The 57671-nt window shown below is 38.5% G+C and carries 51 protein-coding genes and 1 riboswitch (2 of these 52 only partly in view); of the genes, 39 read left to right on the top strand and 12 right to left on the bottom strand.

Annotated elements, in window-relative coordinates:
• The 4 genes from A5816_RS06960 to A5816_RS06945 all read left to right on the top strand — a co-directional run.
• On the top strand, positions 1–1341 hold the 3' portion of the coding sequence (locus tag A5816_RS06960) for a glycoside hydrolase family 1 protein (protein WP_002372983.1). The gene continues 57 nt to the left of window position 1, outside the view; the window shows 1341 of its 1398 coding nt (coding positions 58–1398); its start codon lies beyond the left edge, outside the window; its stop codon occupies positions 1339–1341.
• Between the two features lie 80 nt (positions 1342–1421).
• Positions 1422–1862, top strand: a complete 441-nt coding sequence (locus tag A5816_RS06955) for a universal stress protein (protein ID WP_002289467.1) — start codon at positions 1422–1424, stop codon at positions 1860–1862.
• A 147-nt stretch (positions 1863–2009) separates the two neighbouring features.
• Positions 2010–2336, top strand: coding sequence for a PadR family transcriptional regulator (locus tag A5816_RS06950; RefSeq protein WP_002291828.1), 327 nt, complete (start codon positions 2010–2012; stop codon positions 2334–2336).
• Positions 2337–3086, top strand: coding sequence for a permease prefix domain 1-containing protein (locus A5816_RS06945; RefSeq protein WP_086311005.1), 750 nt, complete (start codon positions 2337–2339; stop codon positions 3084–3086).
• Between the two features lie 161 nt (positions 3087–3247).
• Here the strand turns inward: A5816_RS06945 and A5816_RS06940 are convergent, their stop codons facing one another.
• Entirely contained in the window at positions 3248–3703 is a 456-nt protein-coding gene (locus tag A5816_RS06940; RefSeq protein ID WP_002291831.1) for a Spx/MgsR family RNA polymerase-binding regulatory protein, read from the bottom strand.
• A gap of 422 nt (positions 3704–4125) precedes the next feature.
• Positions 4126–4401 (bottom strand): hypothetical protein, encoded by a 276-nt coding sequence (locus tag A5816_RS06935; protein WP_086311004.1) that lies wholly within the window; start codon positions 4399–4401, stop codon positions 4126–4128.
• A 294-nt stretch (positions 4402–4695) separates the two neighbouring features.
• Here A5816_RS06935 and thiD point away from each other — a divergent pair, with 294 nt between their 5' ends.
• Complete coding sequence (thiD, locus tag A5816_RS06930) at positions 4696–5511, top strand: bifunctional hydroxymethylpyrimidine kinase/phosphomethylpyrimidine kinase (RefSeq protein ID WP_086311003.1); 816 nt, start codon at positions 4696–4698, stop codon at positions 5509–5511.
• 185 nt (positions 5512–5696) lie between these two features.
• Here thiD and cls read toward each other — a convergent pair whose 3' ends face one another.
• Positions 5697–7148: a cardiolipin synthase gene (gene cls / locus A5816_RS06920; RefSeq protein WP_010732807.1), complete on the bottom strand. Its 1452-nt coding sequence runs from the start codon at positions 7146–7148 to the stop codon at positions 5697–5699.
• Positions 7149–7489: 341 nt separating this feature from the next.
• Here cls and A5816_RS06915 point away from each other — a divergent pair, with 341 nt between their 5' ends.
• Together A5816_RS06915 and A5816_RS06910 are read left to right on the top strand one after the other, a co-directional pair.
• Positions 7490–10156 (top strand): cation-translocating P-type ATPase, encoded by a 2667-nt coding sequence (locus A5816_RS06915; protein WP_086311002.1) that lies wholly within the window; start codon positions 7490–7492, stop codon positions 10154–10156.
• 175 nt (positions 10157–10331) lie between these two features.
• Positions 10332–11084, top strand: coding sequence for a class I SAM-dependent methyltransferase (locus tag A5816_RS06910; RefSeq protein WP_086311001.1), 753 nt, complete (start codon positions 10332–10334; stop codon positions 11082–11084).
• A gap of 22 nt (positions 11085–11106) precedes the next feature.
• Here A5816_RS06910 and A5816_RS06905 read toward each other — a convergent pair whose 3' ends face one another.
• On the bottom strand, positions 11107–12261 hold the full coding sequence (locus A5816_RS06905; protein ID WP_002335590.1) for a hydroxymethylglutaryl-CoA synthase: 1155 nt from the start codon (positions 12259–12261) through the stop codon (positions 11107–11109).
• Between the two features lie 184 nt (positions 12262–12445).
• Here A5816_RS06905 and A5816_RS06900 point away from each other — a divergent pair, with 184 nt between their 5' ends.
• Both A5816_RS06900 and A5816_RS16240 read left to right on the top strand, forming a co-directional pair.
• Complete coding sequence (locus tag A5816_RS06900; protein ID WP_086311000.1) at positions 12446–14887, top strand: hydroxymethylglutaryl-CoA reductase, degradative; 2442 nt, start codon at positions 12446–12448, stop codon at positions 14885–14887.
• 155 nt (positions 14888–15042) lie between these two features.
• The gene (locus A5816_RS16240) at positions 15043–16413 is read left to right on the top strand and encodes a phosphatidylinositol-specific phospholipase C domain-containing protein (protein ID WP_179189694.1); all 1371 of its coding nucleotides are present in this window, start codon (positions 15043–15045) and stop codon (positions 16411–16413) included.
• 175 nt (positions 16414–16588) lie between these two features.
• Here A5816_RS16240 and A5816_RS06890 read toward each other — a convergent pair whose 3' ends face one another.
• The 3 genes from A5816_RS06890 to A5816_RS06880 form a co-directional block, all read right to left on the bottom strand.
• Entirely contained in the window at positions 16589–17293 is a 705-nt protein-coding gene (locus tag A5816_RS06890) for a hypothetical protein (protein WP_002373011.1), read from the bottom strand.
• A 184-nt stretch (positions 17294–17477) separates the two neighbouring features.
• A complete protein-coding gene (locus A5816_RS06885; RefSeq protein WP_086310999.1) occupies positions 17478–17723 on the bottom strand; it encodes a hypothetical protein in 246 nt (81 codons plus the stop codon).
• Between the two features lie 16 nt (positions 17724–17739).
• The gene (locus A5816_RS06880; protein WP_002290130.1) at positions 17740–18591 is read right to left on the bottom strand and encodes an aldo/keto reductase; all 852 of its coding nucleotides are present in this window, start codon (positions 18589–18591) and stop codon (positions 17740–17742) included.
• A gap of 165 nt (positions 18592–18756) precedes the next feature.
• Between A5816_RS06880 and A5816_RS06875 the strand changes: the two genes are divergently transcribed.
• Positions 18757–19761, top strand: a complete 1005-nt coding sequence (locus A5816_RS06875) for a nucleoid-associated protein (protein ID WP_002290131.1) — start codon at positions 18757–18759, stop codon at positions 19759–19761.
• Positions 19762–20054: 293 nt separating this feature from the next.
• On the opposite strand, the gene A5816_RS06870 is transcribed toward A5816_RS06875, so the two are convergent.
• The gene (locus tag A5816_RS06870) at positions 20055–20411 is read right to left on the bottom strand and encodes a YxeA family protein (protein ID WP_002372231.1); all 357 of its coding nucleotides are present in this window, start codon (positions 20409–20411) and stop codon (positions 20055–20057) included.
• Positions 20412–20778: 367 nt separating this feature from the next.
• Here A5816_RS06870 and tuf point away from each other — a divergent pair, with 367 nt between their 5' ends.
• Entirely contained in the window at positions 20779–21966 is a 1188-nt protein-coding gene (gene tuf / locus A5816_RS06865) for an elongation factor Tu (RefSeq protein WP_002372233.1), read from the top strand.
• A gap of 189 nt (positions 21967–22155) precedes the next feature.
• Here the strand turns inward: tuf and mprF are convergent, their stop codons facing one another.
• The gene (mprF, locus tag A5816_RS06860) at positions 22156–24747 is read right to left on the bottom strand and encodes a bifunctional lysylphosphatidylglycerol flippase/synthetase MprF (protein ID WP_033795673.1); all 2592 of its coding nucleotides are present in this window, start codon (positions 24745–24747) and stop codon (positions 22156–22158) included.
• Between the two features lie 25 nt (positions 24748–24772).
• The gene (locus A5816_RS06855; protein WP_179189693.1) at positions 24773–25534 is read right to left on the bottom strand and encodes an alpha/beta fold hydrolase; all 762 of its coding nucleotides are present in this window, start codon (positions 25532–25534) and stop codon (positions 24773–24775) included.
• A gap of 165 nt (positions 25535–25699) precedes the next feature.
• On the opposite strand from A5816_RS06855, the gene A5816_RS06850 reads away from it, so the two are divergent.
• From A5816_RS06850 to A5816_RS06770, 17 genes are all read left to right on the top strand, one after another.
• Positions 25700–26332, top strand: a complete 633-nt coding sequence (locus tag A5816_RS06850) for a lysozyme family protein (protein WP_002320675.1) — start codon at positions 25700–25702, stop codon at positions 26330–26332.
• Positions 26333–26389: 57 nt separating this feature from the next.
• Complete coding sequence (locus tag A5816_RS06845) at positions 26390–27250, top strand: DUF368 domain-containing protein (RefSeq protein WP_002309619.1); 861 nt, start codon at positions 26390–26392, stop codon at positions 27248–27250.
• 188 nt (positions 27251–27438) lie between these two features.
• Positions 27439–29754, top strand: a complete 2316-nt coding sequence (locus A5816_RS06840; protein WP_025478225.1) for a cation-translocating P-type ATPase — start codon at positions 27439–27441, stop codon at positions 29752–29754.
• Between the two features lie 181 nt (positions 29755–29935).
• A complete protein-coding gene (dnaG, locus tag A5816_RS06835) occupies positions 29936–31777 on the top strand; it encodes a DNA primase (protein ID WP_086310997.1) in 1842 nt (613 codons plus the stop codon).
• A gap of 23 nt (positions 31778–31800) precedes the next feature.
• Positions 31801–32910: an RNA polymerase sigma factor RpoD gene (rpoD, locus tag A5816_RS06830; protein ID WP_002290142.1), complete on the top strand. Its 1110-nt coding sequence runs from the start codon at positions 31801–31803 to the stop codon at positions 32908–32910.
• Positions 32911–33129: 219 nt separating this feature from the next.
• Positions 33130–35235 (top strand): cell division site-positioning protein MapZ family protein, encoded by a 2106-nt coding sequence (locus tag A5816_RS06825; protein WP_086310996.1) that lies wholly within the window; start codon positions 33130–33132, stop codon positions 35233–35235.
• 194 nt (positions 35236–35429) lie between these two features.
• A complete protein-coding gene (locus tag A5816_RS06820) occupies positions 35430–36293 on the top strand; it encodes a virulence factor B family protein (RefSeq protein ID WP_002290150.1) in 864 nt (287 codons plus the stop codon).
• 104 nt (positions 36294–36397) lie between these two features.
• Positions 36398–36871, top strand: a complete 474-nt coding sequence (locus A5816_RS06815; protein WP_002290152.1) for a Fur family transcriptional regulator — start codon at positions 36398–36400, stop codon at positions 36869–36871.
• 95 nt (positions 36872–36966) lie between these two features.
• Positions 36967–37854, top strand: coding sequence for a site-specific tyrosine recombinase XerD (gene xerD, locus A5816_RS06810; RefSeq protein WP_010732791.1), 888 nt, complete (start codon positions 36967–36969; stop codon positions 37852–37854).
• Positions 37855–37872: 18 nt separating this feature from the next.
• A complete protein-coding gene (locus A5816_RS06805) occupies positions 37873–38244 on the top strand; it encodes a GNAT family N-acetyltransferase (RefSeq protein ID WP_002290158.1) in 372 nt (123 codons plus the stop codon).
• Positions 38241–39011, top strand: coding sequence for a segregation/condensation protein A (locus tag A5816_RS06800; RefSeq protein ID WP_277885141.1), 771 nt, complete (start codon positions 38241–38243; stop codon positions 39009–39011). The genes A5816_RS06805 and A5816_RS06800 overlap by 4 nt, the downstream gene beginning before the upstream one ends.
• Positions 38995–39570 carry an SMC-Scp complex subunit ScpB gene (scpB, locus tag A5816_RS06795; RefSeq protein ID WP_002309607.1) on the top strand — a complete coding sequence of 192 codons (576 nt, stop codon included), beginning with the start codon at positions 38995–38997 and terminating at the stop codon, positions 39568–39570. The genes A5816_RS06800 and scpB overlap by 17 nt, the downstream gene beginning before the upstream one ends.
• On the top strand, positions 39571–40287 hold the full coding sequence (locus tag A5816_RS06790) for a pseudouridine synthase (RefSeq protein ID WP_002313886.1): 717 nt from the start codon (positions 39571–39573) through the stop codon (positions 40285–40287).
• Positions 40288–40368: 81 nt separating this feature from the next.
• A riboswitch (FMN riboswitch) is annotated at positions 40369–40493 on the top strand.
• Between the two features lie 123 nt (positions 40494–40616).
• Positions 40617–41228: an ECF transporter S component gene (locus tag A5816_RS06785; RefSeq protein WP_002309605.1), complete on the top strand. Its 612-nt coding sequence runs from the start codon at positions 40617–40619 to the stop codon at positions 41226–41228.
• A 378-nt stretch (positions 41229–41606) separates the two neighbouring features.
• Complete coding sequence (locus tag A5816_RS06780; RefSeq protein WP_002290168.1) at positions 41607–43130, top strand: YfcC family protein; 1524 nt, start codon at positions 41607–41609, stop codon at positions 43128–43130.
• Positions 43131–43366: 236 nt separating this feature from the next.
• Positions 43367–44707: a M20 family metallopeptidase gene (locus A5816_RS06775; RefSeq protein WP_010732789.1), complete on the top strand. Its 1341-nt coding sequence runs from the start codon at positions 43367–43369 to the stop codon at positions 44705–44707.
• A gap of 154 nt (positions 44708–44861) precedes the next feature.
• Positions 44862–45599: an alpha/beta hydrolase gene (locus tag A5816_RS06770; RefSeq protein ID WP_002372251.1), complete on the top strand. Its 738-nt coding sequence runs from the start codon at positions 44862–44864 to the stop codon at positions 45597–45599.
• 161 nt (positions 45600–45760) lie between these two features.
• On the opposite strand, the gene A5816_RS06765 is transcribed toward A5816_RS06770, so the two are convergent.
• Positions 45761–45982, bottom strand: a complete 222-nt coding sequence (locus tag A5816_RS06765; RefSeq protein WP_002309599.1) for a ferredoxin — start codon at positions 45980–45982, stop codon at positions 45761–45763.
• Between the two features lie 30 nt (positions 45983–46012).
• Here A5816_RS06765 and A5816_RS06760 point away from each other — a divergent pair, with 30 nt between their 5' ends.
• The 10 genes from A5816_RS06760 to A5816_RS06715 all read left to right on the top strand — a co-directional run bounded on the left by A5816_RS06760 (position 46013) and on the right by A5816_RS06715 (position 56365).
• Positions 46013–47044 carry a helix-turn-helix domain-containing protein gene (locus A5816_RS06760; protein WP_086310995.1) on the top strand — a complete coding sequence of 344 codons (1032 nt, stop codon included), beginning with the start codon at positions 46013–46015 and terminating at the stop codon, positions 47042–47044.
• Entirely contained in the window at positions 47031–48434 is a 1404-nt protein-coding gene (locus A5816_RS06755) for an ATP-dependent DNA helicase RecQ (protein WP_086310994.1), read from the top strand. The genes A5816_RS06760 and A5816_RS06755 overlap by 14 nt, the downstream gene beginning before the upstream one ends.
• Before the next feature lie 65 nt (positions 48435–48499).
• Positions 48500–49135 carry an SAG1386/EF1546 family surface-associated protein gene (locus tag A5816_RS06750; protein ID WP_002315217.1) on the top strand — a complete coding sequence of 212 codons (636 nt, stop codon included), beginning with the start codon at positions 48500–48502 and terminating at the stop codon, positions 49133–49135.
• A 48-nt stretch (positions 49136–49183) separates the two neighbouring features.
• Complete coding sequence (cmk, locus tag A5816_RS06745) at positions 49184–49864, top strand: (d)CMP kinase (RefSeq protein WP_002372254.1); 681 nt, start codon at positions 49184–49186, stop codon at positions 49862–49864.
• A gap of 134 nt (positions 49865–49998) precedes the next feature.
• Entirely contained in the window at positions 49999–51228 is a 1230-nt protein-coding gene (gene rpsA / locus A5816_RS06740; protein ID WP_002290176.1) for a 30S ribosomal protein S1, read from the top strand.
• A 181-nt stretch (positions 51229–51409) separates the two neighbouring features.
• Positions 51410–52720, top strand: coding sequence for a ribosome biogenesis GTPase Der (gene der / locus A5816_RS06735; RefSeq protein ID WP_002290177.1), 1311 nt, complete (start codon positions 51410–51412; stop codon positions 52718–52720).
• Positions 52721–52962: 242 nt separating this feature from the next.
• On the top strand, positions 52963–53238 hold the full coding sequence (locus tag A5816_RS06730; RefSeq protein WP_002290178.1) for an HU family DNA-binding protein: 276 nt from the start codon (positions 52963–52965) through the stop codon (positions 53236–53238).
• Between the two features lie 232 nt (positions 53239–53470).
• A complete protein-coding gene (locus A5816_RS06725) occupies positions 53471–54517 on the top strand; it encodes a hypothetical protein (protein ID WP_002309590.1) in 1047 nt (348 codons plus the stop codon).
• A gap of 1 nt (position 54518) precedes the next feature.
• Positions 54519–55778 (top strand): tetratricopeptide repeat protein, encoded by a 1260-nt coding sequence (locus A5816_RS06720; protein ID WP_038398824.1) that lies wholly within the window; start codon positions 54519–54521, stop codon positions 55776–55778.
• A gap of 5 nt (positions 55779–55783) precedes the next feature.
• Positions 55784–56365: a ReoY family proteolytic degradation factor gene (locus A5816_RS06715; RefSeq protein WP_002335598.1), complete on the top strand. Its 582-nt coding sequence runs from the start codon at positions 55784–55786 to the stop codon at positions 56363–56365.
• Between the two features lie 77 nt (positions 56366–56442).
• Here the strand turns inward: A5816_RS06715 and A5816_RS06710 are convergent, their stop codons facing one another.
• Positions 56443–57318 carry a YitT family protein gene (locus tag A5816_RS06710; RefSeq protein WP_002290183.1) on the bottom strand — a complete coding sequence of 292 codons (876 nt, stop codon included), beginning with the start codon at positions 57316–57318 and terminating at the stop codon, positions 56443–56445.
• Positions 57319–57465: 147 nt separating this feature from the next.
• On the opposite strand from A5816_RS06710, the gene A5816_RS06705 reads away from it, so the two are divergent.
• A protein-coding gene (locus tag A5816_RS06705; protein WP_086310993.1) for a nucleotide pyrophosphohydrolase crosses the window boundary here: on the top strand, positions 57466–57671 show its 5' portion. Its footprint extends 127 nt past the window's final position; only the first 206 of its 333 coding nucleotides appear in the window; its start codon is at positions 57466–57468; the stop codon falls past the right edge of the window.

Here is a 57671-nt window from a genome sequence, read left to right as displayed (position 1 = left end):
CAAACGGAAGGAAGAGTAAGTAATGACGGGAAAGGAGAAAATATTTGGGATCATTGGTATGCATTAGAGCCTGAAAAATTCTTTGATCAAGTAGGACCTGAAAAAACTTCGCAAGTTTACACAAAATACAAAGAAGATGTTCAGTTAATGAAAGAAACTGGCCATAACACATTTCGTACATCTATCCAATGGAGTCGTTTGATTCCGGAAGGGACAGGTGAAATCAATCAAAAAGCTGTTTCTTTTTATCGAGATTATTTTACTGAATTGCTGAACAATGGTATCGAGCCTTTTGTGAATCTTTATCATTTTGATATGCCACTGTCCTTGCAAGAAAAAGGCGGATGGTTATCAAGAGAAACGGTTGACGCTTATGTTTCTTATGCAGCCGCATGTTTTGAATTGTTTGGAGATCTAGTCAAAAAATGGTTTACTCATAACGAGCCAATCGTACCTGTAGAAGGAGGCTACTTGTATCAATTCCACTATCCAAACCATATCAATATGAAAGAAGCGGTCCAAGTAGGCTATCATGAGAATTTAGCAAGTGCAAAGGCAATCAAAGCCTACCACGAAGGCGGTCATGATGGTGAAATCGGAATCATCTTGAATCTGACACCAAGTTATCCGAGAGATGAAACGAACCCAGAAGATGTAAAAGCAGCGCAAATCGCGGATGCATTCTTCAACAGATCGTTCCTTGATCCTGCAGTGAAAGGCGAGTTTCCACAAGAGTTGATCGAGATTGTCAAAACATTGGGTATAATGCCTGACATTCATGGAGGAGACTTAGAACTCATCAGAGAAAACACGATTGACCTGTTAGGAATCAATTATTATCAGCCTCGTCGGATCAAAGCAAAAGAAACACCAATCGATCACGAACATAGCCCCATGCCAGATGATTATTTTGATAATTACGACATGCCCAATAAAAAAATGAATGCATATCGTGGATGGGAAATTTACGAAAAAGGCATCTATGATATTTTAACGAATACAAGAGAGAATTATGGTAATATCAAATGCTATATTTCTGAAAATGGGATGGGGGTCGAAGGAGAAGAACGATTTGTTAACAGCGAAGGCATTATTGAAGATGATTATCGGATCGAATTTGTGACGGATCATTTGAAATATGTCCATCAAGCAATCCAAGAAGGAACGAATTGTGTGGGTTACCACATGTGGACATGTATGGACAACTGGTCATGGACAAATGCCTACAAAAATCGCTATGGCTTTATCGCTGTTGATTTGGCACAAGACGGCAAACGCACGATCAAAAAATCAGGTCGCTGGTTTAAAACGGTCTCCGAAAAAAACGGATTTGATGCCTGATATTTTTAGATAAAACGTTCACAAAATGTTTGTCCTAACACTGTAATCGTGCTACACTAACAGTGAAGGAGGCGTTTACAATGGTAGACACTTATCGTAATATTTTAGTAGCAATTGATGGTTCTGAAAAGGCAGAAAAAGCATTTCTTGAGGCAATCACGATTGCCAAACGAAATCAAGCAACGTTGCACATCCTGTATGTTAATGAAGTAACAGGCAATTATTTTGGTGATTTTGCATTTGTTACAACAAGCCTGCAGGAAGAATTGGATGAGGTTGCGGAAAACCAGATGAAAGAACATCGAAACTTGGCAATCGAAAAAGGCCTGACAGATATCGAGACATATGTTCTTTACGGTTATCCAAAGACATTGATCGCTAATTTCCATGAATCGAAAGAACCAATCGATCTGATTGTCATGGGGGCGACAGGTCTGAATGCGGTAGAACGTGCACTAGTAGGCTCCACTACTTCCTATGTAGTCAATCACGCATCATGTAACGTCATGGTTGTAAAATAAATAAATTATGGGAACAGAAAGCAAAAAAGCATAACGCTTCTTTTGCTTTCTGTTCCTTTTTATTTTTTGCAAAAAATTACTTTACCTGATGAAGTAATCATGCTATGCTGATTACAACGACAGATGGAGTAATATGGAGGAGAGAACATGATTTCAAGTGATGGAATACGCGGATACAATGATGCGATTATTTTATCGATCCTTAACAAAAACGATTCTTATGGATACGAAATTTCTAAAACGATTCGTGAGAGGACAAATGATTCCTATGTAATCAAAGAGACGACACTTTACTCCGTTTTTGCCCGTTTAGAAAAGAATCAATTGATTGTTTCGTACCCTGGTGAAGTGACCCATGGAAAAAAACGGACATATTATAAAATCACTGAAATAGGACGTAATCTTTTAGAAGAAAAAAAGCAAGAGTGGCTGACGACGAAAGACGTGGTCGATCAATTTTTGGAGGGAAAGTAAATGGATACAATCCGTAATTATTTAGAAAGTCTTTTTATCGGAGTACCCCGAAGTACCGAGATAGAAAAGCTGAAAGCTGATCTGTTGGCAAATATGGAAGATCATTATCATGAATTAATGGGAGAAGGGAAAAATGAACAAGAGGCCATTGGTACAGTCATCTCGACATTTGGTTCAATCGACGAATTATTAGAAGAATTAGATGTCAAAAAAGAAAATCCAAGTTCCGAGACAGAATCAAATTCAGCTTCGATTTATTTAAGTGAAGCGGAAAACTACTGGAAAGAATACAGAGCAGCAAGTCTTCAAGTAGCGTCAGGTGTCCTATTCACTTGTTTATCCTTTGCAGGATTTCTGTTCTTCTGTTCAACAGGCTATGCATTCATGGGTGTTTCTTGTCTGATTTTCGGTATAGCATTAGCTGTCGGTTTTTTCATCGCTTCTGGTATGAAAATCACACGCTTAAATCACTTTTTGTATAATAGAAAAATACCTGAAAAAGTATTAGCAGAAGCAAAAGAAAAAGAAGAAGCGTATCAGCGAAGTTTTGGCTTCTCGTTGATTGCAGGAATCGGATTATGTATTTTTTCACTTTTCCCACTTTTTGCTTCGATTTTGTGGTATATGGATGGTAGTATCGGTGCCTCTGGATTTTTTGTTACAGTAGGAACGGGTGTCTTTTTGATTATTTATGGCAGTCTTGTTCGTCATTCTTATCGTCAGTTCACTCAAAGCACTTATTCGTGGTAAGTGTGCGCAAATTTGAACACCGTGAATCAGCGGTTGTGACAGAAGTAGTTAGCTTCAAGAATTAGCTTCAAGAAATTTCGGCTTATTTTTCGTAGAAGCTACTTCTGGAACACTAGTTATTCGGAAAAAAGGACTGTGACACTTTTTTGTCACCGTCCTTTTTATATATAATAATTTAAAAATTCATCATCTAACTCCATAGAATTGTCTAAATCGCTTACCCACGTGAAATCGTTATAGACAGATTTTAGCTGGCTTCTGCGCCATTGTACAGGGATAAAAAGACGCATACTATCTTCATTGAATCCGACTAATAATTTTTTTCCGTCAGTAATGATGGGACGTTGCAACAAAGTAAAATGTGAGACGATTAAATCGACAAGTTCTGAGGTCGTACATTGGTCGATTTGATCTTTCAAATTTTTATAATCAATCGAGCGTTTGGCTAATAGATCGTCAAATCCGTTTTCTGTTAATGATAATAAATAAAAGATTTCTTTTCTGGTTAAAGGCTGTTTAGGTGTGAAAATTCGTTCTCTGTAAGGCATTTGATGGTCTTTCAGCCAATTTGCCATCAGATGATAACTATGTGTACGAGAAGAATAGATCGTAAGCATAACAAAACTCCTTAAATTTTCCATTAATTTGTTTGATCTGTTGAGATAAATAATAGGTAAGGAGCTGAGCATAAGCGTGAAACAACCCAAACATCAATAGAAATAACTTTCTAAAGTCTTAAATTTGCGACGAGAAACAACTAGACTAATAGAAGGAATGTCTCAGCCATTTGGCTTCCTGTTTGTTTTTCTTGCTTATGCTGCAGCTCCTCGGGAAAGGGTTCTAACAATTTGAAGAAGGTTGATGATTGATCTAGTTTCAATTGTGTGAAATTTGAAATCTGGTGTTTTTACTAGATGAATCATCTAACAACTATGATTATAACTTATAGAACTGTTGTTTTGTATTCTGTTTTGTTATAGTTATTATAAAGTTTTATTTTATTACAGAACCTATTTAATTAAGAGCGTATAGTTAAAAGTTAAAATTGCTGATTCACATAGAGTTTATGGCTTCTTGGAAATTCTTTTTCAATCAGTTTTTTCATCTGTTTATGAAATTCTTTTTTTTCAGTAAACATAAAGGTTTGGGTATCGTAACCTTCTTCATGTAGGAAATAGATTATTCCTTTTTCTGTGCTTTGCGTATAAGCTTTTATACTCCTGTCTTTTTTGAAAGAACAGATCGTATAGTTTTTTATTTGGTCTGGGAGACGTTTGATTTTCTTCAAAATAACTTTTTTATCCTCAAGTTTCATTTTTTCACCTGACTTTATTTTTTATCATATGGAAATCATAGCGCCATTGGTTATATGAAAACAAGAAGGATACTTAAATATATATAAATCGAATAGCGGGTATTTGTTATTAGAATAACTAGTTCAAATAAATGACAACTATTTTCTGATTTATTACAAATGTTTTTTCAAATAAATTTGATTACCAAGAAAAGGTAGTGGTATATTTACTGAGGGATACTTTGAAAAACATATAATAGAAACAGTAACAGCATCATGAAAAAAATTTTTTATAAAAATGGAGGGATCGATTTGATGGAAGAGCAGTATGTACAAGCAATGACGATCGCAGGATCAGATAGCGATGGAAGCGCAGGGATGCAAGCAGATATGCATACATTCTTTACAAGAAGTGTTTACGGTGTTTCTGTCATGACCGCATGTGTTGCAGGAAATTCTTACGGAATCGGAGCAAGTGTGACCTTGCCAACTGATTTTATCGATAAAGAATTTGAACTGATTGCAGAGGACTTTCAAATACGTGCAGCTAAAACAGGTATGCTAGCAGATTCAAATTTGATTGAGACAGTTGTAAAAAATTACCAAAAATATGATTTTGGACCATTAGTCGTGGATCCCGTGATCGTAACGAAACATGGAAATCTTTTACTAGAAGAATCTGCTTTACAAAGCTTGAAAGAAAAACTTGTCCCTTTGGCAGAAGTACTGACACCTAATTTTTACGAAGCAGAAAAGCTGACTGGACGGACATTAGCAACTGAACAAGATTTTGTACAAGCAGCAAAAGAACTGCAAGAGATGGGTGCGAAAAACGTCATGATCAAAGGACATCATGCAAAAGATGCGCAGCAAGAAACAGTCAACGACTACGTATTGCTTGAATCAGGAAAATCATTTTGGCTGAATGCGCCATTTTATCCTACTGACCGGATCAATGGGACCGGCGATTCGTTATCTGCATGTATTGCAGCCGAATTAGCTAAAGGAAAAACAGTAGAACAAGCGATCCGATTGGCAAAAGACTATGTAAACCGTGCGATTCGTGAAGAAATAAACGTAGGGCATAAATATGGACCAATCAATCATTGGGCAGCCGGTGAATTAGAGTAAAAGAAAGAGGTTGTGAAACCAGCGTCCTGTCCTGAGTATTAGAGAAACAAACGGAAAAATAGTTCCTCATGTTTTGCCGTTTGTTGAGCTAATACCGAAGGTCAGCTGATTGAACACCATTTATTCGGAAAAAGAGGTTGTGACACGTTTTGTCACAGCCTCTTTTCTTTACTTGAATGGAAAAATTATAAGATTGGAGAAAACAATCGAGAAATTTGTTGTTTGAATAACAGCCAGTTAGACATTTCCTTCACTGTTTCAGTCGTCATTGGTGAACAATGTGTCTCATCTTCTTTGAACTGAGTAGCAAGTTCTTCTAAAAATTCAGGATCGTAAATAACAGCACTTGTTTCAAAATTCAATCGGTAGCTACGAATATCTTGATTTGCTGAACCTACCATGCATATTTCATCATCCATTATCAATGTTTTTGCATGGAGGAAGCCATTCTCGTAGACAAGGATCTGTACGTTTTCCTTGATGAGCTGACGAGCATAATATTGTGTTGCTCGATAAATAAAAGGATGATCCGGTTTATTGGGGATCATGATTTTCACATCGACACCAGAAGCAGTTGCGATCTTCAAAGCAGCAATGACACTTTCATCAGGAACGAGGTAAGGTGTCTGTATCCAAACACGTTTTTTAGCAGAAGTAATCAATTTGATAAACGAAAGCTTGATTTGTTCTCGTTCGTTATTTGGTCCGCTTGAGACAAGCTGGATGGACGTATCAGCAAGTTTGGATTCGTCTCGATCGGCTTTTTTAAAGAAATAATTCAAATGATAGCCGACCTTTTTTTGTTCAGGCACTGAAACGTTCCAGTCTGTTAAAAAACGAAGTTGAAGCAAAGAAGAAGCGGCACCGAAAATCCGTATATGCGTATCACGCCAATAACCGAATTTTTTTGTCGTATTTACATATTGATCAGCAATATTGAAACCACCGGTGTAACTGATCTTTCCATCGATCACAACGATTTTTCGGTGATCATGGTAATTCAATCGGAAACGAAGCAATGCTTTTTGCGAGGTAACAAATGTATGGACATGTCCACCATTTTTGATTAGACGATTGAAATCTTTTGCTTTTGTGCCGTGGGAGCCAAATGCATCATATAATATACGAACTTCTACGCCTTCTGCGGCTTTTTCTTCTAAAACGCGTAAGACTTGCTGACCGATATTATCTGTCACAAATGCGTAATATTCGATATGGATCGAATGTTTGGCTTTTTTTAGATCTTGAAGCAGTGAATCTAATTTCTTTTGTCCGTCTGTGAGAAGAGTGACAGAATTCATTCTTGTCAGCGGCATACGATTTAATGAAGAGAAGAAGTCGACAAATTGTTGTTTGTCTTTGTCGCCCATGTCAGGATCGTAATGTTCAATGGTATCTCCTCTAAAAGACTGAAAGTTTTCTAATTCTTTCAAGTCACTTTGTCGGAGATAGAATTTTTTCTTATCCGTTAATCCACGTCCGAAAAATAAATATAATACAAAACCCACCCCAGGAAGGGCAAACAATACTAAGAGCCATGCCCAAATAGCTGCTACATCTCGGGGTTTGATCAAGATAGCCACTAAAGCAATAAGTGCATTCAATAGATAAAGGGCGGTTATAATACTAGATACCACAAAAATGTTCCTCCTTACATACAATAACATTAGTATAGCATGATAGAAGAAAGAAGCCTACCAAGGTGAATATACTTTTCACTCTTTTCATGAAAATGTAGGTAAATCGGGCTAAAATAGTTGCTTTTTGTAGTTTAATAAGGTAGGATATTAGTACAGTTGAATATCTCCTTAGGGGAGTAACCGGCAACATTTTGTTGCGATAATATCAACAGTAAGTTAACCAAATGGTTTTCTGGTATTGTATGAAATGGTGAGACCTAAGACAAATGCGCATTTGTCTTAGGTCTCTTTTTTTTCAGACAGGACTAGGACCGAGATCAAAAAATGGGGGATGAAATTTGGAAAACAAGGAACAAGCACAACAAGCGGTCTATAAAGAAACGATCGACTCGTTGATGCAGCAAACGCAGAGCTCAACCGATGGATTGAGCACCACGCAAGCGAAGGAAAAATTAGAAAGAGATGGCTTGAACCAGCTAAAAGAAAAGCCGAAGAAGCCAACTTGGAAATTGTTCTTAGAAACCTTCAAAGATGCAATGGTTATCGTATTGCTGATTGTCGCACTGATTCAGATGGTCATGGGAGACTACATCGAATTCTTAGTTATTTTTGCAGTGTTGATGTTGAATTCTATCATCAGTGTTGTCCAAACAAAAAAAGCAGAAGGTTCTTTAGAGGCATTGAAAAATCTTTCAGCACCTGATGCTCGAGTGATTCGTGACGGTAAAGAAAAAACGATTCCGGCAAACGAACTTGTCGTAGGGGATATCGTGTTGTTAGACGCAGGCGATTATGTACCTGCTGATGGACGTTTACTAGATGCGGGTTCATTAAAAGTAGATGAAGGCATGCTGACAGGAGAGTCGACTTCCGCAGAAAAAGAAGTAATGGATATCACAAGTACTGTTCCAATCGGTGATCGTACGAATATGGTATTCAGTGGAACAATCGTAACTTACGGACGCGGTAAATTCTTAGTGACTTCAACTGGGAACAATACGGAGATCGGACAAGTTGCTGGTCTTTTGGAATCAACAACTGAGCAAGTCACTCCGTTACAACGAGGTCTGGATAAATTCAGTAAAAAATTAAGTCTGGCTATTTTGGCATTATCTCTATTGATTTTAGGTATCCAATTGTTCCGTATTTATCTTGGAGAAGGTACAGGAGATATGACTGCAGATATCATCAGCGCAGTGATGTTTGCCGTAGCCGTAGCCGTAGCTGCTATTCCAGAAGCATTACAGTCTATCGTAACAATCGTGTTATCTTTGGGAACGAACAAAATGGCGAAACGTCATGCCATTATCCGAAAACTTCCAGCAGTTGAGACACTTGGCTCGACAAGTATCATCTGTACAGATAAAACTGGTACATTGACACAAAACAAAATGACAGTTGTTGACTACTTTTTAGGGAATGGCGATACTGGAGATTTCACAAACGATCCTTCAAAGTGGACAGCTGACGAACGTCGTTTGATTGAAATCAGTGTCTTAGCGAATGATGCATCGATCAGTGAAGACGGTACTAAATTGGGCGATCCTACGGAAGTAGCGTTTATCGATTTTAGTGAAAAACTAAACCAGCCTTATCAGGAAATTCGAAACAACTACCCAAGACAAGCAGAACTTCCTTTTGACTCAGATCGAAAATTGATGTCTACTGGACACACGATCGATAACGAAAATTACTTATTTGTCAAAGGTGGACCAGATATCGTCTTCCAACGCAGTAAAAAAGTATTACTGAATGGCGAAGTTGTTCCGATGACGGATGAATTGATGAAAAAATTCCAAGAGCAAAATGAAGCTTTTTCAACACGAGCATTACGTGTACTAGCTTTTGCTTACCGTCCACTTGATAATTTTGATTTATCATTTGAAGATGAAGATGATTTGATCCTTGTTGGTTTGCTTGCTATGATCGATCCTCCACGTGCTGAAGTCACTCAAGCGGTGACAGAAGCAAGAAGTGCAGGAATCAAAACGATTATGATTACTGGTGACCACAAAACAACAGCTGTTGCTATCGCAAAACAAATCGGGATTTTTGAAGAAGGAAACTTAGCTCTGACTGGAACGGAATTAGATGAATTAACAGAAGATCAACTAAACGAAGTTTTAGAAAAAGTGACGGTTTATGCACGTGTTTCTCCTGAAAATAAAATCCGTATCGTTCGTGCTTGGCAAAATAAAGGTCATATCTCCGCTATGACAGGTGATGGTGTAAATGATGCACCAGCATTGAAACAAGCAGACATCGGGATTGCTATGGGAACTGGTACAGATGTGGCAAAAGATGCAGCAGCGATGGTATTGACGGATGACAACTTTGCTTCTATTGTCAGCGCAGTAGAAGTAGGACGTAACGTGTTTGATAATATCAAGAAAGCCATTTCTTATCTATTTGCCGGAAACTTAGGTGCGATCATTGCGATCATCTTTGCCTTAGTTGCTGACTGGTCCAATCCATTTACAGCATTACAACTGCTGTTCATCAATTTAGTCAATGACTCACTGCCAGCGATTGCATTAGGTACAGAAAAAGCAGAACCCGCTACGATGAACCGTCCGCCAAGAGATCCAAATTCAGGAATCTTTACGGACAAAACATTGATTTCTGTAACGTATCGTGGTGTGCTGATTGGGATTGCTGTTATCTTCGCTCAATGGCTTGGCATGCAACATTCACCTGAATTCGGTGTAGCTATGTCATTTTCAACATTGATTTGGTGTCGGACATTGCAAACATTCCCAGCACGTTCAAATACACAAACAGCTATCCAAGCAGGGTTCTTCTCTAACAGAAGTGTCTTACTAGCTGTAGTTGTATGTAGCGCGCTTTACTGCTTAACAATGATCCCAGGACTGAAAGAAGTCTTCTCTATCCCATCAGCATTTGGATTGACAGAAGTCTTTACATGTATGGGAATCGCCCTTGTGACAATCATCTTGATGGAAATCACGAAATTGATCATTGTACGAGTACAAGGAAATAAATAAAACGAATCAAGGAGGTTGTGACACATCTTTTGTCACAGCCTCTTTTTATTTATAATAGACGGAAAGCAAAACATTTTTTTATTCATCAAAAGAGATATAATAGATAAAAGAGGAGAATAATTTATTCCGAAAAGTGAAAATATCTAACAAAAATCAAAAAGTAAGAAGGATTCAAATGAATGAAAAAGAGTGGGATGATTTTGCGGAAGAATATTATGAAATCCAGCAAGAATCACAAACAACTATTGCAGAAGATGTAAGAGAATATCTGAAGTCGGAGAAAGTCCTGCCTGCTGAAATAGTAGCAGACGTTGCCGGAGGATCTGGTAGATTTCTTTCTTTATCAAAAGAAGTTAATCACTACGATTTGATCGATTTTTCTTCAGGAATGTTAGCAAATGCAAAAAAAGAAGCAGAAAAAATTGACTTATCAAATGTTTCCTTTATCAAACGATCATTAGAAGAATTTATCCAATCCAGTGAGACATATGAAGTGGTTTTTACAGCAGCAAACCCAGCTTTGACACATCCCAATCAATTAGAAAAATTGATGAAAAAGTCAAGCAAATGGTGCGTGATAATGAGAGTAGTGGAATCAATCGATGATGTTTTTTATCCTATCGAAAAGCAGCTAGAAATGATAGAAGAAGATCCTAATACAACCCCATTTATCATAGATCAATTTGAATCATATTTAATTGATAAAGGATTCAAAGTAAAGAAAAAAGATTTTACTTATTTTGCACAGGAATCAATTACTGAAGAGTGGATGAAGATGTACTATGAAGAGTACGCAAAAGATCCTGTTGTGACTAGATATATTCGCAAACTATTCAGTGAAAAACAAGAAATCATCAGTACGACTAGGTTGACCTATCGACTGCTTCTCTGGTCCAAGGACAAAAAAAGATCCCCCCACATTTCGTGAAGGGATCTTTTTTATGCGTTTATTATATTTTGTAATAACGAATATCATTTTCAATTTTTGTAATCGAGAAAGGTACGTCTGATGTATATTCTGCGCTTTCTCCATGTTCAGGAAGCGATTCGCTGAAAATCGTTTCATATTCGTCAACAGAGATTCGTTTTCGAGAATCCAGCATCTCTTGATGAGATTGTGCGAAGAGATATTCTTGATAGTTTTCCTCCAGATAACCTGTAAAAAATTCACTTACTGCACCAGAACCGTAGCTGAATAAACCAATGCGGTCTCCTGGCTGTAATGATTTCGAATTTTCCAGTAGAGAAGTTAGTCCAAGGTATAATGAACCAGTGTAAAGATTACCGATTCGTCGGCTGTAACGAATGCTTTCTTCATAGCGAGCCAGTAGCCGTTCTTGATTTCCTTCATCTGTTTGGTCTAATACGCTTTGCAATGCCTTTTTTCCCATCTTCGTATATGGGATATGGAAAGCAATCGCTTGATAATCTTCGAGTCCTCGACCCGATAATTCTTTATGTCGATTCCAAACTTTTTGGAACGATTCAATATACGTAGAATTAGATAAAGGTCCATCAACAACAGGAAATTCACTGTAATCTGGACGCCAGAAATCATAGATATCTTCTGTCAGAAATACGCTGTCGTCTTCAATCGATAAAATACGCGGATTTTGAGTGATCATCATCGCAACAGCACCGACACCTTGCGTCACTTCACCCCCGCTTGCCAAGCCGTAACGAGCAATATCACTTGCTATGACTAGTACTTTTCGTTCTGGATGATTTTTGACATATTCTTTTGCCATGTGCAAAGCTGCGGTGCCACCGTAGCAAGCTTCTTTTACTTCAAAAGAACGAGCAAAAGATTGGATTTTTAGTAAATGGTGGATAATTACCGCACTCGCTTTTGAATGGTCAATCCCGGATTCTGTTCCGACGATGACCATGTCGATTTGCTCACGGTCTTTTTCTGTCACGATCTTGCTGGCAGCATTTGCCCCTAGTGTAATGATATCTTCATTCGCACGATTGACTGCCATTTGGTCTTGACCAATACCGATATGATATTTTGCAGGGTCATCTCCACGGCTTTCTGCTAATTCTGTCATATCTAAATATAAATTAGGAATAAAAAAGGAAAGACGATCAATCCCTATTTTCATTTCAACACCTCTTTACTCATGATAAAAAACTTACTTTACTAAAGTATCATAAAAAGATTAAAAGAAATATAAAAAAGCGAATATTTAAGGATTGTTAAAATTTAATCTTAGAAAAAAACAACTGGAACAAGAGCTATTTGTTTTTATAGCAAAGAATGGTATATTTTTGTAGGAGGTGGCTTACTTGAAAGAAGTCGTAATGATAGATGCTGCAAGAACGCCAATAGGAAAGTATCGCGGAAGTTTAAGTTCATTTACTGCAGTTGAATTAGGCACACTTGTGACCAAAGAATTATTAGATAAAACAAAACTGAAAAAAGATAAAATAGATCAAGTAATATTCGGGAATGTCCTGCAGGCTGGTAATGGTCAAAATGTTGCTAGACAAATTGCTTTGAACAGCGGTATCCCAGTTGATGTCCCTGCAATGACAATCAATGAAGTTTGTGGATCTGGTATGAAAGCAGTGATTTTAGCACGCCAGCTGATCCAATTAGGTGAAGCAGAGCTTGTGGTAGCCGGCGGAACAGAGAGTATGTCTCAAGCACCTATGCTGAAACCCTATCAGTCAGAAACAAATGAATATGGCGAACCAATTTCCAGTATGGTCAATGACGGATTGACTGACGCATTTTCAAATGCACATATGGGATTAACCGCAGAGAATGTGGCAACTCAATTTTCTGTGAGTAGAGAAGAGCAGGATCGTTATGCTTTGGCATCTCAGTTGAAAGCAGCTCAAGCTGTTGAAGCTGGCGTATTTTCTGAGGAGATCATTCCGGTCAAGATTTCTGCTGAAGACGTGTTATCTGAGGATGAAGCAGTTCGTGGAAATAGTACATTGGAAAAATTGGGTACATTACGTACAGTATTCTCGGAAGAAGGAACAGTAACAGCAGGCAATGCTTCTCCATTGAATGACGGTGCCTCAGTGGTGATCCTTGCATCCAAAGAATACGCAGAGAATAATAATCTGCCTTATTTGGCAACCATCGAAGAAGTAGCGGAAGTTGGTATTGATCCAAGCATCATGGGAATTTCTCCAATCACGGCCATTCAAAAATTGACAGACAAAGCAGGAATAGCTTTACCAACGATCGATCTTTTTGAAATCAATGAAGCATTTGCGGCTTCATCTATCGTGGTCAATCGAGAACTACAGTTAGATGAAGAAAAGGTCAATATCTATGGAGGAGCCATCGCATTAGGACATCCAATTGGGGCAAGCGGTGCGCGTATTTTGACCACGTTAGCCCACGGATTGCTTCGTGAGCAGAAGAGATACGGGATTGCTTCATTATGTGTTGGCGGAGGTTTAGGCTTGGCAGTCTTGCTAGAAGCGAATACGGAGCAAACACGTGAGGATTTGCAAAAAAAAAAGTTCTACCAGCTCACGCCATCTGAACGGCGCAGTCAATTGGTAGAAAAAGGTGTATTGACACAGGAAAATGCACAGATTTTTGAGGAACAAACACTTTCTGAAGAGCGCTCAGATCACATGATTGAAAACCAAGTGAGCGAAGTGGAAATTCCAATGGGCATTGCGCAAAATTTCCAAATCAATGGTAAGAAAAAATGGATCCCGATGGCAACAGAAGAACCATCTGTTATTGCAGCTGCAAGCAATGGCGCAAAAATCTGTGGAAATATCTGTGCAGAAACACCTCAACGGCTGATGCGCGGACAAATCGTTCTATCAGGAAAATCGGAGTATCAAGCAGTGATCGATGCAGTGAATCATCGAAAAGAAGAACTGATTCTTTGTGCAAATGAAAGCTATCCTTCCATCGTGAAACGCGGGGGCGGTGTTCAAGATATCTCTACACGGGAATTTATGGGAAGTTTCCATGCCTACCTATCTATTGATTTTTTAGTGGATGTAAAAGATGCAATGGGGGCCAACATGATCAACTCGATCCTTGAGAGCGTAGCAAACAAATTACGGGAGTGGTTCCCTGAGGAAGAGATTCTATTCAGTATTTTAAGTAATTTTGCTACAGAATCGTTGGCTTCTGCCTGTTGTGAAATCCCCTTTGAACGCTTAGGAAGAAGTAAAGAAATTGGTGAACAAATCGCTAAAAAAATCCAGCAAGCAGGGGAGTATGCGAAGCTGGATCCGTATCGTGCAGCGACGCATAATAAAGGAATCATGAATGGTATAGAAGCTGTAGTAGTAGCTACAGGAAATGATACACGTGCGGTAAGTGCTTCGATCCATGCCTATGCGGCAAGAAACGGATTATACCAAGGATTAACAGACTGGCAGATTAAAGAAAATAAACTAGTTGGGAAGTTAACGGTGCCTTTGGCTGTAGCCACAGTAGGCGGAGCTTCTAATATCTTGCCAAAAGCTAAAGTATCCTTGGCTATGCTAGATGTTGATTCAGCCAAGGAACTAGCACAAGTAATGGCTGCTGTAGGGTTAGCTCAAAATCTTGCTGCTTTGCGAGCATTAGTTACAGAAGGAATCCAAAAAGGACACATGGGGCTTCAAGCTCGTTCATTAGCAATCTCAATTGGGGCAGTTGGTGAGGAAATCGAGCAAGTTGCGCAAAAATTACGTGAAGCAGAAAAGATGAATCAGCAGACAGCTATACAGCTATTGGATAAAATCCGGGAAAAATAAAAAAATATCTTTAGAGGAAGAAAGCAAGATTTGTAGTTATTTTAGTTACTGCAGATCTTGCTTTTTTTCTTTTATGAGAAAAATGTGTTCATTGTTAGAATGTTTTTCAAGCTATAATTAAGTGTGTGCACAAAATAAAAAAGAATGGAGAACTTATGAATAAGAAAAAAATTACCGCACTACTGAGCATCTGTTTTGGGTTGTTTTTACTAGGTTATAAAGCCCCAATCTCTTATGCCGATATGAACACCGGATCTTGGACAGCTCGTACATATAATCGGAATTGGATGAGTCAGTTAAGAGATGATGTACGTCTATCAGAATTGTCTATTCCAGGGACACACAATTCAGCGACAGCAACTTATAGAGGAGGATTCAGTAGTTATGTGAGAACACAAAGTATCGATATTCGCAGGCAGCTTGACAACGGGATTCGTTTTTTAGATATACGCGCACGTGCCATTGATGATGTTTTTACGATGCATCATGGTGCGTATTACCTAAATCAAAATTTCGGTGATGTACTTAATAAGACAGTAGCCTTTCTTCGTGACAATCCTGAAGAAGTAGTCTATATGAGATTAAAACAAGAATACAGTAGTGTAAATGACCATACATTCAACCATATTCTTAATACACGATATTTACAAGATAGTCGCTGGAGAGATTACTTTTATTATGGAAACGCTAATCCGACTCTTAGCGAGACACGAGGAAAAATCGTCATTTTTCGTAATTTCTTGGGAAATAATGTCGGAATCCCTTATCCGTCAAGTTTTGATATACAAGACTATTGGGATCCAGTGAATCCAAATGATAAACGATGGGCTGTCGAGCAACAAATTGATAGAGCAAATCAAAGTAGAGGGACGAATGACGTTAAATATATCAATTTTTTAAGTGCAAACGGATTTTGGAGCGGCGTACAGGGGTATGCAGCAGTAACCAATCCTTTTACCTATCGTCGTATATTACATAGAAATATCAGACACGTAGGGATCGTTCCTAGCGATTACCCAAGCGAGAAGCTCGTCAATGCGATTATTGACATCAATCATCGTTTATTAAAAAATACTGAAAGCAGAGGTAAATACCATGGCTATATCGCTTCTATTCAATGTCAAGCAGATGTCTGGAAAGTAGTAGACTGGAATCGGGGAAACAACACAGGGGTTATTTACCATAACCATGGAGGAAGCAATCAAAAGTGGTTCCTAGATTATGATGTTGTGAGTAAATCATATGTGTTGAGAAGTCGTCTTGATAGAAACCGCGTGTTATCAGAAAATAATTCTTTCACTGTAGATGTAATGAATCAGACAAGTATAAATAACCGTGCAAGGTGGCGATTGATACCAACTGGGGAAGAGCATGTGAATGGCGATGTTTATTATTTGCAAAACATTTATAGTACCCGAGTGCTCGAAGTAAGAAATGGCATATACAACAATGCTCAAGAATTAATCACTTGGCCATTGACCCGCACACAGAGACAGCGTTTTGTAATTCATAGGGAAGATTCATAAAGAAAATCAACCAGAAAAAACATCAATCGTTGAGAACTAATTGTTTAATCACTGGAACGATTCAATAAAACATACTATTAAGAATAACGAAACCGCTTGGCATTTGTTTGATATGCCAAGCGGTTTATTGTTAGACTAACGGTTTTACTTCAATAGAATATGCAGCCGATTATTTTTATCTATCGGCAATCGCTGTCGCTGCAAATTGTTCAATTAAAGGAATCAGAGTCAATTTGACTTTGTATTTTCGTTCAAGTGCTTTTTCGATGACAAACTCATTTTCAACAGTCATAGAAATGGTTGCTAACTTACGAGGTTCATCAGCATTTTTTTCATAAATAACTACTTCTTGTTCATTTTGTTCTGTGTAAAATTTAGGATACTCAGCAACGGCTTTTGAAAAATCAGCAAAACTTAAAGCGGCATTCGTATCAGTTGAGCGTGTATTTTCAGTTGTGTCCGCTTTTGGTTCTTCCACTTTTTCTTCTGGCACACTGACTGTTTCTTCTGTCACTGGTGTTGCAACGGCTTGTGCAGTTGGTTCATCGTTTTTCAATCGTTGATCATTCCAGTAAGATACGATCTCAATAAGAAGATTGTCACGGAATCGTTCGAAAATACCGTTTTCTCCCGAACGGATCCGCTTTAATACAGTATTGAAATTATCATCGATAGGTACGTTGATTCGTGTATCTTCATTTGTTTTTCCAGCTAATCCGATCGTTAAGATTTGACGGTTTTTGGGATCAAGCATGACTTGTAATGGCAAACCATAACGTCTCAAGCTTTCATCTTCTAGAGAACGGAATAACTGTCCTCTTACACCATCCAATGAAGGACGGAATTGATTTAATAATTTTTGTTTCTGTTTTTTCTTCATATGTTCTCTCCTTCGCTCATACCCTTTCGATTATAAGAAAAAAAAAGCCAAATGAAAAGGAGTAATGCAAAAAAACTTGCGTATACGCAAATTACAACAGAAAAATTTGCTTATTTTTCCATTTTTTGAAAGAAAAATAAAAAAAGGAACAGGTTATCTATTCACATAACCTGTTCCAATCTTTTTATTTTTTTGGTATCAAGGCAAAAACAGGTAACTCAGGTGAATAAATGACTTCATGTTCGTGCCAAGTTGTGATCATTAGTGAATGATTGAACCGTTTTTTCAGTTCTTCGATAATTTGATCATGTGTCCAGTTTCTTGCAGGAAAATGTTGGATCTTCTCTGCATCGATCAAAAAGACAAAATCGGAATGAAAAGTCTGAATGACGTCTTCCGAGAGAGAATTCAAGCGTTCGATTGGATCCATAAAATCACCTTTCGACTTAGAATTGGGTAGTATCTGGGTCTTTTGCCTTGCCAACTACACCATCTAACTGATCAATTTGTTTCATTTCTTCTTCTGTCAATTCAAAATCAAACAGTTCAGTATTTTCTTTGATTCTGCTTGGTGTGACTGACTTAGGAAGAGGAAGAAATCCGTGTTGCAATGACCAACGTAAAGCAACTTGTGCGATCGTCTTGTCATGCGCTTCAGCGATTTGTTTCATTTCAGGTACATCGAAGATTTTACCAGTGCCTAATGGGCTGTATGCTTCAAGGATCATCTCATGTTTTTTTGCATACTCAACTACAGCTGGCTGTAATTCACCTGGTGCAAGGAAAACTTGATTGACCATTGGCATGATTTTTGCTGTTTTAGCAAGTGTATCTAGATGGTGGGGCAAGAAATTGCTGACACCAATTGCTTTGATTTTACCTGCTTCATACAGTTCTTCAAATGCTCGCCATGTATCTGCGTTTGCTTGTTCCCAATTATCACGAAAAGCAACTGGATTTGGCCAGTGAATCAAGAACAGATCTACATAATCTGTTTGGAGTTTCTTTAATGATTCCTCAAAAGAAGACATCACAAGTTCATAACTGTGATTGGCATTCCATAACTTTGTTGTTAGGAAGATCTCTTCTCTAGGAATGCCACTTTCTTTAATCGCTTGGCCGACACTTTCTTCATTCTTGTATCCTTGGGCAGTATCGATATGGCGATAACCTGCAGCCAGTGCTTCTTTAACAGAGGAAACAGCGACATCCCCGTCAGGTGTTTGCCATGTGCCGAATCCTACTACTGGAATTTCGTAACCATTTGATAGACGATACGTGCTTGTTAATGAATTCATACTTTCAGCTCCTTTTTTATTCGTTCATCTATAAGTTTAGCGCATTTTCCAAAAAAAAGAATCCATTTTGTTTCTACTATTGAAATTTTTGTTTAAAAGAAAATGATTTTGATTCTGGCATTTTTGATTTTTTTTCCGTAAACTAGGACAGAAGGGAATGAGGAAATGGATATCTATTTAAAAAAAGCAATTCTGCATATTATTGACAGAGAAACGGGTTCGCCGGTCTTTTCGCAAAAAGAGCTGGATCTGACAAAAGAATATATTCGTGATTTTCTTCAAAAGAAAATCCAAAAAATCTCTTCTGCCCAAACGAAAACTGGACAATTGGCAGAAGAAAGCATGATCGTTGAATCACTTAAAATCGCTCAAGAAAATTTTGTGGAAGCAAGTGAAGCAATCGTTCAGCGATGGTTCGATATTTACCAAGAAAGTGAAGAGGCGCCAAGTGCAGATGTATTTGTTGTTTTGTATGAATTAGATACAGTGATGTACCTATCTTTATTGAAAGTCAATTATCGTGAGGCTTATACGCATTTTGTTGAAGCAGACGAAGTAGGGATTGACAACCGTTTGATTTTGAACCGAGCAATACTAGGCGCGAAAACACAAAAAGCAGATGAAGCCTTCGCGGTGAACTTGTCCGATTGGACCTACGAATTGATTGAAAAAAAATATGAGTTTTCTGGTAAAAAAGAGCTTTATTTTTCTGGAAGAGTGATCGAAAGTGTTCCTGCACCTTCTTTAGAAGAAAATGTAAAAGTGATACAAAAAGTAGCCAAGCATCTCGGAAAAAAATTCGAGACAGAAGAATTTGATATCATGGCTGATTTAAAAGAAGCTGTCTATGATACGATAGAAGAAAAAGGACGGTTGGATCATGAGATGATCGCAGAAAAAGTCTTCAAGGAAAACATTACAGCAAAACTGGCTTTTAAAGAAGAAGTACAGGAGCAAGGGTTTGTCCCAGAAGCACCTCCTGTAAAAGAAGTACAAGAAATTTCTGAGAAAAAATTTGGAAAACAAAAATTTAAACTATCAAACGGAATCGAACTGATTGTACCAGTCGATGTATATCGCAACCCAGATTTGATTGAATTTGTGAATAATCCAGATGGTACGATATCTGTGATGATTAAAAATGTGGATGAAGTATTGAATCGTTTATAAAATAGACTGGAACATTAGATGTTCAACTACCGATGTTTAGTTGAATGAATGGTCCATGAGAAGGATCTGAAAAGACGAATATAACAAAAAAAGAGCGTGAGACAAAAGTAAAGAACACTTTTGTCTCATGCTCTAAACACGTATAAACGGCGGAAGCAGAAGCAACTCCTTCGGAAATAAGCTGAAATTCACAAAAATTTGAAAAGCAATTTTCATGAATTTCTTCTTATTTCTTGGAGTTAAACGCTTCTGTCCCAGCCTCTTTTTATCTAATAAAATTTTAAGACCATTGATTATTGATCGATTTTTTCTGCCGCATTTTTAGGGACTTCAGAAGCCTTTATTTCTTCCCAGCTTAATACACCTTTACGAGGATTGACTTTGAGTTGGAGATACGCATTCATCTTTAATGGATGTTCTCTCTCTTCGCGAAGCGTCACTTGTTTTTTTTCTCCATCTTTGTTATAAGCCGCTTGCTTGTAGGTATAAGTCGTAAATTTTTCTCCATTATCTGTTCGGTAAGCTGACATTTCACCATTCGTCGTGATTTTTGTATAATAGGCTTCGCCCCCGTAAAAATAATGATAAGCTGCAAAACTTCCGCCGAGAAAGATGCCTAAAACGACAAGTACGCCAATTAATTTTTTCATGTACTTCACCTCTCTTCTTATTATTAACGAAATAGAAGATTTCGTCTATTGAAAGTTGTTGGCGACAGCTGAATTTTAAACTTTTCCTCATTTTGTTCTTATTGCTTCAAAAGAAAGGTAAGGACTAGCTTGAAGTTTTTCTCAAAAAACACAATTTTTTATTTATAAAAGGTACTTTTTTCGTGTGTAAGATAGGCGAGTGCTCTTAGTTGACTTTGACCAAGTTTGACGTATAATAAGCTTAGTTCGAATCTTACAAAAAGTAAGCCGGACGTATTCTTTTTGATTTATTCAAAAAAAGACTATAATAAAAAAGTGAGAGCTGAAATCCTTCAGTGATCTATATTATTTAGGAGGTTTGTAAATTATGGCAAAAGAACATTACGACAGAAGTAAACCACACGTTAACATTGGTACAATTGGACACGTTGACCATGGGAAAACTACTTTAACTGCTGCGATCACTACAGTATTAGGCAAAAAAGGCCTAGCAAATCCTCAAGACTATGCTAGTATTGATGCAGCTCCAGAAGAACGTGAACGTGGGATTACGATCAATACCGCACACGTAGAATATGAAACAGAAAAACGCCACTATGCGCATATCGATGCACCAGGACACGCGGACTATGTGAAAAACATGATTACAGGGGCAGCCCAAATGGATGGTGCCATCTTAGTCGTTTCTGCCACTGATGGTCCGATGCCTCAAACACGTGAACACATTTTGTTGTCACGTCAAGTTGGTGTAAAATACCTAATTGTTTTCTTGAACAAAGTAGATTTAGTCGATGATGAAGAATTGATCGATTTGGTAGAAATGGAAGTTCGCGAGTTATTGAGCGAATATGGTTTCCCAGGCGATGATACTCCTGTGATCAAAGGTTCCGCATTAAAAGCATTGCAAGGCGATCCAGATGCTGAAGCTGCTATTATGGAACTGATGGATACAGTGGATGAATATATCCCAACACCAGAACGTGATACAGATAAACCATTACTATTACCAGTGGAAGATGTTTTCTCCATTACAGGACGAGGAACTGTTGCCTCAGGTCGTATTGACCGCGGTGCTGTTCGTGTCGGTGATGAAGTAGAGATCGTAGGGATCAAACCTGAAACACAAAAAGCAGTTGTCACAGGTGTAGAAATGTTCCGTAAAACGTTAGATTACGGGGAAGCTGGGGATAACGTAGGCGTACTGTTACGTGGTATCCAACGTGACGATATCGAACGTGGACAAGTACTTGCTAAACCAGGTTCCATTACTCCACATACAAAATTCAAAGCTGAAGTGTACGTGTTGACAAAAGAAGAAGGTGGACGTCATACACCATTCTTTAACAACTACCGCCCACAATTCTACTTCCGTACAACTGACGTTACTGGAACAATCGCGTTACCAGAAGATACAGAAATGGTCATGCCTGGTGACAATGTGACGATTGATGTTGACTTGATCCACCCAATCGCTGTTGAAAACGGAACGACCTTCTCGATTCGTGAAGGTGGCCGTACAGTAGGTTCAGGTATCGTTACAGAAATCGAAGCATAAGAAACGTGATTCGAATATTTTGGTAATGAAAAATGTTTAAAATGAAAAAGCGGACAAAACAGAAATCCTGTTTTGTCCGCTTTTTTTGTTCTTCAATTGTACAATAATAGAGGGCAGGAGCCGTACCTCACGCTTTGGTTCAGTCTCTTTTATTTATACTGTGAGTGTTTCCTTACTAATACACAGTTTTTAGTACTTTCTTCGTATCCATTTTTTCAAACCACTTATTCTACCTTGTGTCTGCTCAACTGGCGCATTATCAATAATCAGCAAAGCAATCATAACGTATGCAATCCAACTATCTCGCGAATATAGGGTGTAGCGTGAGACCCAGTTCGTAGCGTACTTGCTTTTGTATTCTCTTAATCCATGGAAAGAATAAAAATGAGAGCCAAACTCGTAAACCAAGTAAGCAATTCTTTCCTGTAAAAAACTCTTTCTGGAAGTTCCAACATTTGAAAGAGGTGCCATCCCTAAATTGAACCATTGGATATGTTCTTCTTTCATATAAGAAAACAAATGCAGGAACAAGAAATCCATACTGCCGGAAGGGGCTTTTTCGGGATCATATCGCATCAAATCGATCGTTCCTACTTTGTTGTTCGTGTAAGTAGGCATGATCGTCGCAAAAGCGACAATTTCTTCTTGAGTATTTTTGACTACAGCAATAGGCGCTCTTTGTAAATAATCTTCAGAGAAAAAGCCTAAAGAAAAACCTTTTTCTTTTCGAGAACCCAACCAATTATCAGAAATATTTTTGAAAATACTCATTTGCTCAGCAGAAAACGGCGGTTGTAAGACATCAAATGTAAATCCTTCTCGTTCAATCCGGTTCAAGACAGCCCGAGTGCCCTTCATTTTTTTCCCTGATGTTGTAAAACTATTCAGATCTACATAAGCTTCTTCTCCCATTTTAATGAAGTCATAGCCGAATTCATGCAAAATCATAACGATCTCTTCGCTTGTTTCGTAGAAAACAGGTAAATAGCATAATCGGTCTGTCTCTTCGATGAAAGCTTCAATTGCTTCTGGAAAATCTTCTTTCTTACCAGAAGGATCGCCCATTACGATGCATTTATTATTGAAGCAAGCGAATTGGAGAAGCACAGTTGGTTCACCGTCTTTTTCGTAGGCAAACATCCGCTTGTCTTTTAAGAAGATCAATTGACTGTCGGAGTTTCCTCCATAAGTTGTGAGGATCTTCAGTGCCTTTTCTTCATTAAAGGCTTCGCCAATCTGTTTCTTTTCTCCTTGAAGAAAATGGACAAATAGAACGATCATGAAACTAACGGCGATAATGGCCAACAACCCTGAAAACCAAATCTTTTCAGAAGGGAATAAGAAAAAGGAAATAAAATGGTGACGCCGATGTGGAAAATCAGGCAGATTGTATACACCAATAACAATATAAAGCAATGTCAATGCACCGATAATGATTCCGTCGATCGTACGCCATTCCCATGAGTAGATGAGTTGTTCCCGAAACAGTTCGTTTTTGGACGCAAGAATGATCAGAAGCAGAATAGACAAGAAAATCACCGGTGTGAAGCTAAAATCGCTTAATAAAACATAAAACAAAGCGAGTGCGATCAAGAAAATTGTAGGCAGATAGGCTCGTTTTACGCGTGCAGCGATTCCTCTCCCCATAACAATCAAAAGAAATCCTAATAATATACTAGGAAATTGGATAATAAAGTGGAATTTCAATGGGTTCAAACTATGAAGCCAGCGAAACTCTGTAAAAGCTTGCGGAATAGTGGCAGAAAGTACCAACATGATTCCAGAAAAGTATAAGAGGACAACCACGATTTTATGCGCGATTTCTGTTGCTAACTGCTTAGGGATACCTGAATAACGCTGATCAAAAGTGGAACCGATATTTTTGAAGAAAAAGACGATTCCAATCAAAAACGGAATGATGTAGTAGAACAGACGATAAAGCAAGATCCACACAACGACTGTTTCTCTTGGCACACCAATAGCAGATAATCCGATAATCATCATCACATCGAAACTGCCAATCTCGCCAGGAATCATAGACACGATCCCTATCACTGAAGCAGCAATGAATAACGGAATCGTTTGCCACAGATCGATTCGGATTTCCATTAGGTAACCAACAGAAAGAAAACTGAACAGGACACCAGACCATTCCAATAATGAAACAAGCAAGAGCTGTCCTTGCGTTTTAAGTGAGGTACCACCAAGGAATCCTTTCTTTTTGAAAGTAGTGAATAAAAAGACAACAGGGAAATACAGACCGCCGCCAATCAGCCATATCCAATATTGCTTCAAGAAAGGAGCAACTGGCGTGAAGACTACAAGTAAAAAAGAAAGCAGACTGTAAATAGAAAGTCCAGCCATCAAAAACAAGAAAACTTTCGATAATGCTTGGATCACGTTTCTGCTCTCTTTTTTTTGTCCATATAGTTCAGAGCGAAGCCCCACACTAACAAACCCGCCGAAACCGGCAATATTGTTGATTGTATTGATCAGCCAGCTTGTCTCAAACAAGTAACGAGGATTCTGCTTTTGTTCAAGCATCCGATTCAAAATAATATCATAACCAATCATAGGTAACACAGAGACAAGACCAATCAACAGCATAAGTCCGCTTTTCCAAATAGGTATAGTGGCAAACGTTTCTCCTAATTGCTGGATAGATAGAGTTTTACCGATGGACATCAATTCACCGACAATAATGACAATGACAGAAATCAAAAAGATTGTTTTGAACAGTCCTAGATGGTTTTTCAGCCATTGTATGGTAGTTTTTAACAAATAAATCACCTTCTATTCCTAATAATTATGTTTCAGAAAGAAATTGAAGAACTTCTCGGTTGAAGCGTTCAGGATCTTTTCTAGCTAATTCATGTCCTTGTTCTTTTACAAGTACAAAAGAAGCTTTTGGTATAGTTTTAGCTATATACAGAGAATGTTTCAGTTTGATTACATCTTTTTTTCCTACAATAATCAAAGTTGGGGAGTTGATTTTTTTTAAATCATTTTCTGTAAGGCCGATATCATGCAGCAATAGTTTGATAACTAGCAGATTTTTACGAAGGCTTGGGCGAAATAAAGAGAGCAACCATACCCATGCATAATGAAAATTGCTGATGACTCTGGCAGAAAAACGAACGCCTTTAACTAGCGTGTTTCCAGAATTTAAAATCAGTCGATGAACTTTTTTAGGAAAGCTGCTGGCAAATACCAATGCCAGATTTGCGCCGTCGCTAAATCCAAGAAAATCTGCCTGATTGATTTTTTCTAGCAACATAATCGTATTCAGATCCTCAGCCATCAAATGAAAATTCAATATAGATGCTTCATTTGTTGAACGGCCATGTCCTCGGCTGTCTACTAGATAAACGGTATAGTAGCGTTCAAGTACAGGAACCTGTTCTGAAAAAAAGCGGCCGCTGCCATCATTGCCATGCAGTAAAAAGAGTGGGAAGCCTTGACCACTCTTTTCATAATAAATTTCGCTCCCATCTGCCATTTTTGCATATTTCTTTTCTTTTTTCACATAATCACCTACTGTGTAAAGTATAACGATTATAACAGTCATTGGGCAATCGTTTTTACTGAAAAACAACGATCATTTTCGTAAGATGATAAAAAACACAGGAAAATTCATTTTTTCTTAAGGTGTACACAGAATTTAAGGAAGAAATAGCCAAGAAGATAAAGAAATAGTAAGATAAAAAAGATGTCAAAATAACTAGGTGATGAAATGAAGCGAAAACGATTATCTATTATCCGTATTCTTTTTTACATGATCATTCTAACGGTCATTGGTGCGGTGTTGTTTTTAGGAGGAAGAACTTATCGCTCGGTAAAACGGGTGGAAAGCTATCAAATAGAAATAACGACAGCTGCAAAAAATTATCATATGGAAGCATACGAAAAATTGATCAAGGCAATAATCTTGACCGAATCAAAAGGAAAAGGCACAGATCTCATGCAGAGTTCAGAGAGTTTGCATGGAGAAGCCGATGTCATTGATAATCCAGCTGACAGTATTGATCAAGGGGTCAAATATTTGGCGGAGATGATAATGGAAGCAAAAAAACAAGGATGTGATCTGTGGACCGCTGTCCAAGCGTATAATTTTGGGAAAGATTATATTGCCTATGTAAAAAATCATGGCGGAGAAAACACAGTAGAACTAGCAGAAGCGTATTCTAAAGATGTGTTAAGCCCACTTTTAGGAAATGAAGAAGGAAAACAGTACCGATATTGGCGGATCCAGTCCTTGCTTTACAACGGCGGCTATCTCTATCATAATGGAGGTAACATGTTTTATCCTGATATTGTCAAAATGAATGAAAAAATAATAGAGACTTACGAAAAAGTCTTTAAATAAATTAGTAGGAAATATCCAAACATAATAAAATGAGTTGAAAGAAGGAGTGCGCAAATAGTGGAAAAAAGGCAAAAAATGGAAAATCAAAAAGTGGGGTACACAACCAAAGATTGGATGTTGCGGTTTGTGAAGGGAATGTTTATCGGTTCAGGATTTATCTTGCCGGGGGTCAGCGGTGGTGCCTTAGCAGCTGTTTTTGGCATGTATGAGCGACTGATTTCTTTTCTAGCCCATATCACAAAAAATTTCAAAGAAAACGTTTTGTTTTTCCTGCCTGTTGGTCTAGGCGGAGTGACAGGCATCTTTTTACTTTCTTTTTTAGTCAGTTTTTTATTAGGGGCGTATGAAACAACAATATTGTGGTTTTTTGTTGGGTGTATCGTCGGAACTGTTCCTGCATTATGGAAAGAAGCAGGAAAAAAAGGACGAGATACTTCTGATGTGATCATCATGGTTGTTACTTTTGTTCTGGCTTATTTGTTTTTATTATACGGTGCTCGATTATTTGATGGACAAGTCGATCAGAATTTTGGGACTTGGCTGATCGCCGGCGGATTGATTGGTTTAGGTATGATTGTCCCAGGATTGAGTCCATCTAATTTTTTGGTATATATGGGATTGTACAAAGCGATGGCTGACGGATTTAAAGAAGTTCGGTTTGAAGTCATCTTGCCGATCGGAATTGGTGGGGTTCTTTGTGTCCTTGGCTTGTCAAAAATCATGGATTATATTTTCTCAAAGGCATACAGTAAGCTATTCCATTTTATTTTAGGCGTCGTTTTTGCTTCAACGATTATGATCATCCCTACTGATTACGCGGGATTGGGAGTCGCTGGAGTGCTAGCTTGTCCTGTTCTTTTTGTAGCTGGTACAGCACTAGGATGGTGGATGAGCCGTTTGGAAGAACAATATAAGTAAAGATAGTTCGATAATAAAAAAACAACACACGGGTGATTCATACAAAAAAGGTCAGCATCTTTTTCGTAAGAATCATTCGTGTGTTTTTCTATAAATTTTATAAAAACAAGTTGTTTTTAATCTTGGAACACGCTAGACTTAAACACGTGATTATTTTTGAAAGTTGGCGGAAAATGGAGAAAAAGAAAATGAATGGACTTACACAGCAAGAAGTAGTTCAGAAAATGGCTTCTGGCCAGCAAAATGACTACCAGGAAGATGCATCAAAAAGTACAAAGCAAATATTCAGCGATAATATATTGACGTTATTCAATTTTCTGAACTTCGGTATCGGGATTTGCCTGTTATTTGTAGGTGCTTATTCCAACATGGCGTATTTAGCAATTATTATCGTAAATATCGTTATTGGAATTTATCAAGAAATACATGCAAGAAATCTTGTACGGAAATTATCGATTGTTTCCCAATCAGAAGTACTAGTGATTCGGGACGGTAAAGAACAATCGATTTCTACTAAAGAGCTGGTATTAGGAGATTTGGTAAAAATCGGAGCAGGAGAACAGATACCAGCCGATTTGCAGGTCATATCAGGACGGGCAGAAGCAAATGAAGCTCTTTTGACAGGTGAATCTGACTTGATTGTCAAAGAAGCTGGAGCTGAATTGCTTTCTGGGAGCTTTTTGACAAGTGGTTCTGTCATGGCTGAAGTCATCCGAGTAGGGGCAGATAATTATGCTGTCCGCTTGACTAGCGAGGCAAAAACCCACAAAGCTATTCATTCTGAACTTGTAGATTCGATTCGTAAAGTATCCAAGTTCACTAGTTTCGTGATTATTCCTTTAGGGATCATACTATTTTTGGAGGCACTGTTCATTCGCGATGCTTCTATCAAGATTTCAGTTATTGCCTCTGCAGCAGCTTTGTTAGGGATGCTTCCAAAGGGATTAGTATTGCTGATAAGTATTGCGTTAACGACAGGTGTAACAAAACTGGCAAAAAAACGGATTCTTGTTCAAGACATGTATTCCATTGAAACACTTGCTCACGTCGATACATTATGTTTGGATAAAACAGGAACCATTACTGAAGGGAAAATGAGTATCCAGCGTGTAGAAGCATTACATCCGCTGTATGAAAAAGCTATTCCAGAAATTATGGGAACGTATCTTGCAGAAAGCAGTGATAACAACATCACCATGCGGGCTATGAGAGAGTATTTTGAGCTTTCTAATCGTTATGATGTAACAAACAAAGTCGCATTTTCTTCTGATCGCAAATGGGGTGCGATGGAGTTTCCAGAATTAGGAGTCGTATACGTAGGAGCGCCTGAACGCTTGGTGGAAGAAGATCGGCTGCCAGATAGTCTAAAAACAGCTCAAGCGAATGGCTATCGCGTACTTATGTTGGGGATTGCTCCAAATCAGCAATTAAACGAAGAAACCCCCGCGTTTGTTGAGCCAGTTGCTCTGTTTGAAATCGATGATCCAATCCGAAAAAATGCGCCAGAAACACTAGCTTATCTTCATGAGGAAGGCGTTGACCTGAAAGTAATCTCTGGAGATAATCCATTTACTGTCTCCAATATTGCTAGACGTGCAGGATTACCGAATTATGATGCGTATATCGACCTTTCTCAGATTACTGAAGAATCGGACGTGCGAGAAGCTGCACATCAATATACAGTTTTTGGTCGAGTGAGTCCTCAGCAAAAGAAATTACTGGTAAATGAATTGAAAGATAGCGGCAGAACGGTTGCGATGACAGGTGACGGCGTGAATGATGTTTTGGCATTAAGAGAAGCAGATTGCAGTATCGCCATGGCAGAAGGTGACGGAGCGACACGTCAAATTGCTAATCTGGTATTGTTGGACTCTGATTTTACGACATTGCCAGAAGTCCTGTTTGAAGGACGTCGAGTAGTCAACAATGTGACGAAAGTCTCAGGTATCTTTTTCATCAAAACGATTTATTCTTTTATTTTATCGATTATCTGTGCCGTTACAGCTATTGGATTTCCATTTATCCCTATTCAGATCACGCTGATTGATTTGGCGATTGAAGGGTATCCTTCCTTCTTTTTATCATTTGAACAAGATAAACGCAAAATCACTTACCGTTACTTGCCTACTGCACTTATCAACGCTTTGCCGAATGCCTTGCTTGTAGTAGTGAATATCATAGCAGTGTATCTACTTGGAAAAACGTTCGCGTGGGGAAGTAGTGAAACCACTACGTTGATGTATTACTTGCTAATTGGAATCAGCTGCATGGCAGTTGTAAAAGCTTGTTATCCTTTCAACCCGTTGCGAATATTCTTAGCAGTAACGACAATCGTAGGGATATATGTAGCTGCGATGCTGTTCCACGGAATTTTGGAAGTAAACTTAGGTTTAGGAGAAACCATAGGATACTTCGTTATGTTCATGATCATAAATATTGTCCTTCGATTATTGTACTGGAAGGCCGATATTCAAAATCAGCTACTGAAAAGAGTAGCAAATTGATGCTTAATTAAATAGAAATGTGTTATACTTGAAAAAGAATTGAAATATGATACAATCAAACATGTATAATTGTGTCCTTCAAAATCGCACTGATTTCAGTTAGTGCGATTTTTTACCGGTTATTCTCCTGAAATATCTTTTGTTAAAACGAAAAGATATCAATAAAGCAGGGGGTGGAAAAATGGCTCAACGGATTCCTCAAGAAGTTATCGAAACGGTACGCAGTCAAACGAATATCGTTGAGGTGATTGGACAATATGTCCAATTGAAAAAATCTGGTAAAAACTACTTAGGGCTGTGTCCTTTTCATGAAGAACGCACACCATCCTTCTCTGTTGCAGAAGACAAGCAGATCTTTCATTGCTTTGGTTGCGGTAAGGGCGGAAACGTGTTTACTTTTCTTCAAGAACTAGAAGGACTGAGTTTTCCAGAAGCAGTGATAAAAGTAGCAGATTTCGAACAGATTCCGTTGGAAGATCAATGGCGTCAGCGAACGGTAGCTGTACAAAATCCTGAATCTGCTACAGGAAAATTGATTGCTGCTCATGAAAAAGCAGCGGAAATCTATCATCACATGCTGTTGCATACAAAAGCGGGACAGCCAGCCCTAGAATATTTGCAAAGTCGTGGGTTGTCTTTAGAATTGATTGAAGAATTCAATATCGGTTTTGCACCTAATGAACGCTCGTTTCTTCAGCAAGTCTTCAAGAATGAATCATTCTCAAATGAATTATTAGAACGTTCTGGATTGTTTGTCACACATGATGATGGCCGTATGTCGGACCGTTTTTACCAAAGGGTGATGTTTCCCCTTCGTAATCCTCAAGGCCAGACAATCGGGTTTTCAGGACGCTGGCTTGCACCTGAAAAAGGGCAGGAAAAAGATCAGCCCAAATATTTGAACAGTCCGGAAACAGAATTGTTCAATAAAAGACAAGTTTTATTTAATCTTGATAAAGCAAGAAGCGATATCCGAAAAAATGGAGAAATCTTGTTGTTCGAAGGTTTTATGGATGTGATTGCTGCATGGCAGGCTGGTATCAAAACTGGATTAGCTTCCATGGGAACAAGTCTGACAGCTCAACAGATCCAGCAAATGGAAAAATTGACGAAAGAACTGGTTTTTTGTTATGACGGAGATAGCGCAGGTTTTGAAGCAACCAATCGAGGGATTGAATTGCTTCGGCAAAATAGTCGCTTAGGACTTTCGGTCGTAGTCGTTCCAGAAAAGCTTGATCCTGATGAATATCTCCGTAAGTATGGGGAAGCATCTTTTCAAGAATTAGTGGCTCATGGGCGTGAAACAGTTTTTACTTTTAAATCACGTTATTTGAAACAAGGGAAAAATTTAGAGAATGAAAAAGACAAAATCGAATACCTTGAAGATTTATTAGTTGAACTTAGCCGAGTCGTTTCACCAATTGAACAAGATATGTATTTATCGCAGCTGTCCACAGAGTTTCAGGTCAGCAGAGAGACGATACAAAAACAATTGCGTGAGCTCCGAAGAACAAATCAGCAAAATCGTCAAGAACCTCAGGAAAACCAACATACGCAGACCAAGAGACAAGAAACTGTACGGAAGAAGAGACCGTTGACGCAGGTAGAAAAGGCAGAGCAGATTCTGTTGTACCGCGCATTTAAAGAAGTTTCTGTCCGCAATATTTTAAAAGAACGAGAATTTCAGTTTATCCACGACGCATATGCAGAAGTTTATTTTTTATTCGATGCATATGTCTCACAACATTATGAATTCAACCTTGCAGAGTTTTTAGACTTTTTGCAAGATGAAAATTTAAGGCGGTTGGTGGTGGAGATCGAATATTTACCGGTGGCAGAAGAAAGTTCGCCACGGGAAATCCAAGACTTGCTAGATGTGATCAGCAAATCTGGCTTAGCTGATGAAATAACATTAAAAAAACAAATGCAGCAAGAAGCCAGACGTATGGGGAACAAACAGCTTGAGCTTGAATTGACGATCGAAATCATCAATTTAACGAAACAGTTAAAACAAGCCAAATAGCTACTCAAGGGGGGCCTTCTTTTATGGCAAATGGAACAGATAAAAAAAAGTATGAAGCAGCAGTAGCAGCTTTCATCAAAGAAAACAAACCCAAACGACAAGTTGTATATGATGATTTATCCAATCAGCTTGCTACACCATTCACTTTGAATGCAGATGAAATGGACAAATTGATCCAAAAGATTGAAGACGCAGGTATCAGTGTGGTGGATGAAAATGGTGATCCATCAATTCACAGCTTGAAAAGTGCTGAGAAAAAAGCTGAACAGGCAAAAACAGAAGATCTATCTGCGCCAACCGGTGTAAAAATCAATGACCCGGTTCGTATGTATCTGAAAGAAATTGGCCGTGTCTCCCTTTTAACTGCGGAAGAAGAAGTAGCGTTAGCATTGAAAATCGAAGAAGGCGACCAAGAAGCAAAACAGCGTTTAGCAGAAGCAAACCTTCGTTTAGTAGTAAGTATCGCTAAACGTTATGTAGGGCGAGGCATGCAGTTCCTTGACTTGATCCAAGAAGGAAATATGGGGCTGATGAAGGCAGTTGAAAAATTTGACTATCGCAAAGGGTTCAAGTTTTCTACTTATGCTACATGGTGGATTCGTCAAGCAATTACTCGTGCAATCGCCGACCAAGCACGTACGATCCGTATTCCAGTTCACATGGTAGAAACAATCAATAAATTGATTCGTATCCAGCGTCAATTGTTGCAAGACCTTGGAAGAGAACCTACGCCGGAAGAAATCGGTGCAGAAATGGACCTTCCGACAGAAAAAGTCCGCGAAATCTTGAAAATCGCACAGGAACCTGTTTCCCTTGAAACGCCAATCGGTGAAGAAGATGATTCTCATTTAGGTGATTTCATCGAAGACCAAGAAGCAACAAGTCCAGCAGAACACGCAGCATATGAACTACTAAAAGAACAATTGGAAGATGTACTAGATACATTGACTGATCGGGAAGAGAATGTCCTTCGCTTACGTTTTGGTCTAGACGATGGACGTACGAGAACACTGGAAGAAGTAGGAAAAGTATTTGGTGTTACTCGGGAACGTATTCGTCAGATCGAGGCTAAAGCGTTGAGAAAATTACGCCATCCTTCTCGTTCAAAACAATTAAAAGACTTCTTAGAATAAGCATGAACTATTGACCAGAAGAGAAATCAGTAAAATGGTTTGGTTTATTTTAAAAGAAAAAAAGCTTGGGACTACGCGGTCTCAAGCTTTTTTTTCTATAGGAAGAAAATTTATTCATTATTTTTAAGTAAATCCTAAAAATAAGCTATTGGCGTGACGTATAGAATATGATAGATTAAATGGTAGCGTAAACCTAGTAAAGGAGCCGATCGCTAAGTGATGAAAAAATGTCCAAATTGCGGATCGAAAAAAATGGATGAGAACAATATCTGTCCAGTCTGCGGTCATCAACTAACTGCAGAAGATCAGCAAACAAAAGAAACAATCGAAGAAATAAATGCAGATGAAACTATGCAGGATAAATCAACTGAAGACGCAGTCTTTCCTGATACAGAATTAAACGATCCAATCGAATGGTCGGAATTGAAAGATCTACCTCTCGAATCCGTGATGGAATTATTCGAAAAAACAGAACCAGAAGACGATGTATCATCTACTCACGATAAAGTAGCCAATAAAGAAAAAAGGGAACAGAAGAAAGCGACTGTTCGTGAGACTTCGGAAAAATCAGGAAAGAATCAAGAAGAAACCCTTGAATCAAAACAAAAAAGAAGAGTAGCTGAACTAAAAGAAATCGTCGATAATGAGGAAGAAAATTCGATACTGTCCGCCTATATCAAAGCACATCGTGAAGATACAAAGGAAGAGCACGCGGAAGAGCTGCTCAAAATGATCAGTGAAAAAATTGCACAGGAAAACAAAGTAGAACCAGAACATGAAGCTGAAAAAGACACTGAAAAAGACATTATTGGAGTAAACGCTGCAGGTAAAGAATCAGTAAAAACGAATGATCTAAAAACGGATATCCCGGAAAAAACTGAAACATTGTCTGAAAAACAATCAGAAGACGAGAAATCGAATGTGTTGCCGGAAGCAGATAAAAAAGAAATGCTCGAAAAAGCAGACAAGAAGTCAACAGAGTCAGATGGAATAAATAATGAAGCCGATGCTGAAAGTCAATCTGCAAGTGAAGATAGCACTGCTCTTGAAGCCAAAATAGAAAAAGAAGAGAACCCGCCTGAGCTGATTGAAGCAGAAACAGAACCAATAACAATCGTGCCAAATACTGAAAAAACGCCTCAAGAATCAAACCTAGAAAAAAAAGATCTAGATAAGACACAAAAGAAAAAATCAAAAAAAGTGCCTTATCTCGCTTTAGCAGCAGTTCTTCTACTAGGTGGGGGAGGCTGGGCTTATTATGACCATCATCAAAAAGTAGAAGCCGAAGTAGCAGCAGAAGCAAAAAGACAGCAACAAATGGAAGACCTTCATGGGAAACTTGCTGCCTTTTATACAGATGATCACCATCAATTTATTCGTGCAGATATGATTCATCAAGATTTATCGAAACTAAAAAATGATTTATCAAGTCTTAAGAATGAAAAAGGATATTCAGAGTTAGAAACAACTTATCAAGATATCCAATCTAAGATCCAAGATATCCAGAAAGTGAATGAATGGTTCGTAGCACCTGCGATCGTCGATGATCATCTAGCAGATGACATCAAGTTGAAAGCAGATAAAGAGATACAAACAATCGAAACGGATAACACAGATTTTGGAAAATTGATTCAACAAGCACAAACACAAGCTAAAAATCAATATGCTGAATTGCAAACAGCTAAAGAAAAAACAGCTATAGTCTTTAAAGACGGAAAAGTAGTGGGTTCAGCGACACGCGACCAATACAAGACGGCAAAAGAAGCAGTAGAAAAGGTGAAAAATACAGATCTATCTGCTCAGTTGAATGAACAATTGAAACAAGTAGATAAGATGCTCACTGATAAAGAGAAAAAAGCAGAAGAGGAAAAGAAAAAAGCTGAAGAAGCAAAACAAGCAGCTGAAGAACAAGCAAAACAAGCCGCTCAAGCAGCAGCTGCAGCTCAAGCCGCTCAACAAGCTGCGGTCGCACAAGCAGCACAGCAAGAAGCGGCATCCTCGACTCCTTCCTCTTCAAACTCAGCGAATCAGCCAATCAAATCTGCCAGAGCAAGTGATATTGCCGATGCATCTAATCCAGCATGGACGTGGGCACCAGGCGTCCAAAGCAAAGTGATTGCTACATGTATCCAACGTGGATATATCGTTGAAGGAGGATACAGATTAGAAAAAGCCAGAATCGAAAATGGGGAAGGCTATTACAATCTATATGCCACTTCAACAAAATCTGCATTGATGAAAGGCATTGGAGAAAGTGCTTTGCCATTTTATATCGTAACGATCAACTGTAAAACTGGGTGGTTCGGAGGAAATGGGAGCAATTAGTTTTAGCTAAACGAAAGAGGTTGTGAGCTTGCCGTTTAACACCGTTTATTCGAAAAAAGGAGTATGACACATCTGTTGTCATACTCCTTTTTTCACCTTTCCAAACCAAGGCTCAGCTATTCAAGTAGATAACATTATGTTATGATAGCAAAGAAATGTATTAAGAAAACCTTTCACTATAGAGGGAGAAAAAAATGAACGATTTATTAGCAACTATATTTACAGGTATTATTATTGATGAAAATGAAAAAAATTACTTTGTCCAAAAAAATGGGCAAACCTTTGGCTTAAGCAAATCAGAAGGCGAGCACAAAATCGGTGAGGCAGTGGAAGGATTCGGCTACCAAAATCAAAAACATGAAAACCGGATCACTACACAAATTCCAAAAAGTCGCATCGGTCACTATGCATTTGGGATCGTTACTGCAACACGAAAAGATTTAGGCGCATTTGTCGATATCGGTCTTCCAGATAAAGACTTTGTCGTATCTCTTGATGAATTACCGACCATGACAGAGCTGTGGCCTAAAAAGGGAGATCGTTTGATGATTTCCCTTAGAGTTGATGCAAAGGACCGTGTTTGGGGTAGCTTAGCAGACGAAAAAATATTCAAATCTTTAAGCAAGTATGGAACAGAAGAAATGAAAAACAAAGATGTGATAGGAACAGCCTACCGTTTGAAATTAACAGGTACGTATGTTTTGACTGAAGATTTCTATCTTGGGTTTATTCATCCTTCTGAACGATATAACGAACCTCGACTAGGTGAGCAGGTAAAAGGGCGTGTGATTGGTGTCCGACCAGATGGTGTACTGAATCTTTCATTGAAACCAAGAGCGTATGAAGCAATATCAGATGATGCACAAATGATTTTAACCATTTTAGAACGTTCTGCAGATCAGCAAATCAACTTTACAGATAAATCAGATCCAGAAGACATCATGAAAGCTTTCGGCATCAGCAAAGGTGCTTTTAAGCGAGCATTAGGCAATCTTTTGAAACAAGGACTGATTAAACAAGAAAACGGTGTGACAAAATTAGTCAAAAAATCTAATTGAGAATCCCTTGCATGTTTTTCTTAACTAGCTTATAATAATTTTAATTAACACGGTGTTATTGTTTTTCTAAATTGTAATTATTATAAATTGTTGGGGTTGAGTAAATGGTCATGAATGCTATTTCGGCGATGAAAAAAACAAAACAGCAGCTACATGAATCGGGGTTCAAGCTGACACCGCAAAGAGAAGCTACCCTGCTTGTGCTTTTGGAGAATGAGAAAGAGCATTTGTCTGCAGAAGAGATCTTCTTTTTAGTGAAAAAAAAGAGTCCAGAAATTGGACTTGCTACTGTTTATCGAACCCTTGAAATCTTGACAGAATTAAAAATTGTCGATAAAGTAAGTTTTAATGATGGATTAGCCCGTTATGATTTGAGAAAAGAAGGCGCCAAACATTTCCATCATCATTTACTATGCTTGAACTGCGGCACGATCGAGGAAGTAGAAGAGGATCTTTTACTTGAAGTGGAGCAAGTAGTAGAAGAACGTTATCATTTTTTAGTAAAAGATCATCGGCTGACGTTCCATGGAATCTGTCAGGAATGTTATGAAAAAGAAAAAAGAAACCAGTCCGTCTGAGTGTCTAGACGGCTTTTTCTTTGCTCAGATTATGGAAAAAGACTATCAGAATGAAGCGGTATCTGATATGATAGAGAGGCATGAGGGGGATTATTATGAAAGAGCAAATCAACGATTATCTCCACTACTTGAATATTGAACGGGGATTATCCGCCAATACACGTCAAAGCTATGAACGTGATTTGGAACAATACTTGCATTTTCTAGAAGAGCAGAAAGTTGCTTCATGGCAAGATGTCGATCGTTTTTTAGTCATCCGTTTTCTGGAAAAACTGCATGAAGAAAAAAAAGCGACAGCAACCGTTACGCGGATGATCTCAAGCCTCAGAAGATTCCATCAGTTTTTACGACAAGAGCGTATCACGGATCATGATCCAATGCAGCATATCGATACGCCAAAGAAAGCGCAGAAATTACCAAGCACATTGACGCTGGCAGAAGTAGAAAAGCTGATTGAAGCACCTGATACGACAAAAACGTTAGGAATAAGAGATCGTGCAATCTTAGAAGTCATGTATGCTACTGGGATGCGCGTCAGTGAATTGATTGGATTGAAATTGGGAGATCTTCATCTTTCTCTTGGGCTGGTACAGACAGTCGGTAAAGGAGATAAAGAGCGGATTATTCCTTTAGGTGATTATGCGATCCAATGGCTGGAACGCTACTTAGACGAAGCACGTCCGTTACTTGTAAAGGACGCATCTGAAATGCATGTATTTGTCAATAATCATGGAAAAGGTCTTTCTCGGCAAGGAATCTGGAAAAATCTGAAGCAGCTAGTAAGAGAGGCTGGGATTTACAAAGAAGTAACGCCGCATACGCTGCGGCACAGCTTCGCCACCCACTTGCTAGAAAACGGAGCAGATTTGCGGACAGTACAGGAATTGTTAGGTCACGCGGATATCTCTACGACACAGATTTATACACATATCACGAAAAAAAGGATGACAGATGTTTATAAGCAGCATTTTCCAAGGGCTTAGTCATAGGAAGGTGAGAAGATGTTAACACATTACCGAAAAGAAAACCGTAAAATTGCTATGGGACTGTTGAGTTTCCATAAGAAGCTGACAGGTAAGTCTTCTTTGTTGAAGGAGATAGATACGTACGAATCTGAAGATGATTATGAACTTTTTTTCTTTACGCCGGAAGGTTCGACCAACATTCAAGGGATCATTGGTGTTTATTGGGCAACGAACGATCAGCTGATCATCCATGACATTTCTTTGAATCCATCTTATCGCGGTGAGAATATGGGCTTTCAAATGTTAGATGAATTACAAGAAAAGTATCCGGATGTCTCCATCCGTGCAACTGAAATCACAGAGCCTTATATTGGAAAGTGGCTAGCAAAGAAAAAGAAGAAAGAGTGAATGAGTTGACGGAGATCAATATTAAATTAGATGTATTCGAGGGACCTCTCGATCTGCTGCTTCATCTGATTCAGCAAATGGAAATCGATATATATGATATACCAATCGCTACGATCACAGAGCAATATATGAATTATATTCATACAATGAAAACACTGGAGCTAGCTGTTGCAGGAGAATACCTAGTGATGGCTGCTACATTGATGGCAATCAAAAGTAAGACGTTGCTCCCTATCCAAGAGTTTGTTACAGATGATGAAGAACTATGGGAAGAAGATCCTCGAGAAGAATTGGTCACTCAGCTTTTAGAATACCGTAAGTATAAGTATGCGGCTGAAAAATTAACAGAAAAAGCAGAGGAACGAAGTCTTTATTACACAAAAGACCCTATGAACATCGATGGATTGGCGGATGTTGAAAAGCCGTTGAAGCGAGGACAAGTCAAAAAAATCGATCTGATCCGTGCTATGCAGAAAATTTTGGAACGTAAGAAATTTTCTCAAAAAGTGGAAAAAACGATCACGCCCGATGATACAACGATCGAAGAACGAATGATCTTTATCGAAGAGCGTATAAAAAGAAATACGCATGGCTGTACCTTCGACTCTTTTTTTGAGTCGCCTTCCAAAAGTGAAGTTGTCACTACTTTTATGGCTTTGCTAGAGTTGATGAAAAAAGGACAGATTATTGCGCAACAAAAAGAAAACTATGAATCAATTATGCTTTATCCAGCAGTAGGAGATACCGAACATGACGAAATTAAGTGAACTTGAAGCCCTTCTTTTTATTGTTGGCGAGGAAGGAATCAGTAATGAAGAATTAAGCGGACTGTTGAATCTCAGTGAAGCAGAAGTCGCAAATTTAGTGAAAGAATTAAGAGACTCTTACGCTCAAAATCCGCACTCAGCTTTGCATATTTTTGAAACGGAAAGCCATTATGTATTAACGACTAAAAAAGAGCTAGCGCCATTGCTCAAGCGATATGCGCAAGGAACATCGAACACGTTATCTCAAGCCGCTGTCGAGACTTTAGCAATCATTGCCTATAAACAACCGATCACACGAGCTGAGATTGAGCAGATTCGTGGCGTTCAGGTTTCAGGAGCGGTACAGCGTCTGGCTGCTCATAAACTGATTGAAGAAAAAGGCAGAGTAGAAGGACCAGGTCGACCGATATTATATGGAACAACTGGTTACTTCTTGGATTATTTTGGGCTGAAATCATTAGAGGAACTGCCTGATACACAAGAAATGGAAATTTCACTTGAAGAAGATGTGTCACCAGATCTATTCTTTGATGGAATGAATAAAGGAGAACAATTGTAAATGGAGAGATTACAAAAAGTCATTGCCCACGCTGGCATCACTTCTCGTCGAAAAGCAGAAGAATTTATCCTTGCAGGACGTGTAAAAGTAAACGGACAAGTTGTAAGAGAATTAGGGATAAAAGTTGGAAAACATGACACTGTGGAAGTGGATGAAGTGCCAATTTATCAAGAAGAATACGGTTATTATTTATTGTATAAACCTAAAGGAGTCATTTCTGCTGTAGCAGATGACAAAGGAAGAAAAGTCGTTACGGACCTTCTGCCGATGGTAAAAGAACGAATTTACCCCGTAGGTCGACTGGACTACGATACTTCAGGCATCTTACTGCTGACAAATGATGGAGATTTTGCCCAGCGCCTGACACATCCAAAACATGAAGTGGATAAAGTTTATGTCGCAAAAGTAAAAGGGATTGCGACAAAATCGATGCTTGCACCTTTGGCAAAAGGAATAAAGATCGAAGGACGAAAAACGTCTCCAGCTAAATTCCAAATTTTATCAGTGGATCCTAAGACAAATCACAGTATCGTGGAATTGACGATCCACGAAGGACGGAATCATCAAGTGAAAAATATGCTTCAAGCAGTTGGGCTCCCTGTGCAAAAGTTGAAACGTGAAAAATACGGTGATTTGACATTACAAGGTCTACGCCCTGGGGATTATCGTGAATTGAACAAAAAAGAAGTCAGCAGCTTATTGAATCATTCAAAATAAACACTTACTTTTTATAAGTGTTAAATGTTGCGTTTTTTGAAGAGATATGTATAATGAACATGTAAACAAAAATTATATAAGGTTCGTCTTCAGGGGCAGGGTGAAATTCCCGACCGGTGGTTATAGTCCACGACCTATTTTGCAAAAAATAGCTGAATCGGTGAAATTCCGATACCGACAGTACAGTCTGGATAAAGAAGATAGAGCTTATTTGACGCACACTTGATCAAATAACTCTAACTCTATTTTCCCTGGAAAATAGAGTTTTTTCATTTGGAGAGAAACGTCAAAAAGTTCGCTGAAGAGGAGTCCTAACAGGAGGATTTCAAATGAAGAACACCCGTGTACAGAAAATGGTTGCAGTAGCGATGTTTGCTGCGATCGCATTAGTTTTACAGTATTTTGCTTTTCCGATCATGCCGGCTTTTAGTTTTTTGAAGATTGATTTTAGTGATATCCCGGTATTGATCAGTATGTTCTTATTCGGTCCAGCGGCCGGAGTAGCAACAGCGTTCTTGCGTTCAGTATTACATCTGCTGACTACAGGTTTTTCTCCAGATAACCTAGTGGGAGACACAGCTAGTTTCTTATCAACAACGATCTTTACCTTTCCGATTTATTACTTCTTTAGTGTAAAGAAACAGCATAAAGGAAGAAATAAATTTTTAGGTGTGATTACAGGAACGATTGCTCTGACTATTTTCATGAGTATCGCGAATTATTTCGTTATTACGCCTCTTTACTTAATGTTTTTAGGACTGAACGCGACACAGATGTTGGGGATGTCTTTAGCAAATTATGTATTGATTGGGATTGTTCCTTTCAACTTGATCAAAGGATTCATCGTGAGTGCTGTCTTTTTAGTGCTACATGCGCAACTTCTTCCATGGTTAAGTCGAAAACAACATCAGTTGGAACAACGTCATACAGCAGTTAAATAAATGTCAAAAAGATCAAGAAATTTCTTGATCTTTTTTTTTGGAAAAAAATACAATACATGCAATATTGTAAACGTTTTATTTGTTTGTTTTGAGTATTTTTTTTATTTATGCATAAAAATCAATCGGATTTTTTAGAATGTGAAATTCTTCTCCTTTCAAAAGACGGAAATGTTTGTTTATATAAAAAAGGAAACGCTACAATGAAAATGAAGAAAGCTTTAAAAACCTGAAAAAAGGGGGAGAAAATAGGAAAAAACGAACTTTTTGAACAAAAGTTTTATAAAATGCGTGTTATTATTTTTGTTCTGATACTCTTTTTGATAAAATAACATTAGAGCCAAAAATGATGTCTCTAACGGAAAAGAAAGGAAGAAGAAGATGGAACAAACAAAGAAGAAAAAATTTCAAATGCCTTCAGCGTATACGGTCTTATTCATTATTATTGCAGTAATCGCTGTACTTACTTGGTTTATACCAGCTGGGCACTATAGTGTAGACGATGCAGGCAACATTGTCGCTGGATCATATGAACGAGTACAACAAAATCCTCAAGGGCTGTGGGATATTTTCATGGCGCCAATCAATGGGATGCTAGGTGTACCAGCGGGGGAGCTAACTAAAGAAACACCTGCTGCAATCCCAATCTCTTTCTTCATTTTAGTTGTTGGTGGATTTTTAGGTATTATCAACAAAACAGGTGCACTAGATGCCGGAATCGCTTCAGTTGTGAAGAAATTCAAAGGAAAAGAAAAAATGCTTATTCCAGTATTGATGCTGTTATTTGCATTAGGCGGATCTACTTACGGAATGGCGGAAGAAACGATTCCGTTCTATGCTTTACTGATCCCAGTTATGATGGCAGTAGGCTTTGATACAGTGGTAGCAGTAGCCATCGTATTAGTAGGGTCTCAAGTAGGCTGTTTAGCTTCAACGGTCAATCCTTTCGCAACAGGCGTAGCTTCACAAGCTGTTGGGATTTCGATGGGTGAAGGTATTGGTCTTCGATTCTTGATGTTCGTTATTTTGTTAGCTATTTCTATTGTATATGTGTATCGCTATGCATCAAAAATCGAAAAAGATCCAACAAAATCATTAGTATACAATCAACGTAAAGAAGATATGAAACATTTCGATATCGAAGCAATCGGTCGTCAAGAAGTAATCACGAAAAAACAAAAACATGTAAATGTATTGTTCTTCATTACTTTTGGTATCATGATCATCAGTTTGATTCCTTGGACAACCTTGAATGCGAATTTCACAATTTTTGAATCATTGACAAACTGGTTAACAAATCTTCCGGTACTAGGAACTGTTTTAGGTAAAAGCATGCTTCCACTAGGTGACTGGTACTTCCCAGAAATTACTATGTTGTTCTTAGTCATGTCAATCGTCGTAGCAATCACGTATGGTATGAAAGAATCTGAATTCGTCTCTGAATTTTTAGCTGGTGCTTCTGACTTGATTGGTGTAGCTATCGTAGTAGCTGTTGCTCGTGGTATCCAAGTGGTTATGAACAACGGGCTGATTACAGACACTATCTTACACTGGGGCGAACAAGGATTAAGTTCATTATCTTCAAGTGTATTCATCATCATTACATTTATTTTCTATATTCCTATGTCATTCTTGATTCCTTCAACTTCTGGCTTAGCTGCTGCAACAATGGGAATCATGGGACCTATGGGTGAATTTGCCGGTGTAGGGAAGGATTTAGTTATCACTGCTTATCAATCTGCGTCTGGCTTAGTAAACTTGATTACGCCAACATCTGCTATCGTAATGGGTGCTGTAGCGATTGCTCGTTTCGATGTTTCAGTATGGTGGAAATTTACTGGTAAATTAATTGCGATATTATTTGTAGCCATCTGTGTGATCCTAGGTGTAGCAGCAATGTTCTAAACCTAGACAAATACAGGTACAAGGTCTATCATAAGAGTGAAGAAACCGATATACGGCTATCAATAAGCACGTGGATAAGTCGATTGCTCCATTCAGTGAGTGTTTTTTCTTTCATCATTTGTTAAGAACATTCTGCTTGCTGATGGAGCAGGCTTAAAACGTCATTATTAGAGAAGAAGAGGTTGTGTCGGAGGCATTTGACATAACCCTTTTTAACATATTAGGAGGTTAAAATCATGAAACAATTTGTGACAGAACAACATCATGAACAAGCATTAGAATCATTGAGCGAATTGATCCGAATCCCTTCCGTACTAGATGAAGCAGATTCAGGGCAAGGACACCCCTTCGGTAAAAAAGTGATTGAAGCTTTGGACAAAGTATTGGAAATCAGTGAAAAGCTAGGATTTAGAACATTTAAAGATCCAGAAGGCTATTACGGTTATTCAGAGATTGGCTCAGGAGATGAATTATTCGGTATCTTGTGTCATATGGACGTTGTTCCGGCAGGCGACGAAAACAATTGGGAAACGAAACCATTCGATCCAACCGTAAAAGACGGCTGGTTAGTTGGTCGCGGCTCTCAAGATGACAAAGGTCCTTCCATTGCAGCAATGTATGCTGTAAAAGCTTTGATGGACGCTGGCGTGGAATTCAAAACACGTATTCGTTTTATCTTTGGTACAGATGAAGAAAATTTGTGGCGTTGTTTAGAAAAATATAACGAGAAAGAAGAAGGCATTACGCAAGGATTTGCGCCAGACGCTGAATTCCCTTTAATTTATGCGGAAAAAGGCTTACTACAAGCTTACTTGACAGGCCCTGGAACGAACGATTTTTCTGTAAAAGCTGGCGGAGCGCTGAATGTTGTTCCTGATGCAGCTCCTTATTCTGGTGAAAAGATTTCTGAAGTAAAAGAAGTATTGAAAAAACACGGATTTGATTTCGAAGAACAAGGCGAAGGAATCGTCGTTCTTGGTAAAAGTATCCACGCGAAAGATGCCGCACAAGGAGTGAATGCTATTTCTCGTCTGGCAATCGCTCTTTCAGAAGTATTCGATTTTGGCCCAATCAATTTCTTAGGAAAATTAGTTCAAGAAAATGCAACTGGTGAAGCAGTCGTGGGCAAGACAGAAGATGAACAATCTGGTGAGTTAACGATGAACTTTGCAAGTTTGGAAATCACACCAGAACAAACAAAAATCGGTGTAGATATGAGAATTCCTGTGACATTCAAAAAAGAGGATTTAGTAGCTAAATTAACTAAAACAGTAGAAAAATATGAGTTGTCTTATGAAGAGTTTGACTTCCTAGATTCATTATACGTGCCATTGGACAGTGAATTAGTGAAAAACCTATTGGGAACATATCGCGAGATTACTGGAGACATGACTGAACCATTTGTATCAGGTGGCGCTACGTTTGCCCGTACGATGAACCAGTGTGTGGCATTCGGTGCGATGTTCCCTGATACTCCAGACTTCATGCATCAGGCAAATGAACGATGGGAATTAAGCAGTATGTATAAAGCAATGGAAATTTATGCAGAAGCAGTGTATCGTTTGTGCGCTAAATAAAAAATAATCATATAAAAAAGGCGGATATTCGAATGGATATTCCGTCTTTTTTATTTGGTGCTGGAAAGTTTGCATTTTTCTCTTATTTTTTTTAAGGTATAATCATACTTGATTGAGAAGAAGGTATAAACTCAGATAGAAAAGGTGGGAGAAATTGAAAATATTTAGACGAATACTAATTGGCTTAGTCATTATTTTAGGATTACTTGGCGGAGGCGGTTATTACTATATACAGCAAAATACGTACGAACCATCGTCAGAAGCACAAAAGGTGGTAAAAGAAGGAAGAAACAAAGAAGATTACTTGTTTTTTGAAGGAGAGAAAAAGAATCAGGCAAAGTCTCCATTACTTATTTTTTATCCTGGTGCTCTCGTAGACCCAGAAAGTTATAGTATTTGGGCGCAAGATTTAGCAAAAAATGGCTACTCAGTTGCTATTGTCAAAATGCCTCTTGATCTAGCAGTGATAGGTGGAAACAAAGCGGATAAAATCAAAGAAGATTTTCCAGATTCCGATTATGTGATCGGTGGTCACTCTTTAGGCGGTGTCATGGCAAGTCGATATGCGAATAAGAATCATTCAGACAGTCATTTAAAAGGGGTATTCTTCATGGCAAGCTATCCCGATAAAAAAGGAACATTGAAAGAATCGGCTGTCCCAATTTTATCAATTACAGCAACTAAAGATAAAGTATTGAATCAGAAAGCTTATGAAGAAGCCAAGCAGTACTTACCTGAAAGAACAGAGTATGTATCAATCAACGGCGGGAACCATGGAGGCTTTGGTAGCTATGGTGAGCAAAAAGGAGATGGAGAGGCAGAAATTTCTAACGCAGATCAGCAAACTGTGATTGTCAATACATTGGAAAACTGGCTGAAAAAGTTGAAATAACCGAAATGGGTCCTATAGGGTCTATGAAAAAACAAGTCAAATAAATAGATAGAAAATATAACTTTCAAAATAAGTCGGGATTTCACGGAACGGGAGAAACAGATCCCGGCTTATTTTCAAGTTTAGAAAATCTAGTGTTCATTTTTAAAGCTTAGTTTGACTTAAATTTTGTTTTCTAATAAAATCGCCCGAACTGGACATTTTTGATACGCTTTTCTTACATACGCTTCTTCTTCCGGCATGACGAACTGTTGATGAGCCTCTGGTTCTTGGGCAAATAAAACGATTCCTTCTTCATCATAATCGAAAATATCCGGCGCTTCGATTTGGCAAAGGCCGCATGCAATACAGCGTTCAGGTACAAGTTTACATAGTAGTGACATTTCTAACCATCCTAACTTAAGGAGAATAATATGATTGTTTTTATTTTATCGCTATTTTCATCAAGAAACAAGCTGCGAGTCAGCTCTCTTTACCAGCTCCTTGTGGGAAAACGAACGACTTCAGTACTTATTTTCGGATTTACTCACGAACTTTTATTTGCTCATAACAGTTTTCCAGATTTGAAGCAAGACAAGTTTTATCAGATTATGCAAAAACTTGCACAGCAAGGCTGGATCGAAATAAATGAAAATGAAGCAAAATTAACGTCTGCAGGAGCAGATAGGTTGTCTGAACTTCGCACAGAATATACTGGTTTGCGTTTTGACCGATATGGACGAACCGGGGAAACTAGTTGGCGGCTCATCAAATTTGCTGTTCAAGTGATTTCTAATCTGGCATCTGGGAACCAAGATTATCTTCCAGCAGAGACAAGTCCTTTTTATACTTTCCAACTGAAAAAATGGCTTAGTGGAAGCAGATTGCCACGTGGAATTTTGATTGATAGCGCGTATGAAAGTTTAGCGCAGCTGTTTTCGGAGATACCAGAAGGAGCAGCCGATTTTTTAGCTAACCAATTCTCTGGAAATGATCGAACAGGACTTCTGCCGTATCAGCTAGCAAAAACCAATGATGAGTCAGCTGTTTATTTACAACAAAGCAGATGTATCCATCTTTTGCTCGCGCAAATAGAAGAACGGCCAGATTCGCTATGGTATGTGTTGATTGATCCGTTATTACAGCAAAATTTCAATCAAAGCATGATGATCACCAAGCAGATGTTTATGAATGGTCAGACAATTGACCAGATCATGGCAATACGTCATTTAAAAAAAGGGACGGTAACAGATCATCTTATTGAGTGGGCCTTGTTTTTTGATGATTTTCCATACGAGCGGATTCTCTCTCAAGAAACGGTCGAACGATTGGAACCAAATAAGGATTCCGTGCGAGAGTGGCGCTTCAGCGAATGGAATGTAGATGGACAATTAGATTATGGAGAATTTCGTTTGTATCAAATCTATCTATTGAGAAAGGAAGCGATACAGAATGTTAATAAATGAATTAAAAAAATATTTTGGATTCGATTCATTTCGACCCGGCCAAGAAGAAATTATTCAGGCGTTGCTTGATGGAGAAGATACTCTCGCTATTTTGCCTACAGGAACGGGGAAAAGCCTGTGCTATCAATTAACAGGGTATTTAACGGATGGGATGGTTCTCATCGTGTCACCGCTACTTTCTCTCATGGAAGATCAAGTGACACAACTGCAAAAACAAGGGGAAAAACGAGTAGCTGCTTTCAATAGCTTGCTTTCGCGAGCTGAAAGAGGATACGTTCTCCGTCATCTGTCGCAATATAAATTTTTATTTTTGAGTCCGGAAATGTTGACTAACCCTTCTCTTTTAGAGCAGCTGAAAAAACAGGATATAGCGCTATATGTAGTGGATGAGGCACATTGTGTATCACAATGGGGAGTTGATTTTCGGCCAGAATATCAACAGTTAGGAAAAATCCGCGAGCATTTAGGAAACCCGGTCACATTGGCTCTAACCGCGACAGCGACAGATTTAGTAGCGAAAGATATACGTCAGGTGCTATTTGATCGACAGCCAAAAGAGGTTAGACAATCAGTCAATCGACAAAACATCTCGCTTTTTGTTCGAAAAACGCAGCAAAAAGAACAAGAACTTGAACAATTCATGGAAAGTGCACAGGGTGCGGCAATTATTTATTGTGCAACAAAAAAAGAAGTCGAACGTTTGTATCATTTATTCAGGGAGCGCTTTTCAGTTGGATATTATCACGGTGGCCTTGATGCAGCTCAAAGAAGACAGCTTCAGCAACAGTTTGTAAAAAATCAGCTGCAGTTTCTCATTGCTACGAACGCATTTGGTATGGGAATCGATAAATCTGATATTCGTTATGTGATCCATTACGATTTGCCAGACAGTTTGGAAAACTATGTACAAGAAATTGGTCGAGCAGGCAGAGATCAGGAAGAAAGTGCAGCAATCCTTTTATATCAAAGTGGAGATGAACGTATTCATTATTTCTTTAATCAACTTTCTAGAGAACAGCGACAAAGTTTTGAGCTTTATTTGGAATATGCAGCAGAGCAAGCGCCATTTGATGAGCTGCAAAAAAAATGGATGGAGTTAATCCAGCAGTCTGAAAAACCAGAAAATTGGGTGGAACGGCTCAAACGTCAGGAAAAAGAAAAAGAATTCCGCCTGCAGCAGATGCTTCGTTATATCCATGAAGAAGACTGCCGCAGAAAATTCATCTTGGCTTATTTTGGGGAAGAACTTTCCGAAAAGCCGCAGAATTGTTGTGATATTGATGGCGCAAAAGTAGAACTTCTACCAAAGAAAAAGGCTTTTTCTAAGACTGAACCGCTTCATTGGGAATCGATTTTACTAAATTTATTTAAAAAAAACATGGAACATTGATTTTTTAGGACAAGACACTTTTTCCTATGGTATAATACACACGATAGAGTTTAGGAGGTAAAACAGTGAGCAGAAAAGATAGACATCAATCTACAGAAAATAACGAAACACAAGAACCATGGGAACAACCAATCTATGATACAGATGATGAGGTTTCATCAAGAAGTTCTCAGAGACAACAAAAGAAAGGAAATACATTATTTCTTTCGCTATTTTTGATTTTACTAGTCTTATGTATCGCTATTCCAGCAGGTGCTTATTTCTGGATCAGAAACGGATCAAGCAACAATGCAACAGCAGCATCTTCTTCTGAAACTTCGACATCAGTAGTAGAAAGTTCCACAAGTACAACAAAAGAGGAGTCAACTGAGACTTCAACAGTAGAATCTAGTACAATGGCGGAAGAATCTACTGTTTCTCAAGATACAGGGGTAACGTCAGAAAGCAGTATTGCAGCAGAGACAACACCTTCTTCCTCAAGTGACACAACTTATCAAGCAGGGGATTCAAGCAGCAATGCAGCAGAAACAACACCTTCTTCCTCAGCTGTAGCTGGTACGACAACGACTGTTCAAGCAGGCGAAGGTCCAAAACAAGTGGCTGAGCGTGCAGGAATCACCACTGACCAATTGTTTGAATTGAATGGCTTAGATCCAAACAACTTTATGCTTTACCCTGGTCAAGAATTAAGAATTAAATAATAATAGCCGCGCTTTGCGGCTTTTTTTTTGAGAAAAAGGAGTTATATCATGACACAAATCAGTATTGCGATCGACGGACCTGCTTCATCAGGAAAAAGCACCGTTGCCAAAATCTTAGCAAAAGAATTGAATTATATTTATACGGATACCGGTGCCATGTATCGCGCAGTGACTTATCTAGCTATTACAAACAATGTATCTTTTTCAGATGAGGAAGGACTAGTTTCACTGATCAAAAAGTATCCTATCTCTTTTTCACAACAAGAAGATGGGCAGCATGTATTCACAGCATCAAAAGACGTCACACTAGAAATCCGTCAGCCTGATGTCACAAAAGCTGTTTCTGAAGTCTCTGCTCATGGGAAAGTCAGAGAAGAACTAGTTGCTATCCAACGGAAAATAGGCGAACGCGGTGGCGTTGTGATGGACGGAAGAGACATCGGGACAGCTGTATTGCCGAATGCAGAAGTGAAAATCTTTTTAGTAGCAAGCGTAAGTGAGCGTGCAGAAAGACGATTCAAAGAGAACCAAGAAAAAGGGATCCCAACTGATCTTGAAACATTAACAAAAGAGATACAGGCAAGAGACCATTATGATTCAACAAGGGAAGTTTCTCCGCTGCAGCAAGCAGAGGACGCTGTTCGTATCGATACTACCGGCAAATCCATTTCAGAAGTCGTTGCAGCGATAAAAGCCGTCGTTTTGGAAAAGGGATATCTTCTTTTTTAAATGAAGAAAAAAACTGAAAAACAATTGTTTTTTCAAGGAAAACGAACGAAATCGCTTTATTTTTTTTGAATAATCAATTAAACTAAAAACAGTACCGTACTTACGGCAGAATGTTGGTTAGGAGGACAAGTGTTATGACAGAATTTGATCAAAATCAAGAGAACAACCAGTCAATGGAAGACGCAATGAAAAGCGTCCAAGAAGTAAAAGTTGGCGATGTTGTTAAGGGCGAAGTTTTGGTTATCGAAGACAAACAAGTAATTGTCGGAATCGAAGGGGCCGGAGTTGAAGGCGTCGTTCCGGCAAAAGAATTATCAACTTTACCAGTAGAAGATATCAACGAAGTAGTGAAAGTCGGCGATGTATTAGACTTAGTCGTTATCAGTACGATCGGCAAAGATAAAGAAAACGGCAGCTATCTTCTTTCAAAACGCCGTTTAGATGCTAAAAAAGTTTGGGAAGACATCGAAAGAGATTTCCAAGACGGCAAGGTAATTGAAGCACCTGTTACAAATGTTGTCAAAGGCGGTTTAGTCGTTGACGTCGGTGTGCGTGGCTTTGTCCCTGCATCAATGGTGGAAGATCATTTTGTTGCGGACTTTTCAGATTATAAAGGCAAAACATTGAGCTTTAAAATCATTGAAATCGAACCATCAGAAAATCGTTTGATCTTATCGCACAAAGCGGTAGTTGAAAATGAAAGAGAAGAAAAGAAAAAAGAAATCCTTTCAACGATTCATGAGGGAGATGTTCTCAGCGGACGTGTCGCACGTCTTACTGATTTCGGGGCATTTGTCGATCTAGGCGGAATTGACGGTCTAGTCCATGTCTCAGAGATTTCTCATAGTCATGTAGCAAAACCAAGTGATGTGTTAGCTGTTAATGACGAAGTAAACGTCAAAGTGTTGTCTATCAACCCTGAACAAGAACGTGTTTCCTTGTCAATCAAAGATACACAGCCTGGACCTTGGTCAGAAATCGATACAAAAGCCCCAGTTGGAGCAGTATTGGACGGAACTGTTAAACGTCTAACAAGTTTCGGTGCCTTTGTTGAAGTATTCCCTGGAGTAGAAGGGCTAGTCCACATCTCTCAAATCTCACATAAACATATCGCCACACCTCACGAAGTACTTCATGAAGGTGACGAAGTGAAAGTGAAAGTATTGGAGATCCATCCAGAAGAACATCGTATTGCATTGAGCATCAAAGCTTTAGAAGAAAAACCAGCTTCAGAAGAAGAACCAAAAAATGTGGAGTCTTATGAATTACCAGAAGAAAATACTGGATTCACTATGGGAGACATTTTAGGGGATGCGTTGAAAGAAGAAGTAGAAGAAAAAGCAACCGATGATTCTGAAAAATAATTGATTTTGTATCTGTGACTGAGATGAAAGCAGCTGCTTTTGTCTCAGTTTTTCTTTTGAAAAGCGGTGAGTATTTCACAAAGGAATAAAAATACTTCGTTTAATTGACAATCTATGCTTGAAAGTTGGCATTGCATTCGTTAAACTAAGTGAGATTGGAAACTTGTGAGGAGGAAATAATATGGCAAATCCAACAATTGCAATCGTTGGCCGCCCGAACGTCGGTAAGTCTACGATTTTTAACCGCATCGCTGGTGAGCGTATCTCGATTGTCGAAGATACTCCTGGAGTAACTCGTGATCGTATTTATGCAAAAGGCGAATGGTTAGGTCGAGAATTTAGCGTGATCGACACAGGCGGAATTGATCTTGGTGATGAACCTTTTATGGATCAGATCAAACATCAAGCAGAAATCGCGATTGAAGAAGCAGATGTGATCATCTGTGTAGTCAGCGGACGCGAAGGTGTGACAGACGCAGATGAGATGGTTGCGAAAATTTTATACAGAAGTAATAAACCAGTGATTTTAGCAGTCAATAAAGTAGATAATCCAGAAATGAGAAATGATATCTATGAATTTTATTCTTTAGGACTAGGCGATCCTTATCCTGTTTCAGGAAGCCACGGACTAGGAATTGGCGATATTTTAGATGAAGCAGTGAAGTATTTCTCTGAAGAGACTGAAGAAGAGGATGACGACACGATCAAGTTTAGTTTGATTGGTCGCCCAAATGTTGGTAAATCTTCTTTGATCAACGCGATTTTAGGAGAAGAACGGGTGATTGTTTCAGATATTGAAGGAACGACACGGGATGCAATCGATACTCACTTTGTTTCTGAAAGTGGACAGAAATTCTTGATGATCGATACAGCCGGCATGCGTAAACGCGGAAAAGTATATGAAAATACTGAGAAATACAGCGTGATGCGTGCGATGCGTGCGATCGACCGTTCTGACATCGTTTTGATGGTACTGAACGCGGAAGAAGGGATTCGAGAACAAGACAAGCGAGTAGCGGGTTACGCTCATGAAGCTGGTCGTGGTGTCATTATCGTTGTGAATAAATGGGACCTTGTGAAGAAAGAAACCAATACGATGCGTGATTTCGAACAAGAGATCCGTGATGAATTCCGATATTTAGATTACGCACCGATCGTCTTTGTTTCTGCAGTGACTAAACAACGGTTGGAACGTCTTCCTGAAATGATCGAACAAGTAAGTATGAACCAGAATCTTCGTATCTCTTCTGCTGTTTTGAATGATATCATTATGGATGCTGTAGCCATCAATCCAACACCGACAGATAAAGGAAAACGGCTGAAGATCTTTTATGCTACACAAGTCGCTGTCAAACCGCCTACATTTGTTGTTTTTGTCAATGAAGAGGAATTGATGCACTTTTCTTATGAGCGTTTCTTAGAAAATCAAATCAGAAAAGCATTTACTTTTGAAGGGACATCCATTCGAATCATCCCTCGTAGAAGAAAATAGGCATTTTACCATATCAACGTTTTTTTTTCAAAAGAAAAAGACAGTTTTGTTTGTTACGTTTCTATGACTAAAAAAAGCATATGAAAATTGGTAAAAACCTTGCTATTAAGCGGTTCATATGATATCGTGATAACAGAATATTGAAGTTAATCAATATTTCTTTTTAAACTTCTGGACCACTCAGAAAGTTTTAACTAAATGATATTTCTATCATATCTCTTGTGGAGGAGGTGAATCTATCCATGGCAAACAAAGCAGAATTAATCGAAAAAGTTGCTTCAGCTACTGATTTAACTAAAAAAGATGCAACTGCAGCAGTAGATGCTGTATTTTCAACTATTCAAGATGCTTTAGCTAACGGCGAAAAAGTTCAATTAATCGGTTTTGGTAACTTTGAAGTTCGCGAACGCGCAGCTCGCAAAGGTCGCAACCCACAAACTGGTGAAGAAATCGAAATTCCAGCTAGCAAAGTACCTGCATTCAAACCAGGTAAAGCATTAAAAGACGCTGTTAAATAAGACAGTAAAAAAGCGCTTGTGGCTCTAGGGCTACAAGTGCTTTTCTTTTTATTTCCTAGCAGAAAAAGTCAATTAAGAGACAAAAATTTCGAATCCGCATGTCATACATAAAAAACGCATGTATTTTATTTAATTTTTATTTATTTCCAAGTTAAGAGGTGGACTTTGCCCTTATCTTTTCTAGATTTTGCTTACTAATGGTAAAATAAAAATAAGAAGAGGAGGGATGCGCATGGAACTTGATTATCAAGTAGAAGAAGCATTGACAAAAGTGTTCTACGGAGAAACGCTTGTCAGTCAACTAAGAGCACTTTCGATCGATCAACCCATCTTGTTTTTAACAAATCAGCGTTATTATGATTTGTTTGCAGATAAGATCAACCCATTATTTGCAAATCAGGCAAATAATGACTGGTACATTTGTGCCAATACTCAATGCAATCATTTAACAGAATTGAAGAACTTGCTTGATTTCACCAAACGCTATCCCGAAAATCAATCCATGTTTGTTATCGGATTTGGAAATGAAGGGATCATGGATCTGGCAGGTTTTTTTCAAAAACATACAATCCTTGATTCATCACTTTGGCTGATTCCTGTGTCCATCCGTTCCCTGAGCCGAGCATTAACTCCACAGCGAACGATTTTGCAGCTACCGAATCGTGTAGTGCTGCAAACCATCAACATGCCAGAACGCATCGTTTATGATCAAACGATCAGCGAGCGGCAAGTGGACGGAAAACAGATTGACTTTTTGACTTTTATCTGTTGCGGAATGATTTGTGATCACCGTTTTTTACAAAACTTGTATAAAAACTATCCAAATAAAAAGCAATTAACGACCCGGCCATTTGCCGGGATGATCGAAGAAATGATTTATTTTTATCAATTAGAGGCAGAAAATCTGTCAAATTATGGTAAACTGTTTGAACAAGCTTTTTATCTGACTGAAAATGGGCACTTGCTTTCTGCTAGTATGAAAAAATTTTTAGGGATGATGTTTCATTTCGTGTGGAATCTCCAAGCCTATCCTTTTGATTTCCAACTAAAAAATTTTTTTGTATGGCTAGACTTGCTTGGCTATCCTATCCAATGGTTGGAACAGATTTCAAAGATGGAGTATTTGGAAAAAGTCCTTTTCTTGGCAGAAAAAAGCAAAAAAATACTTGTTTTAGAAAAAATAGGTATAATAGACGGATACCAACGACCAAACGAAAAAGAATTGTTGAGAACAATGACGGTATTTCAACAAATCGTCAGCGAGATAAGAGGGAATTGAAATGAATACAAATAGCGAAAAAATGTTGCAAGCTTTATCAGATGAAGATCTGGCACAAGCACAACTCTTTTTAGAAAAAGCATTAAAAGAAGATCCAGCAGATATATTAGCTGAACTAGGGGAAGAATTGCTAGCTATTGGCTTTTTGATCGAGGCAAAACAGATTTTTGAACAATTGATCAACCAATATCCAGAAAATGACGGACTAAACATCCCGCTAGCAGAAATTGCAATCGAAGACAATGAGATCGACCTAGCTTTTGAATACTTGGAAAAAGTGGATAAGGAAAGTGATTACTATCCGCAAAGCTTATTGGCGATAGCTGATTTGTACCAAGTCATCGGGATTCCTGAAGTGAGTGAAGCAAAATTGAAAGAAGCGGCAGGGTTGCTACCGGATGAACCATTGATCCAGTTTGCACTAGCTGAATTGTATTTTTCAGTCGATCGTTTCAAAGAGGCAGCAGTGATTTATGAAACATTGTTGGCAAGTGGGATAAACGAGATGTCAGGAATCTCGATGCAAGAACGTTTAGGGCAATCCTTAAGCATGCAAGGTGAATTTGAAGCAGCTATCGCACCTTTAGAAGAAGCATTGAAAGAAGAAAAGACAGATGATCGACTGTTCCAGCTAGCTTTTACGAATCTCCAATTAAAAGAAAATCAGCAAGCAATCAACTATCTGGAAGAGCTTCGAGAAGTTAATCCACATTATCAATCATTATATTTATATCTAGGACAAGCTCTTCAAGAAGAAGAAATGGTTGAAGAAGCGCAAACAGTGTTAGAAGAAGGAATCAAAGAAAATCCTTACCAAGTTGAACTTTATCATCTAGCCTCTGAAAATGCTTTTCGTCTGCACGACAAACAGCGAGCAGAGGAACTCTTGCTGAAAGCTTTAGAAGTAGGAGACAAACAAGATGAAACATTACTTACTTTAAGCAATCTTTACTTGGATGATGAAAGATATGAAGATGTGATACAAGTGATCAATCAGATGGAAGAAACTGCTAATCCGTATGCGGAATGGAATCTAGCGCATGCTTATAATGAATTAGAAGACTTCACCGTTGCAGCTGTACACTATGAACAAGCTTATCATGAACTATCTCATGAACCAGATTTCTTGAAAGAATATGCCTTTTTCTTAAGAGAAGAAGGACAGCTAAAAAGAGCACAAGAATTATTGATTTATTATTTAAAACTTGAACCAGGAGATATGGAGGCACTGTCATTATTAGATGATCTAACAGAGAGGTGAGAAAAATGCTAATTGATGTACGGGAAAAGAAGAATTTTTTAACGTGGATGGTCAATCATGTATCTTTTAGCCGAAGAGAAGTTTTTTGGATCTTGAATTATCTTGCCAATCATGAAGCAATTTTAAGTAATGTCCACTTTGTAGAAGGGGCAAATTTTGCGGATCGAGGTCTGCAAATCAGTGATCTATCTGTTGAAGGGGAACCAATGAAATTGTTTTTGCAGGGAAAAGAATTTACGGATACAGATCAGATTTTCCATGAGATCCGATTGAATTGGAAGAAACCTTTATATGTGGAATGTCTATTTGAGAATGCTTGGCAGACAAGAGAATATCTATCGATCTTAGAAGATAATCCATTTTCTTCTTGGGATGCTTCTGTCAGTGAAGAAGATACTGAATTGATCGAGCGATATTTTCAAGAAAAAGAAGAAGCAGCAAAACTAAATATGCTTTATGCTCAAATCGATCAAGCGCTAGAAGATGGAGACAGGGATGCATTTTTGAAATTGTCTGATGAAGTCAACCGAAAAATCCTTTTGCAGACGCAAAAGAAAAATAATCGAGTAAGTGAACATAATAATTAGCTAAAAATGAATCATACCAAAAAAGACAAGGGATAGCTGGATTTGGAATCTTTCCTCACAGCTACCCCTTGTCTTTTTTATCGTTTTTTCAGTAATCTTGTTTGTGGCTTCAAATAGGTAAACCCTTGCCCTTCAACTTCATGCACGTTAATAATCGACAGAAAAGCTTTTTCGTCAATCTCGTGGACGATTCTCTTGGCTTCCGTTAATTCACTAGAACTAACGACCATGTAGATGATCTTTTTTGAATTTCCAGAGAATGCACCTTCGCCAGAGAGGAAAGTGACGCCTCTTTGCAGACCGGTCATCAGCAGCGGTGCAATCTCTTCACTTTTGTTGGAGACGACAAGCAGACCTTTTGCAGAATACCCACCATCCAAGATTGAATCAATTACGCGACTGAAAACATAGGAAACGATCAACGTATACATCATGCGTTTCAAGTCGATATAGGTTAAGGAAGCAAGCAAGACGATGATATCGAATGCCAATAGGGAACGCCCCATGGAGATGCCGTAATTTTGTTCTAAAATCCGAGCGATAATATCGCTTCCGCCTGTTGTTCCACCCATCCGATAGACGATCCCGCTTCCTACCCCTGCAACCAAACCCGCAAGTAGAGAAACGATCAGTAGATCATGCTGTAAATTGATTTCTAGCGGAACCCGTTGCCAGATCCATAAAAAGAATGACAAAGAGAGTGTACCTAGAACAGTATAGGCTAAAGAACGTTTTCCCAGAATCTTTCCCCCTAGTAAAATCAACGGGATATTGATTAATAAAGTCGTATAAGCTGGATCAATTCCGAATAAAGCTCTCAAGATCAAGGTGATTCCTGAGACGCCCCCTTCTGCTAAGTGATTAGCGATGTTCAAATAAACAAGTCCAAATGCGTAAATACTCGTTCCTATAATAATAAAAAGTACTTCTTTTACTGTTTTCCGTGTGGCCATATGAATCCCAGCTTTCAATTATGTATTTTCACAGAATCTCCATTTAGAAATTCCTTCCTAAATGTAGCATGGAAATTCGATTTTCTCAATTGCTCTTATCTAGGATTTGCGTTAAAGTTTTGGTAAGATAGTTTTGGAGGGGAAAAGATGGATGAAAAACGTTCTTTATACAGTATGCAGCAGGAAGTAGATGAGTATATCCAACAATTCAAGGTCGGGTATTTCTCTCCATTAGCTCAGCTGGCTCGATTAACGGAAGAAGTAGGTGAATTGGCCAGAGAAGTCAACCACACTTATGGAGAAAAAAGCAAAAAAGCTTCGGAACCAGATAACTCGGTAGCAGAAGAACTTGG

The organism is Enterococcus sp. 3G1_DIV0629, assembly GCF_002141285.1.
GTDB classification, from domain to species: Bacteria; Bacillota; Bacilli; order Lactobacillales; family Enterococcaceae; genus Enterococcus_B; species Enterococcus_B lactis.
This window is presented reverse-complemented; position numbering and strand designations above follow the sequence as displayed.

What these genes read in the sequence shown, in the direction of transcription:
- A5816_RS06955 (WP_002289467.1), top strand. Translation starts at nt 1,422, where the DNA reads ATGGTAGACACTTATCGTAATATTTTAGTAGCAATTGATGGTTCTGAA.
- A5816_RS06950 (WP_002291828.1), top strand. Translation starts at nt 2,010, where the DNA reads ATGATTTCAAGTGATGGAATACGCGGATACAATGATGCGATTATTTTA.
- A5816_RS06945 (WP_086311005.1), top strand. Translation starts at nt 2,337, where the DNA reads ATGGATACAATCCGTAATTATTTAGAAAGTCTTTTTATCGGAGTACCC.
- A5816_RS06940 (WP_002291831.1), bottom strand. Translation starts at nt 3,703, where the DNA reads ATGCTTACGATCTATTCTTCTCGTACACATAGTTATCATCTGATGGCA.
- A5816_RS06935 (WP_086311004.1), bottom strand. Translation starts at nt 4,401, where the DNA reads ATGAAACTTGAGGATAAAAAAGTTATTTTGAAGAAAATCAAACGTCTC.
- thiD (WP_086311003.1), top strand. Translation starts at nt 4,696, where the DNA reads ATGGAAGAGCAGTATGTACAAGCAATGACGATCGCAGGATCAGATAGC.
- A5816_RS06910 (WP_086311001.1), top strand. Translation starts at nt 10,332, where the DNA reads ATGAATGAAAAAGAGTGGGATGATTTTGCGGAAGAATATTATGAAATC.
- A5816_RS06905 (WP_002335590.1), bottom strand. Translation starts at nt 12,261, where the DNA reads ATGAAAATAGGGATTGATCGTCTTTCCTTTTTTATTCCTAATTTATAT.
- A5816_RS16240 (WP_179189694.1), top strand. Translation starts at nt 15,043, where the DNA reads ATGAATAAGAAAAAAATTACCGCACTACTGAGCATCTGTTTTGGGTTG.
- A5816_RS06890 (WP_002373011.1), bottom strand. Translation starts at nt 17,293, where the DNA reads ATGAAGAAAAAACAGAAACAAAAATTATTAAATCAATTCCGTCCTTCA.
- A5816_RS06885 (WP_086310999.1), bottom strand. Translation starts at nt 17,723, where the DNA reads ATGGATCCAATCGAACGCTTGAATTCTCTCTCGGAAGACGTCATTCAG.
- A5816_RS06880 (WP_002290130.1), bottom strand. Translation starts at nt 18,591, where the DNA reads ATGAATTCATTAACAAGCACGTATCGTCTATCAAATGGTTACGAAATT.
- A5816_RS06875 (WP_002290131.1), top strand. Translation starts at nt 18,757, where the DNA reads ATGGATATCTATTTAAAAAAAGCAATTCTGCATATTATTGACAGAGAA.
- A5816_RS06870 (WP_002372231.1), bottom strand. Translation starts at nt 20,411, where the DNA reads ATGAAAAAATTAATTGGCGTACTTGTCGTTTTAGGCATCTTTCTCGGC.
- tuf (WP_002372233.1), top strand. Translation starts at nt 20,779, where the DNA reads ATGGCAAAAGAACATTACGACAGAAGTAAACCACACGTTAACATTGGT.
- A5816_RS06855 (WP_179189693.1), bottom strand. Translation starts at nt 25,534, where the DNA reads ATGACTGTTATAATCGTTATACTTTACACAGTAGGTGATTATGTGAAA.
- A5816_RS06850 (WP_002320675.1), top strand. Translation starts at nt 25,700, where the DNA reads ATGAAGCGAAAACGATTATCTATTATCCGTATTCTTTTTTACATGATC.
- A5816_RS06840 (WP_025478225.1), top strand. Translation starts at nt 27,439, where the DNA reads ATGAATGGACTTACACAGCAAGAAGTAGTTCAGAAAATGGCTTCTGGC.
- dnaG (WP_086310997.1), top strand. Translation starts at nt 29,936, where the DNA reads ATGGCTCAACGGATTCCTCAAGAAGTTATCGAAACGGTACGCAGTCAA.
- rpoD (WP_002290142.1), top strand. Translation starts at nt 31,801, where the DNA reads ATGGCAAATGGAACAGATAAAAAAAAGTATGAAGCAGCAGTAGCAGCT.
- A5816_RS06825 (WP_086310996.1), top strand. Translation starts at nt 33,130, where the DNA reads ATGAAAAAATGTCCAAATTGCGGATCGAAAAAAATGGATGAGAACAAT.
- A5816_RS06820 (WP_002290150.1), top strand. Translation starts at nt 35,430, where the DNA reads ATGAACGATTTATTAGCAACTATATTTACAGGTATTATTATTGATGAA.
- A5816_RS06815 (WP_002290152.1), top strand. Translation starts at nt 36,398, where the DNA reads ATGGTCATGAATGCTATTTCGGCGATGAAAAAAACAAAACAGCAGCTA.
- xerD (WP_010732791.1), top strand. Translation starts at nt 36,967, where the DNA reads ATGAAAGAGCAAATCAACGATTATCTCCACTACTTGAATATTGAACGG.
- A5816_RS06805 (WP_002290158.1), top strand. Translation starts at nt 37,873, where the DNA reads ATGTTAACACATTACCGAAAAGAAAACCGTAAAATTGCTATGGGACTG.
- scpB (WP_002309607.1), top strand. Translation starts at nt 38,995, where the DNA reads ATGACGAAATTAAGTGAACTTGAAGCCCTTCTTTTTATTGTTGGCGAG.
- A5816_RS06790 (WP_002313886.1), top strand. Translation starts at nt 39,571, where the DNA reads ATGGAGAGATTACAAAAAGTCATTGCCCACGCTGGCATCACTTCTCGT.
- A5816_RS06785 (WP_002309605.1), top strand. Translation starts at nt 40,617, where the DNA reads ATGAAGAACACCCGTGTACAGAAAATGGTTGCAGTAGCGATGTTTGCT.
- A5816_RS06780 (WP_002290168.1), top strand. Translation starts at nt 41,607, where the DNA reads ATGGAACAAACAAAGAAGAAAAAATTTCAAATGCCTTCAGCGTATACG.
- A5816_RS06775 (WP_010732789.1), top strand. Translation starts at nt 43,367, where the DNA reads ATGAAACAATTTGTGACAGAACAACATCATGAACAAGCATTAGAATCA.
- A5816_RS06765 (WP_002309599.1), bottom strand. Translation starts at nt 45,982, where the DNA reads ATGTCACTACTATGTAAACTTGTACCTGAACGCTGTATTGCATGCGGC.
- A5816_RS06760 (WP_086310995.1), top strand. Translation starts at nt 46,013, where the DNA reads ATGATTGTTTTTATTTTATCGCTATTTTCATCAAGAAACAAGCTGCGA.
- A5816_RS06755 (WP_086310994.1), top strand. Translation starts at nt 47,031, where the DNA reads ATGTTAATAAATGAATTAAAAAAATATTTTGGATTCGATTCATTTCGA.
- cmk (WP_002372254.1), top strand. Translation starts at nt 49,184, where the DNA reads ATGACACAAATCAGTATTGCGATCGACGGACCTGCTTCATCAGGAAAA.
- rpsA (WP_002290176.1), top strand. Translation starts at nt 49,999, where the DNA reads ATGACAGAATTTGATCAAAATCAAGAGAACAACCAGTCAATGGAAGAC.
- der (WP_002290177.1), top strand. Translation starts at nt 51,410, where the DNA reads ATGGCAAATCCAACAATTGCAATCGTTGGCCGCCCGAACGTCGGTAAG.
- A5816_RS06730 (WP_002290178.1), top strand. Translation starts at nt 52,963, where the DNA reads ATGGCAAACAAAGCAGAATTAATCGAAAAAGTTGCTTCAGCTACTGAT.
- A5816_RS06725 (WP_002309590.1), top strand. Translation starts at nt 53,471, where the DNA reads ATGGAACTTGATTATCAAGTAGAAGAAGCATTGACAAAAGTGTTCTAC.
- A5816_RS06720 (WP_038398824.1), top strand. Translation starts at nt 54,519, where the DNA reads ATGAATACAAATAGCGAAAAAATGTTGCAAGCTTTATCAGATGAAGAT.
- A5816_RS06715 (WP_002335598.1), top strand. Translation starts at nt 55,784, where the DNA reads ATGCTAATTGATGTACGGGAAAAGAAGAATTTTTTAACGTGGATGGTC.
- A5816_RS06710 (WP_002290183.1), bottom strand. Translation starts at nt 57,318, where the DNA reads ATGGCCACACGGAAAACAGTAAAAGAAGTACTTTTTATTATTATAGGA.